Raw genomic sequence first — 57,671 nt, 5'->3', positions numbered from 1 at the left:
ATGGGAGTAAATACCGTGGAGCGTGAGGGAGTTTCCTTCAGTCATCCTGCCCGGTTTACGCTGGTAGGCACCATGAACCCCGAAGAGGGGGAATTGAGACCGCAGCTCCTCGACAGGTTCGGTCTCTGCGTCAGCATTGAAGGCAGCCGGAACCATGCAGAGAGGGTGGAGGTAATGGAGAGGCGGATCGCCTTTGAAGACGAGCCGGAGGTCTTCTGCCTGAAGTGGAAGGAGGAGTCTGCGAGGACAGCTGAGCGGATTGAGTCAGCGATAAAGCTGTATCCGGAAGTGAAGATCGAGAGGGAAAAACTCTTCACTATTGCAACGCGCTGTATGGAGGCGGGAGTTGATGGTCACAGGGGGGATATAATCACCCTCAAGACAGCAAAGACATTGGCAGCCTGGCATGGACGCACCCATGTCACGGATGAGGATATTGAGGTTGCTGCAGGGCTTGCCCTGCCACATCGTATGCGCAGGCAGCCGTTTGAGGAGATCGGGAAGGGCCGAAGAGGTATGAAGACAGGGGTCTGATATCGAGTGCCATATGCGTAAGGAAATCAGCAGGAGGATTGAGGAATGAAAAAGATAAAGACAGTTGTATTTAATGCCACAGGCACCGGAATGATAAGCATGACCAGCGCATTTCGCCGGATAGAAGAGGAGTATCCCGGACGTATGGAGGTGCAGGCACGGACCAGTGACGACCTTTTTGACTCAAAGATGATGGATCGTTTTACTCATCACCTTCAGACAGCAGACTGTGTAATCGTGATACTCCATGGAGGCAGAAAATCATTCAGGTTTTTTGACCGGCTGATTGAAGAATCCCGGAATGCCTTTGTCTTCATTCAGCCCGGTGATGAGGACGAGATGTCGCTCTCTGCACAGTACTCCACAGAATACGGCAGTGATTTTTTTGATGAGATGGTGCGCTTTATCAAGTTCGGTGGCAGGGATAACTGGACAAATCTCTTCAGGAGTCTGATAAAAAAGTTCTCGGGAGAGGATATTCCCTGTGACCCGCCGCAGAAGATGCCCTGCGAGGGCATCTATCACCCGCGCACAGGGGTGTCCCTGACACTTAACGAGTACATAGACTCACAGGGCACATCCCTGAAAGAGCTTGAAGATAAAAAGACTCCCATAATAGGCATGTGGTTTTATCAGGGTTATTACGTGGACGGCAACCTGGCGTTTGTCGACAGCCTTGTCAACGAGATAGAGAGGCAGGGGGGCTTTCCCATTGCATGCTTTTATAACCGGTTTCCTGACAGGATTTTGAATAACAGGGACCCGGAGTGGGTTGCGGAGAATTTTTTTCAGGTGGATGGAAAGACCATTATCCATGTGCTCCTGAGTTGCATGGTCTTTTCAATGAGGCTCACCCTCCCCAAGTTTGCCAGAGTTTATGAAAAGATCGGAGTGCCGGTTCTGCAGGCGATTACCCTCTTTACGACCCACAGGGACTGGAAAGAGACCGAACAGGGGGCTACTCCCCTGGATGTCTGCATAAGCGCAGCACAGCCGGAGTTTGACGGCATCCTTATTACCGTGCCTGTCTCAACAAGGGATGTGGCGGAACAGGATCTGCTTACAGGTGCAACGCTGCTGAGGAATATGCCTGTTGAGGAGCGGATAGAGAAGATCGTGAGCCTTGCAGGGAAATGGGCAATGCTCAGAATAAAGCCGAATGCTGAAAAGAGGGTAGCTGTAATCTTTCATAACTATCCGCCGCGCAATGACCGCATCGGATGTGCCGCAGGGCTTGACTCCTTTAAAAGTGTTAAAAATATTCTCGACAGGCTGAAGCAGGAGGGGTATTCAATTGAAAGGGAGTATGAATCAGGTGATGCCCTTGCGCATGAGATACTTGACGGGGTTACTGCTGACAGGAGGTGGCTTACCCCTGAGGGTATGGCGCAGAAGGCGGCTGACCGTATTGGGTCTGCTCAATACAGTGTATGGCACGAAGGTCTCCCGGAGAAGAACCAAAGACACATGCTTAAGGACTGGGGAGACATTCCGGGTGAGCTCTTTGTCCATGAAGACGAGGTTATGGTCAACGGGATTATCAACGGCAATGTATACATAGGCATTCAGCCGCCAAGGGGCTTTGTTGAGCAGCCTGAAAAGATTCACGACCCGCATCTTGCGCCAAGCCATCATTACATATTTCATTACAGGTGGATAAGGGATGTTTTTAAGGCGGATGCAGTGCTCCACATCGGCAAGCACGGCTCCCTTGAGTGGCTGCCCGGCAAGTCTCTGGCGCTTTCTGAGGAGTGTTATCCCGACATTTCCATAATGGACCTGCCGAATATCTATCCCTATATCATCAATGACCCCGGAGAGGGCACACAGGCAAAGCGCCGCTCCTATGCCTGTGTGGTTGACCACCTTATCCCTGTTATGACCAATGCCGACAGGTATGAGGGGCTGGCAGAGGTGGATACAAAAATCCTTGAGTACATCCAGACAAAGTCCATGAACCCTGCAAGACTGCCTGTACTCCAGAAGGAGATTTGGCAACTGGCCACAAAAGACAATCTTCACTCGGATATAGAGGTCTCTGAGGATGAAGCATTTTTAGACTTTGACGCTTTTGTGGAGAGGCTGCATTCCTATCTTTCCGAGGTTGCTGATACTGCCATCAATGACGGCCTTCACGTAATGGGCATTGTGCCCGAGGATGAAGGACTTGCAGAGCTTGTTACTCAACTGGTGCGGATCAAAAACGGGGATGTACCATCCCTGAGGGAGGCGATTGCAAGGCAGTGGGGATACGATTATGACAATCTCCTTCAATACAGGGGACAAGCAGACCCGACAGGCCGGTTCCCCACAAATGCCGTTGCAATAACAGAGATCCACAGGACTGCCCTTGAGATGGTGAAAGTTGTGATAGAGGGTAGCGAGCCCCTGATTGCAGATGAAGGCCCGGAGGTGCGCAGAGTGGTGGAGTTTATAAGGGATGTCGTACTGCCGAAACTGGAACGGACCACAGAGGAGATAGATTCAGTGGCTGCCGCCCTTTCAGGCAGGCATGTCCTTCCCGGCGGCAGCGGTACTCCTACCCGCGGTATGGTGGACATCCTGCCCACAGGAAGGAATTTCTTCTCCGTTGATCCCTTCAGGATTCCGTCCCTCACTGCATGGGCCACCGGCAAGGCACTCGGAGACGCACTTGTTGAAAGACATATGAATGAGACAGGCAAGCCTCCTGAAAGCATAGGCATGGTCATTTGGGGCAGCCCTACAATGCGTACAATGGGTGAGGACATTGCAGAGGCTTTCTACCTTATGGGTATGAAGCCGATATGGAACGGCAGGAACGGGCGTATCGAGGGGCTTGAGATTATCCCTGTCGGGGAATTGAAGTTTCCGCGCGTGGATGTGACTTTCAGGACGTCAGGCTTTTTCAGGGACTCGTTCCCCAACCTGATGGAACTCCTGGATGAGGCTGTAGCAATGGTGACTGCCCTCAATGAGCCTGATGGAAAGAATTTTTTGAGAAAACACGTACTGGCAGAGGCTGAAGAGCTTGTTGAACGCGGTATTGACCCTGAAGAGGCCTTGCGTGAGGCATCATTCCGTATCTTCAGCGATCCCCCCGGTGTCTATGGTGCGGGAATCCCGGCAGCTATTGACGCAAAGGCATGGGAGAAGAGCGAGGACCTGGGGGGGGTCTATATTACATGGGGTGGGTATGCATACGGCAAAGGGGTTTATGGGGAAGACAGGAGAGAGGTGTTCCGCAGGAGGCTTTCAGATATCAGCCTTGTAGTGAAAAACGAGGATTCACGGGAGTATGACCTGCTCTCCTCTGATGACTTTAATGCCTACTTTGGAGGCTTTGTGGCAGCAGTTAAGACGGTGTCCGGTAATTATCCAAAGGCATATTCAGGTGATGCATCCGACCCGGATCGTGTCAGGTACAGGAGCATTCAGGAGGAGACAAAACATATCTTCCGCTCTCGGATACTCAATCCCAAGTGGATGGAGGGTCTCATGCGCCACGGGTACAAGGGTGCAGGAGACCTCTCAAGGGCTGTGGATATCTCATTCCACTGGGATGCCACCTCTGATGTTATGGAAGACTGGATGTATGATGCCCTGTCTGAAAAGTACGCGCTTGATGAGGAGATGCAGAAGTGGTTTAAAGAGGTTAATCCCTATGCCCTGCAGAATATTGCCGAGCGTCTCCTCGAGGCAGCTAATCGGGGAATGTGGAATGCCTCTGAGGAGATGAAAAAGAGGCTTGAGGATGTGTATCTTGATGTGGAGGGGGATATAGAGGAGAGGACGGATGCCTGATATACTGGAGTTGGAACCCCTGAGAGATACCGGGGCACAGGGCTTTCACTCATTCTCGACAGGCATTCTGCCTGCCTCCGAGGTTTTCGCTTTCAGCGAAAAAAACCGTTCAAACCCTGCGCCCCGGTATCTCTCATCATTCAGACGGTTGAGCCTTTTTTTCTCTCTCTTGCTGCTTGTTTTTGTGCAGGGCTGCATAAAGGAGCAGCCAGGGGTTCAGGTCTATTTTGTCCGTGACGGACTTGCTGTGGAGCTGAGCGGGCTTAAGATGGTTACACTCCGCTCGAAAGGGAGAAAGGTTTTCAGGTGGGTGAAGGGCGAAGGGGATGAAGAAACAGTGCTTTTTGCAGACAAAAAACTGCTCATTCCCCTTAAATGGAGCCCCGGGGAGGAATACAGCGTGGAGGTGCGCAGCAGAGATGCACGGTTTGTGAAGGAGGTTACCGCGCCGCTCAAGCCTTCGCCCATGCTTGTTCAGCGGGTGGAGCTGGAAAAGGTCGTTCCATTCAGCATTGACGAGGGGACAGCCCCTGATACATTCGTGAAATTTTCAGAAGACAATAAATACCTTGCAATCGGCAGTTTTCAGGGCTATCTCAGGGTTGTTGAGGTGAGGACCGGTAAAGTCGTCTTCTCACGGAAGATCGCTGAGGGTATGGTGAAGCGTATTGGATGGGGAGAGATAGACGGACAAAGGGTGCTGTATGTGGGAGAGCAGTCACCTGACGGGTATCTTTACTGTCTTGATGCAATGACAGGCAGGGAAATATGGAAGTACCGCCTGGCTGACGACATTGAGACATCGAGGCCTGAGAGGGAAAATGACCGTTATGCGATATACAAGTTTCCGGGTGTCTACCAGTTGAAGGTGCTTCCCGGTGGTGATGTGGTCGTGGTCGGCACACATGGATGGAACAAGGAGGGCAGGAGGCTTTACAGGTGCATGGTCTACCGGTTCAACGGCAGGACCGGCAGTATAAAATGGCGGTGGCCAGTGGACAGGCCGCTTCCCTACAGCCTTACATGGTTTGATATCTCAGCCAGTGGGGAGAAACTCCTGCTTCTTACGTCAACATGGCGTCCACCTGAGCGCACTGATTCCCTGTACGGAAACGGCACACTCTATTGCCTCAACGGCAGGACAGGAGAGGTCCTGTGGGAGTACAGGGTGCCGCCCCTGAGGCCGTATTACGAGACGGCCAGTGCCTGGCAGGGGGTTGCCCTCTCCAGGGACGGCAGGTATGCGGCAATCGGGCTTAATGACGGCAGGGGAATGTTCTTCGATACAGAGAGTGCTGTAAAGGTAGAGGGAAAGAGATTTCAACAGAACAGTCCCGTGTGGATAAGGGAGATCGGTACACCTGTCCTGATCGGGGATATTCCAGTCTCATCCTACATAAGCTATGCCAGGGTCGGGCCTGATGCTGTCTACTTTGTTCTGCCCGGAACCTCCATTCCTTCAGGTGCTGTAAAAGGCAAGGTGCAGAAACCCGCGCCCCATCCTGCGGCAAATCAGTTTTATGCCTTTGGTTTTGACGGCAGGCTGAGATGGAAATGGAAGTCCTACGGCTCCATGCAGGGCATTTATCTCTCCAGGAACGGCAGGTGGCTCTTTACTGTTAATGCCGTTGCAGGGATGGCAGGCTCCCGCAGGGGCGGTATGACATCCTTTTTTGGGGCCACTCTCTTTGATACATCAAGGAAGGGATCCGGTATGGATAAACTCATCTATCTTTATCCCACGGAAGGTCCGGTCTTTTTCATGGCTGACATATCACCAGACGGCAGGTATATAGCGCTCGTGGAGGTGCCGTTTACTGATGCAAAGGGCACGAATAAGGGAAGGTACCGGGTTCATATAATTCACTGATGAGTAAGGTTAAAAAAACTATCATAATTATTATATTACTTGCAGGCACCGGCGTTACTGCATGGTATCTGCTTGCACCACACGAGGCCTTGCAGGAGGCAGATGTGAAGTTTGTCCCTGATGGTGCATGGCTGTTTTTCAGCTCTCCGCTGAGACTTAAGTCTATCGGGATTCAGGGTCCGGAAGGTGTGATCGTCTCTCAGTCCCTGAACAACATAAAGAAAGGGAACCTCTGGCTTGCCTTTGACTGGAAGAGTAACACAACCTACAGATTCAGGCTCATAAGCAATCAGGGAACTATGGATATAAAGGAAAAATCTCCGGATAATGACTATGCTGTTGCTGTCCAGTTTTCAGCCCCGTTCACCTCAATGGCTGAACAGGCTGGTGGCATGGTATTTGAAAATGAGATGCAGGCTTTAAGCACGGCAGTTGAGAATAATGAACTGACCTCTGCCGTTATCATTACCACATATCAGCAGGATGAGACCATCATTACAGGCAGTGTCACCATCCCTGCAGGGGTAAAGGTTGCGGCTTTTCCGCAAAACCGTGACACGAGAGTCGTCTTCAGGGAAGAAGAGACCGTAATATACTTCAGAACAACCCTCTCCGTTGCTTATGAGAGGTTTTATCTCCCCTTCAGCATACAGGTGCCGGGTGAAGGGAAGTATCGTCTCCATGCAGGCATTACCTTGAAAGGAGCTGGAGGCAGGGAGTCTTTCTTCAGCAGGGATGTGACCATCAAGGTCGTTAAACAGGAATCAGCAGGGGAGACAATAAGGCTTGTAAAGACATCAATACCTGTAGGTATTCGCGGTATAGCCCTCAGGCGGTATGCAGAAGACACGCTATACATACAGCCCGCTGTATTTCGGAAACTCGGACGTTTTTTCGGGGTTGAGCCAAAGTATATTGACTACAATCATCCCTTTACATATCAGAGCCTTGTCCTGGAAAACACCGGGACCGGCAGCATTGCACTGCTTGTCAACTCCGGTATCTATTATAAAGACCGTGACATCACGCCTGAGGCATTCAGACCGCCGGACTTGCTGACCGGCGGGACAAAGGAGACGGCCGTCACTGTGACAGCCATGCTTCTGCCCGGAGAAAAGACACGGGTGGTGATGCCTGTTTATTTAACCTCTGACCCCCTGCCCGGAGAGTACCGCAGGGTGGTAAAGCTTATCCCTATGGGCTCGGTCCTCCCTGTTGCAGAATATGAGTTCCCCCTCTATGTCACATCCATGAACCTGACTGCATGGACATTTACACTCTTTGCTGTATTTCTGAGTCTGACTGCCACTCTGGTCTTTGTCCTCAGGTTTAAAAATATTGTGGCAGGCATGAAGGTCAGGTGGCTGGTTATCATCTCACTCTACGGGGCAATGACCTTTGTGGTCTCAAACCTGCCTGTCAGGATATTCGGAAACCTTGTCTCGGCACTGCTCGGTCCCTTCAGCGCCTTTGTTACAGGTTTCTTTTCAGAGCTGCTTTACTGGACACTCCTTGTCTCGCTCGTCAGGTCGATCCCGAGACCCGGCACTGTCACATTTGCGACCCTTGTCCGCTATATGCTCAACGGCATAATGTTTGGCGGGTTTCAACTGACGGACATACTATTTACAGGTACGGGCATAGTTGCAAAGGAGGCGGCCTTCTACATGTCGGGACTTACGCGCAAGGGAGAAAATTTCCGCTGGAATACACCGTCTGTCTTTTATCTGGCGCTCTATCTGTGTGTTGCCGATGCATTTATAACCCTGACCGGGCTCTACCTGCATATGGTGCTCTTCCGACTCTACTTTGCTGACTGGTACATATACATGACCCTGATAGTGAACAGCCTGCTCTATACCTTTGCAGCGACATTTATGGGCTGGCGATTCAGCGATCGGTTGAAATGGGAGGACGGTTAGATGAGCTATGGTATCAGCAGCCTTACCCGGCAGAGGGAACGTCAGGGAATTATCGGCAGGCTCGATCCCAGGGTCAAGATCATTGGCCTTCTCTGCATCTCGGTCTATGCGGTAATGCTTGAAAATACGGTTCCTCTCATCATTCTTTTTTCTGTTTCATGGGTTCTGGCAGGTATTGAGCGGGTGGAATGGTCAAAGCTGCGTCTGCTCCTTTTTCTTGTTGTATTGACGGTATGGGGAACGATGTTTTCCCAGTCCATCTTCTACTTTGAAGAACCAAGGACCGTGCTCATAAACCTTGTCAATATGGATACCCCCCTGATAGGTAAGTGGACAGGGGATATAAGTATCTACCGTGAAGGGTTCCGCTATGGTGCCATCCAGTCATTGAGGTTTGCCTCCATGATGACCTTTGGTTTTCTCTTCTGCTGGAGTACTGATACAGGGAAGATGCTTTCGGGCATGCTTCAATTGAGGGTGCCCTATGTGCTTGCATTCATGACAGTGACTGCCATCAGGTTTATTCCGGCCATAATGGACGAGTTTGCCACTGTTATTCTTGCCATGCGTATGAGGGGTGCAAGGGTGCTCTCTTTCAATCCGGCAAGGCTTCTTAAAAACTGGCTGAAGCTGATACGGCCTGTCTTTATCAACTGCTACAGGAGGTCGAATATACTGTCACTCTCAATTCAGTCAAGGGCTTTTCAGCCTTCGGCTGCCCGCTCAACTGCCGAAAGCAGACAGCTTGGAAAGGGAGAAAAGGTGCTTCTCTCCGTTGTCCTTCTGAGCACAACAGCCCTTGTGCTGCTGAAGATACTTTATGGTCTTTATCTCTGGGATATTCTTTATGTATCACGGTTACGGGGGATCTACGAGATCTCCAGATTATATCTGTAATGGAGGAGTATATGCTTTTGGAAAGATTCTATGATGCAATTGAGGTTCACAGGGAGGAGAAGATTATCTATGTCAGGTTTCTGTCTCCCCACAGGGTGATATCCACCTGCCGTGTGGACGGCGGACTCAGGGATGACCTGGAGTATATCTACAATCACCAGGCGTGTGAACCAGCTGGACACTCCCATGAATCACACAGGAGAATGAGCTCTGATCCGGACGGATACAGGAGGTCTATATGTGAGCGGTATGGGCTTCCACCTGAAAAGAGCGCTTCCCTTGGTACTGCAGCAAACATGAATAATGCGGCCATAGTGTCGGAAAAATTTCGTGACCTGGGGGTGGTTGCTGTATGCACGGGGGGAGTTGAGACGAATGCAGGCAGGATTGGTGATCCGGCTTCAGTATATGAAAGCAACGGTGTATTTGAGAAACTGGGGACAGCTCCGGTGGCAGCTCACGGCACCATTAACACCATGCTGTTCATCAACAGGGAACTGACTCCTGCGGCAATGGTGCGTTCAGTGATAACCGCCACTGAGGCCAAGACAGCGGCCCTTCAGGAACTTGCCGTGCCTTCGCGCTATTCGGATGGGCTTGCCACGGGAACAGGCACGGACCAGATCGGGATTGCCTCCAGGCTGGACACCGGTGCCCCCCTCACGGGGGCGGGCAAGCACTCCAAACTCGGTGAACTGATCGGCCGCTCGGTCCTTCAGGCAATAAAAAAGACCCTGTCATTGCAAAACAAGCTCACTCCGGAGGCCCGATGTTTTGCCCGTGTTCACCTGGAGCGTTTCGGGCTCAGCATGGACACCATGTGTGCAGGTATTACCGGCTATCTTTCAGAAAAAGAGGCTGAACTTTACCGCAGGAATTTTAATTCCATAAACAACGATCCGCTTACAGTAGCGGCAGTTGCAGCAATAGTTCACCTCAGGGACAAGATTCAGTGGGAGATACTGCCGAAGAGTTGTGTGCCCGAAATTCTTTCAACCTATGGAGCACAGATTGCTGCTGCGCTCTCAGGGAAATATCACCGTCTGGAATACTACAGAACCGCCCTGTCAGGAGAGTCCCGGGGAATCGGAAGAGAGAGTTTTCTGGACCTTGTTTACAGGGCCTTTGCCCTGGGGTTCAGGGAGAAGTGGGGTCAAGGCGGGGAATGAAGTATATGTATGGATTTTGTGATGAAAGGTTATTTGAGGGGAATGGAGGTTTTTAATCTCAGGATTTAATCATTATCTTACCGTGATTCAGAGATAAGAGGTTTTAAGGAGAGAGATGATAAACCCCTCACTCATTCTCGTCCCGACATCCAGTCGGGACTCCGAGGGAAGTATCACGCTTCACCATCCAGGTGAAGCTATTGTGATACTTAAAACCGTTCAGGGTTTATCATCTCTCTCCTTTACAGTGCCCGTCGCTGTTTTGTCGCTGGAGGCGGGTATATATGATGAACTCGTAAATAGTCCATTATAGTCATTGCAAGGAGCAAAAGGTTAGAGATGCAAAATTATGGTGTGATAATATCTGTCCTGATTCATATGCTTCTGCTTTCGATCCCGTTGTCTGCAACAGTCACTCACTTTTCAGAGCAGGGCTTCGGAAATATAAAGATTTCCATAATTGACGGCAGCGTCAGCCCGGCAGGTGACCGTAAGGTCGCTGTTTCCGGAGCGGCAAAAAAACGTGTTGAGAAGAAAAAAGAACCAAAACCTCCAAAGGTAGAGGAAAAGGCTGAAGAGAGAGTTCAGCAGAAAAAGGAAACAAAGACCGTGGCAATAAGCAGTGAGACTGACGCGGCGTCGGAGGCAGAAGAAACAGATGTTGTCAGGCCTGCTGAAAAAAAAGAGGAGACTGAAGTCCAGACGGTTGCAGAGCCTGAAGAGGATCGGAATCAGTTGGCTCAGGAGATGTTATCCGCCCGGGCAGAGGACTCTGAGCAGGGTGCGGTCTCTGCTGTTAGTGCTCAGGATTCACTGCAGGGTGAGTTCTCCGGCAAACCTTATCTGACAGAGATCGGCTCGGCAGATAGCCCGGCGTTTGTCAGAAGGGTACTCCCTGAGTATCCATGGATAGCAAGGAAGATGGGAAGAGAGGGGAGGGTGCTGCTGAGGCTCACCATTGACGAGACAGGTCGGCTGCTCAACGTGGTGGTTGTGGAGAAGGCAGGTTTTGGCTTTGAACGTGAGGCGGTCAGGGCGGTCAGGCTCTCAACGTACCGGCCGGCTGTAAGAAATGGAATGCCCGTAAAATCCGAGGCGTTGTTGTATGTGAAATTTGAGTTTGAAGAACGTGAGTAGGTTTTGTTTATGGAGGTGCTGAATGATTGATTTTATCTTAAAAGGCGGCTTTCTGATGTATCCGATACTGCTGTGCTCTGTTGCAGGTCTTGCAATAATTATAAACAAGGTAATTCAGTACAGGGGAATTTTCAGATCAATCGAACGTCCCCTGAACGAGGTGTTGAAGACAAGGCCCCTGATTTTAATGCCTATCATCAAAGGGCTGGAAGTGGGCTGTGATGAACAGGAATTGTCAGTGGTCGGCACAAGGCAGGTAAGGGAGACGGAACGGGGACTCAGCTGGCTTGGTCTGATTGCAACAATCACACCTCTTTTGGGACTCACCGGTACGGTTATCGGGATGATAAAGGCATTCATGGTCATAGCGACGAGTACAAGCGTAAATCCATCCATGCTTGCCGGTGGAATCTGGGAGGCCCTTATCACCACTGCGGCCGGACTCCTGGTGGCCATCCCGATCAGTGTGGGGCACCACTATCTGGAGAAACAGGCCGACGATATAGCATTCCTCCTGAAGGAGATAACCATAAGCCTTTATATGAGGTGCAGGGATGGAGTTTGAGCGGAAAAGGTACAGTCATTCACACATGAACATTGCACCTTTGGTGGATGTGGTCTTCCTGCTGCTCCTGTTCTTCATGCTCACCTCCAGCCTGGTGCGGGAGCCGGTTGTAAAGATAAAACTGCCCGAATCAAAGACCGCTGCCACAGGGCAGGAAACAATAAAGACAATAACAATCACACGTTCAGGCAGGATTCTCTTTATGGACAGGGAGGTGAGTCTGACAGGGCTTCAGGAGGTTGTGAGGGAGGGGGCAAAGGATTCCCTGAGGATAAAGGCAGACAGGGATGCAAGTGTCGGCCTGCTTATGAAGGTGATTGACGAGGTGAGGCTTGCCGGGGTCAGGAATTTCAGTGTGGTGGCGGAGAAAGCCGAGTAATCGTTCAGGTACAATCAACTTGACAAACAACGTATTACAATGTAAACATAAATGAATGGTCTTCTATGAAAAGGATATTAAAAAGGCTGTAAAGAGAGGGAGTTTATCAAAAGAAATCTTTAAAAGGTTTAATAATATTTTCATTGCATTGGATATGACTAATGATCTGGGACTTTTTGATATAAAAAAACTCAAGTCTTCAGAAAAAAGAGCATACTATCGTTTGCGGAAAGGTAAGTATAGAGCAATATTTTACATGGAGGATAAAGATTATTATGTTATCTCTATTGCTAAAAGAGAGGAGGTATATAAAAGATGGGAGTGATATCTGTCAGATTAAATAAAGAGGAAGAAAAAATCTTAAAAGAATTATCCGACAATCTGGGTATTGATAAATCAACCTTGATAAGGAAATCAATACTTGAATTATATGAAAACCTGTTGGATATGGAGGTGATTGAAAAGTTCGAGGAAAAAGAGAGGAAAGGAAAGGCATCTTTTATTACTGCTGAGGATGTTCTGAATTAGCAAGGCAATTCTGGAGTAGGGTCTGCACCATCCTCTCGGGCGGAATACATCTCCTCAGCATTCATTGAGCTTCTAACGAGCGGTGCTGAGGCGACAAAGCTGAATCCAAGTTCCAGGGCAACCTCCCTGTATCTGTCGAATACCTCTGGACGCACATACTCTGTAACCGGCAAGTTCTCCCTCCCCGGTCTCAGGTACTGTCCGATTGTCAGTATCCTGCATCCAACACTCCTCAAGTCTCTCATTACAGAGATCACCTCGTCGAAGGACTCCCCGAGTCCAACCATCAGACCCGACTTGGTTGGTATTGACGGTGCCGTCTCCTGTGCTGCCTTCAGCACTTCAAGGGACCGCCTGTAAACGGCCTGGGGCCTTACCTGAGAGTAAAGCCGCGGTACTGTCTCGATATTGTGATTAAAGACGTCAGGGCGGGCCTTGAGCACTGTCTTCACTGCATCCCTGTTGCCGAAAAAGTCAGGAGTAAGTACCTCTATCCTGGCCTTTGGAAGATACCTTCTCACCATCGTTATCGTCTCTGCAAACTGACCGGCACCTCCGTCAGGCAGGTCATCACGTGTAACAGAGGTTATAACCACATATCTCAGCCCCATCTCCTTTGAGGCAAGTGCGATCTTTTCGGGTTCCAGGGGGTCCGGCAGGGCAGGGCGGGAGGAGTTCACGGAGCAGAAGCCGCAGTTTCTTGTGCAGGAGTCACCAAGTATCATGAACGTGGCCGTAGGCTTTGAAAAACAGTGTCCCTTGTTGGGACAGCGGGCCTCTTCGCAGACTGTGGAGACTCCATGTGACCGGAGGACCTTTTTGGTTTTGTGGTCACCAATAACTTTTCCGGTCTTTATCCATTCAGGCAGTCTCATGTTTGTGGTTTAAATGGTTACGGTTACAAAAGCGTAGACATTACTGCAATATAAATCTGTTGGTTTATAAACCTAAAACAGGAGGGGATTTAAAGGGTGCCTGCAGGAACTGCAGGCACCTCCAGTAGGTCAGTCTAACCTGACAACGTTTGTAGCCTTGGGACCTCTTTCGCCTTCAACAACGTCAAAGGATACCCGCTGGCCTTCTGCAAGAGTCTTGAATCCATCTCCCTGAATAGAGGAGTAATGAACAAAGACATCTTCCCCATCATCCTTCTGGATGAACCCGTAGCCTTTGGTCTCATTGAACCACTTAACCTTTCCTTCAAAAGACATACGACAAAAGCCTCCTTTTAAGATACTAACGCCTGATAACAACAGGTTTCTTTTTTATACATGGTTGAGGGCATTAAAGTCAAGTGAAAAATGTTTGGAGAAATGTAGTCTACATTTTTATTTTTGGTATAAAAAATAATACAATAAAGAACATGACAGGACTTATTGAATCTTTCAACATATCATCCTCTCCCTATGTTAATGCTGCGATCTCTGTTCTGGCCTTTGTGGTGGTGGCAAAGATTGCCGACTTATTTGTGGACAAGGTTCTGCGTCGGTTTTCAAGTTTCACGAAAACAGAGATTGACGACATAATAATAGACCTTATCCATTATCCGATATTCCTGACCATAATCCTGATTGGCCTGATTAATGCCGTTTTATACCTGAATCCACCTCAAAAGATTATATTTTATTCGAATGGCTTGCTTTATACGGTAATTACCTTGATCTGGACTATAACCATAATAAGAATAAGCAGGCTGATAGTTAAACATACCATCAACAAGGTATCCGATGTGACCGGATTGGGCAGGGATATCGTACCGCTGGTTGAAAATATCGCCAAAGTTGCCATAATAATTGCCTCCCTGACAATAATACTATCTTACTGGAAGATAAACATCACCCCCCTTATCGCCTCAGCCGGTATTGCAGGGGCTGCCGTGGCCCTTGCCGCAAAGGATACGATAGCCAATTTTATCGGGGGTGTCAGTGTCTTTATAGACAAGCCTTTCAAGATCGGGGACTACATTGTGCTGGATGGGGGGGAGCGGGGGGAGGTTGTGGCAATAGGGTTGAGAAGCACGCGGATCAAGACAAGAGATGATATATTGATAGCCATCCCGAATGCAATCGTTGCAAATACAAAGATTATCAATGAAAGTGCGCCGGTACCGAGATTCAGGGTGAGGATACCGATTTCAGTGGCCTACGGAAGTGATATTGACCTTGTTGAGAAAACCCTGCTCGATATTTCCCTTGAGAATAAAAACGTTCTTGATTCTCCTGCCCCGAGGGTAAGGTTCAGGGAATTCGGGAATTCATCGCTGAGATTTGAACTCCTGTGCTGGGCCAGGGAACCCGCTGTTCGGGGGCTGACAATTCACGAGATAAACAGCTCCATATACTGGAAATTCAGGGAAACCGGCATAAGAATTCCATTCCCCCAGAGGGATGTTCATATTTACAGGGAAGGCTCTTCGGGAAACTGATTGGAATACTGAAATGAGGCAGAATAAACCATCCCGAAAGCTTTCGGGAAGGCACAGAGAAAAACAAGATATTTTCGGGAACTCTTCAGGAAACTGAGAGAAACAACAAATAGTAGAACAAACCATCCCGAAAGCTTTCGGGAAAGCACAGAGAAGCCTGTATTCAATTTGGAATTAAAAGACTCGGTTTATAAACTCGGTAGAACCAAACAAAGGATTATGGATTTTCAATGAATGACAGAAAAAAGATACTTGTAAGGGGTGTAAACTGGATTGGTGATGCTGTGATGACATTGCCATCCTTCAGGGTTCTGAGGTCTGAATATCGTGATTCAGAGATTCATCTCATGGGAAAGAGGTGGATTGCCCCTGTATTTGGAAAGGACCCGAATATAGACAGATTTGTTGAGTATAAAACGGAATATAGCGGTGTTATAGGAAAACTGTCTGCCTCCGGGGATTTAAGAAAGGGCTGCTATGATTCTGCTTTCCTTTTTCAGAATGCCTTTGATGCCGCCATACTCGCCTATCTTTCAGGCATACCGGAAAGAATCGGTTATAACCGTGACGGAAGGGGTTTTTTATTAAGCAGGGGCATTCCTGTAACAGCAGAAACAAAGCGCCTTCACCACGTTCTTTACTATCTGAACCTCCTGAGGGGGGCTGGTCTTAAGGCCGTATACAGACATCCCTGGATATACCTGGACACTCATGAACGGCTAAAGGCAACAGAGGTGCTGGAAGGATTATGCAGACCCATTGTTGTATTAAATCCGGGAGCCACCTATGGTTCGGCAAAGAGATGGCCGGAGGAGAGCTATGCAGGCCTTTCAGAGATGATAATCAGGAGGCTTGGCGGAAGTGTAGTGTTAACAGGATCTGAGGCTGAAAGAGGTATAGCAGATAAAATAACGGGTATGATAAACCATGACCTGACAGCAGCAGACCGGGTTATGAACCTTGCCGGGATTACATCGCTCAGAGACCTTATTGCCATACTCTCGCAGGCAGACGCGGTTGTCTCAAACGATTCTGGCCCCATGCATCTGGGTTATGCAGTCGGTACCCCGCTTGTGTCGATATTCGGTTCCACTGACCCTACCCTCACAGGCCCTCCATCGTGTGTACGTCCCGGAGATAACGGCTTTGACTCAGAAATAGAGTTTGGCCTGAGTGATGTTGTGCTCAAAACAGACCTGGAGTGTTCTCCCTGTTTTGAGAGGAGATGCCCCAGAGGTGATGTCCTTTGTCTCAGACAAATTACACCTGAAGAGGTTTTTGATGCGCTTTTGCAGATTGTACCGGCAAAACAGGCGGTCTTTTTTGACAGAGATGGTATCCTCTGCCATGATGCAGATTACCTCAACAGGATGGATGACCTTAAAGTGTTTCCTGATGTAAAGATGCTAACCAAGCTGAAAGATAAAGGTTTTTTGTTGATTGGAGTGAGTAACCAGTCAGGGATTGCAAGGGGAATAGTTGAAAAAAAGTTTACCGAGAGTGTAAATAATATTTTCCTCGAAAGATACGGGTTTGATGCTTTTTATTATTGTCCTCACCACCCTGATGACAACTGTGCCTGCAGAAAGCCATCTCCCGGCATGTTACTCAGGGCAAGGAGTGATTTTAATGTCGACCTGCGCTCCTCGATAGTTGTTGGTGATAAGGGTACGGATATGGAGTTGGCAAAAAGTGTCGGGGCAGAGGCTATACTTGTAAGAACCGGCAAGGACTCAAGCTCAGGCTATGCTGACAGGGTTTTTAACAACCTGAGAGATGTGGTCGGATATATACTCGAAAAGTAAGGCGCTAAAAAATCTTTCTGAATGCAGAGATGTGGAGTTCTTTCCCTTGAGCTATGGCCCTTGAGGCATATTTTGTTGTTCTGATATCGGACAGCTCTGTTTTTGATGGCTGAAAGCCGGTAGTGAAAGATTCTGCTATCCCTTCGGCATAGTCGTGGTGGTCTGTAGCTGTTACAATAAATCCACCATTTTTCAGTTTTGAATAAATAAGCCGTGAAAACTCAGGCTTGACGAGTCTCCTCTTGTTGTGCCGTTTTTTTGGCCACGGGTCGGGAAAGAGTATATAAATTCCGTCTATGCTTTCATCAGGAATATTTTTTTCAAGAACCTTCCGTGAGTCATCTATAAATATACGGAGGTTTTTCAGGTAAGGGCCGTCAGAGGTGTTTTTGTGCTGGACGATTTTTTTCAGTAATTTGGCAGCACCTGTTATGTAGAGTTCGATCCCGATAAAATCAGCATCAGGGGTGCTTATCGTCTTTTCAAAGAGGAAGTCTCCGTTGCCAAACCCTATTTCAACATACAGTGGCGCCTGCCTGCCGAAGATTTCAGCAGGGTCGATAAACCCGTTGGATTTGATCTCAAGCCGGGGAAGGACTTCCCTGAGGATTTCCCAGTCGGCCTTTCCCATCCTTCCTGTTCTGCGGCCGTTGGTCTTTAAGCTGAACATATTAAATGTATTTGTCATTAATGGGAAACCGTTTCCGTTACCACGTGCCAGAGGTCTCCAAATGACCTTGACGCCTCTTCTGCATATGCATTGTTTGTGAATACCCCGAAGATGCTGGAGCCGCTGCCGCACAGCAAGGCAGCAATTGCCCCCTGGTTCAATAGCCTGTCCCTGATATCTTTGAGTTCAGGATACAGCCTGCATACCGGCTCTTCAAAGTCATTACCGAGGACTTCAGGCAGCCTGTCAATCGGACCGTACTTGAGTATCTTAATGAGCAGGTCCAGCCGGGACCTGTCCATCTCAGAATATTCTGCTACTTCTTTGTAGGCAAGGGCAGTAGATATACCGTGTCCAGGCTTTACAATGAGCAGTGTAATCTCCTTCGTTGAAGCCTGCAAGGGTGTAATCACCTCTCCCCTGCCTTCAACAACGGCAATGGGGCCGTTCAGGAAAAAAGGCACGTCCGAGCCCAAACTTGCGCCCAGCTCTGTTAATGTCCTGAGGTTAAGCCCTGTCTTCCACAGGTTGTTTAATCCAAAAAGTGTAGTGGCTGCATTACTGCTGCCGCCGCCGAGCCCAGCCTGAAGGGGTATTTTTTTTAAAAGTTTTATCCTGGCTCCTGAAGAACAGGAGGTATGTTTCTTCATAAGTGCGGCAGCCTTGTAAACAAGGTTCTCTTCCATTGCAATCTCAAGGTCCGACTCTATCACTATCTCCCCTTTTGTCTCTTCAAAAGAGAGTGTATCACTGAGGGCAATCCTCTGCATGACGGAATAGATGTTGTGGTAACCGTCTGCTCTTTTGCCGAGGACCTTAAGAAACCAGTTTATCTTTGCAGGTGAATAGAGTGATGTCATTGGCAGGATTGTAGGTTAATAGTTATTTGCTGGATAATTCTTCCAGCTTTTTCTCGACCCGCTCTTTAAGGCCTTCCTCTTTTTCAGAGTAAAGAAGGGCCTTCCTGTATGCCTCAATGGCCTCTTTTTCATTCCCTATGGCTGTAAGCACATCACCGAGGTGCTCGTAAACCAAAGGGTCATCCTTTACTGTCTTTACAGCCCGTCTGAGTTCTTTCAGGGATTCTTCGTATCTGCCGAGTTTATAATAAACCCAGCCAAGGCTGTCAATAATGTAACCGTTACCCGGCATAAGAGAGAGGGCTTTCTGTATCATTGATAATGCCTCGTCGAGTTTAATCCCTTTATCAGCATAACTGTACCCAAGGAAATTAAGTGCATCAGCATGGTCTGGATTGAGGCTTAAGGTTTTTTTGAGAAATTTGACCATGTCATCGAATCTCTTCTCTTTTTCGTAGACAACTGCAAGATTAAAGTAGAGTTCGTCATTTTCTCCAAACCTTTCAATCGCCTCCTTAAGCGTCTTTTCAGCAGCTTTGGTCTTGTTAAGTTTCAGCAGGTTTGATGACTTGTATATATAATATTCAGGTTTGGCGTCAATTGCAATTAATTCATCATATGTCTTTATTGCATCCTCGTATTGTCCGGAGTCTGAATAGATGTAGGCCAGATTCAGGAATGCCTGGATATTTTTTGGGTCCAGGGCGAGTATCGCCTTGAGCTCATCTATGGCCATGTCGTATTTTTTGAGTGTGCCAAGGGCAAGGGAGAGGTAATACCTTACTGCAAGGTCATCAGGTTTTGCCTCTATCACGAGCCTGAATTGATCAATAGCCTTTTCATACTCTTTATTGTCAAAGTACAGAAGCCCGAGTCTTTTATGTATCTCTGTGTTTTTGGGAAATTGACTGCTTATCTTTTCAAGCTCATCTATGGCTTCCTGCAGTTTGTTCTCTTTTATGTATAACCTCGAAAGTCTTTCTCTGGCCTGAAAATTAAACGGATTAATTTCCGATGCCTTTTTGTAGTATTTTATTGCTTCATCGTTTTTACCCCTGACCTCACTGATGAGGCCGAGCCTGTAAAGGGCGGCGTCAAAGTCGGGCTTCAACTCAAGGCATTTTTGAAAATACGTCTCTGCCTTTTCAATATCCTTCATATCAAAATAGACCGACCCAAGATAATAAAGGGCCATCAGATTATCCGGCCTCTTTTCAAGAAATTTTTCGAGGACATTTATGGATTCCGGGTACTTTTTTTCAGCGGCATAGAGCATACCCAGGAAGAGATGCGCCTCAGTGTCAGCTGGATCAATCCTGATTATCCTTTCGTATATCCTGATGGCATCGGCGGTTTTTTTCTGACCATTATAAAGCTGTCCAAGGAGTCTGAGGGCGGGCAGGTAATCAGGATAACTCTTTATTACCTCTTCTATCTTTTCTGTTGCAGCCTTTACCTTGCCGGTTCTGAGCAGGATGCGTCCAATCTGTACTTTCAGGTACGGAGAAGCAGGGTCAAGTTTTGACGCCTCTTCGTAGTATTTGAGTGCTTCAGCCCATCGGCCTTCCATCTCGGCCTGATAGCCGAGGATATAGTTCAGGGAAGATTCCTCATTGGCTGTTGATGGAATCCCGGCCTCTTTGGTGCTGACTGTTTCAACCACTGTCCCGGTAGCCGGCTTTTTTATTACCGCAGGAGTTACACAGGAGACGAGGGTGAGTGATATAAGTAATAACAACAACCTTTTTTTCATCCTGTCATTATCTCATAAAATTAAACGGAGGGTCAAATTAATCACGGAAGAGTCTGTGGCTTGGGTTTCGCTGTTATCCATTAGTAAGGATGTCGGGGTTCAGGTGTGGAAGAAAGAGGGCATCCGGGAACTCCTTCATGAACTCGGTGTCAGTGTTCATTTCCCTGTAGGTAATCATTGAGCGTATCTTTTCCACTTCCCTGTACAGTTCGCCATTTGTGAGTAACAACTCAGCCCCGTTGAGCGAGGAGTTATTGGCGGGGATATATTTCTCAACAGGTATATCAGGAAGCATCCCGATACCTATTGCCTTCCGAACCCTGACCCCTGAACCGAGAGCTCCTGCAATATAAAACCTGTCTATATCTCTGAACCCAAGACCAAGGGATTTAAGCAGTACATGAAGGGATGTAAACATTGCTGCCTTTGATCTCAGAAAATTGTTGATTTCCCGTTCACTAACCTCTATCGTTGCTCTTTCAGTGCGTACGACAACAAACGAAGGGCCGTTTTCTGTCTTGATTACCCCTGCTGTATCCCTGAATCTCCCCATACTGTCAATAATGCCTTTTTCAAACAGCTCTGCAATCAGGTCAATTACACCCGAGCCACAGATACCAGCCGGCGGGGTATCTTCAATGGTTTTATATCTTACATCATGAGTGACAGGATCTATGTCAACCCTGTAAATGGCCCCTGGCTGAGCCCTAATGCCTGCACTGAAAATCCCCCCCTCAAGTGCAGGACCCGCAGCCCCGGCGCCTACGAAGAGCCAGTCCTTCATGCCGACCACAATCTCTGCATTTGTTCCCACGTCAATAAGGACAGTCGGGGCCTCAGCCTTATGAATTCCGATAGAGAGTATTCCCGAGATAATGTCGCCGCCTACATAGCTGCCGGCATTCGGAAATGCATAGACTACTGCTTCGGGATTTGCTGCAAGGTCAAGCTCACCTGCTTTCAGAAAATCAGGTGAATGTACAACAGGGATGTAGGGTTCAACCGGAATATTGCTCACATCAAGGCCGAGCAGAAGATGGGTCATTGCTGTATTTGAAGCCACAGTGACAGCAAATACCCTTGGGGTCTTTATCTTTGCGTCATCCGCGAGTGATGCGATTATACTGTTCAGGCCACCAATAACCGCCCTCTGCAGTTCTTCAACCCCACGGCTCATGGCAAAATGCATCCTGCTGAGAATGTCATCGCCATAAACGGTCTGGGGATTCGTCATGTGCTTCTCTGAAATCTTTTTTGAGCTTTTTAAGTCAAAAAGGGAGGCGACTATGTTGGTGGTGCCGATATCAATGGCAATGCCGAAGACCTGTTCTGAATCTATTTCCAGTAATCTGGTGCAGGGTCCGGTTATGCCGAAAACAGGCTTTATTGCAAAATTCTTCTCCCTCAGCACCGTGGGCAGGGCCCTCATCAGCTCAAGGGGAACATGAATGTCCTCTATGGCAGCGGTCTCACTGAGTCTCTCCACATCTGCCCTCTTGTCATCAGGGGAGGGCAGGGGGAGTTTTAAGTCTAAAGAGAAGCTTAAAGGTTTCATCCTATAATATTACAGGATTTGTCTCGCTGATTGAAATATCAATTGCGCGGAGGGCCCACGGTTGTGTAGATAACTTTCCCCATGTCACTCACATCATACCCTCCCAGGGTCGTTACCAGATTCCTGAACTCGCTGTCGGATGTCAGGATATTAAGGAGAGACTGTATCTTTGGGGTTTCGATATACTCACCCCTTATTATCAGGTCATACCTCTCCTTTGCCACCGGGATAAACTCCTGCCCAAGTGCCACTGCAGCCGAAAGAATCCCCATCCCGGCGTCTGCCACACCTGTAGCAACTGCAGAGGTCACGCCCATATGGGTATACTCTTCCCGGTCATAGCCCTCTATCTCCTGTGGGGGGATCCCCCTGTCCTTCAGACACTTGTCCGTCAGGAGTCTGGTCCCGGAGCCACGCTGCCGGTTAATAAATACAATTCCCTCACGGGTAAGGTCTTCAATCACCCTTATCCTTTTTGGATTGCCCTTCCGGACTATGAGTCCCTGTTGACGATGAACAAGATTTACCACTAAGAGAGGTATATCACAGAGAAGCCGTTTAATGAGCGGGATATTGTACTCTCCTGTGGATTCGTCAAGAAGGTGAGTACCCGCGATATGTGTCTCCATCTTCTTTATAGCCATTATCCCCCCCATTGAGCCCACATGTGCTGAAGAGAGGCTGTAGGAGTGGGACCGCTTCTTCAGGAGGTTTGCAAGGATGTCAAGTGTGTTGTCATGACTTCCGATACATACAATTGTATTCTCAATCTCATCTCTTGATCTCAAAAGGGTTACCTCAACTTCGGACTTCTGTGCCAGGCCTTCGCTCATTGCCGGAATCCTGACAATCCCGTCAGCCCTTTGAAGCGTCATCAGGGCACCGGCCCCCCTGCCTGATGGTGTTGCTATGTATTTGCCACCTACTTTTCCAACCTTTACCCTCAGAAACTCCTCCTGTCCGAGTGAAGAGGCTATTGGTCTGGAGAGCCAGGCCTTTAATATCCCGGGCATCTCCGGCACAATGCCGAGCAAATGGTAAACAAGCGGTTTTGCAAACAACTCAAATGTTATATAGGCACTGACCGGATAACCCGGAAGTCCGATAACCGGCTTGTCCTTAACCATGCCAAGGAGTACGGGCTTGCCCGGTTTTATATTGATGCCGTGGACGATTATCCTGCCGAGCTCTCCTATCGCATTTGGTGTAAAGTCCTTTGTCCCTGCAGAAGAACCTGCGATAACCACAACAAGATCGCTATCCTTCAATGACTCTGAAATTCTCTCCTTAAGCAATTCCTTATCGTCTGAAACAACGCCTTCTCTCCTGAACTCCCCGCCCCACTGATTGATGAGGGCACCTGTCATGTAACTGTTGAAATCGATTATATTACCTTTTCTGAGCGGTGTAGTTCCCGGCTCCACCACCTCGTTGCCGGTTGGTATCAGGGTTACGAGTGGTTTTTTCCTGACAGATACCCCGGTATGACCGCCCGCAAGTATGGCACCGATATCAACAGGCCTGATCCTCTGATTTTCCGGCAGTATCAACTCAGTCTGGACAATATCTTCACCCACGGTCCTTACGTGCTGATACGGGGTGACGGATTCCGTTATCTCGATAAAAGACCCCTCGATGCTGACATCCTCAACCATTATGACTGCATTGAACCCATGGGGCATGGGCTCGCCGGTATTTACGGGGATTGCCTCTTCGTTGAGTTTTAGGCGCAGGGGATGTGTCTCTGTTGCACCAAAGGTTTCATGAAAACGTACTGCGTAGCCGTCCATTGCAGAGGAGTGAAAGAAGGGTGAGGATATCATGGCCTGTACTGCCTGGGCGGTTATCCTGCCCGCGGACTGATGCACGGGAATGAACTCCCCTTCCTTTGGCGGAAGCGGTTCGACTACCGCAAGCCACTTTTCAATTGCGTCCTGAAGGGGTGTGTTATCCTGATATATTCTTCGGGATTGCTTCACTCGGGTTTTTTGATTACAAAACCTGAAAAGGAAGCGGTATGATAGAGTCTGAACGGTTTTAATTTCGCTGTAAATTCACCTGGATGGTTAATTGCGAAATTACCTCGCAGATGGACACGATGTCCATCGAGAATGAGTGAAGAATCTGTCATATCGCTCCCTTCAACCATTTATCACTGTTTCAGGTATCTTAATAAAATAACGAGCTCTCAGGTTAGTCAGCCTTCTGTCCCTTCTGGAGCTCAACAACCTTCTTCTCTTGTTTATGTTCTTTTTGCATCCTTGAGCGTCCCTCAAAAATGCCGCCCTCTATAATAACAAGTTTCTGGGTCTGCACATCTCCAAATACCTTGCCGCTGGAATTTATCTCAACAGATTCACTGGTAGAGATATTGCCTTCAACCGTTCCACCGGCAATTACACCATTTGCAAATGCATCACCCTTCAAATGTCCGTTTTCGCCAACCACTATCCAGTCCGCCTTGATAGTTCCTTCGAATCTTCCGTCAATGCGTATGGTCCCCTTGATCTCGATGTCTCCTTTTATGGTTGTATTGCTGCCGATAAGTGTTTCAATCCTGTCGTTTTTCTTATTGAACATTTTTTTTCACCCCCATAAAGGTTTTGGCGTTAACAGGTTTCTTGTCTATCCAGACCTCGTAATGGACATGAGGCCCCGTGGTATTACCGGTTGAGCCGACATATGAAATGACATCACCCCTCTTGACCCGTTGTCCCACTTTCACGATGATTTTTCTGTTATGGGCAAAACATGTAGTGAACCCGAATCCATGCTCTATAACAACAAGTTTGCCGCTTCCTCCACTCCATCCGGCAAAGCTGACAATTCCATCGGCAGTTGCCCTGACAGGTGAGCCTGGCCAGGCAGCCACGTCCACCCCTGAATGAAAGTTTCTTTTGCCTGTCAGCGGATGGGTTCTCCATCCAAAATTGGAGCTTATATATCCTTTATCAACAGGCATGCCGATCGGGGTTGCAAAATAGATGTCCCTCTGCTGTCTCAGATAGTCTTTTATCTCTCCAACAGTCTCCATACTCCTTTCGATCTGCTTTTTCAGCAGTTCCATGTCAAGAGAGCCTGTATCGGAAACATCGAGGGTCTCAAGGATATCCGCTTTGCTCTTAAGAGAGAAAAGCCTGTTAAACTTTGTCTCTGCCTTTTTAAGGGAATTGATGGTGGTTCTCAGCTCAACAAACTGGCTGTAGTAGAAGTCGAGCTTGTCTTTTATGGCAAAGTATTTTGTAGTTGTCACACCCACAGAGATAATATATCCGGTAAAAACAATCCATGAAGCGAGGATCAGGATGATCCCGATAGAGGGGAGTTTGGCACTGACAGGTTTTTTATTGCCACTGGAGACAAGGATTATGGTAACTGGGTTGAAGAGACGGCGGATGAACTTTTTCACTTTATACATACCTGATCCCTGCCTTAATCCCTGATGTGGCTTTCTGTATTTCACCTATGATAAAACTCTCGTAACCTGATGACTTTAAGAGGGAAACAGCCCTGTCTCCCTGATCAGGGGGTAATATTACAATATATCCGATGCCGAGATTAAAGGCTTTTTTCATCTCTTCCCCTGATATGTTTCCGGTTTTGCGGATCACCTGAAAAACAGGCTGCTCAGGCCATGACCCCGTTCTGATAACCGCTTCCATCCCTTCAGGGAGTGCCCTTGGGAGATTTCCGGGTATTCCACCGCCTGTTATATGGGCCATTGCCTTGACATTGTGCCCTGCATCTTTCAGCAGGTTAAAGGCTTTTACATATATCCTTGTGGGCTCAAGCAGCTCTTCACCGAGCGTCCTGCCGAACTCCTCGATGAAGGTATCGGGTTTAAATGCCTTCAAATCGAAAAATAGCTTCCTCACAAGGGAGTATCCGTTACTGTGAAGTCCGCTTGATGAAATGCCAACAATGAGGTCACCATGGGAGACCGTGCTTCCATCTATTACCTTTTCCCTCTCTGCAACACCAACGGCAAAACCTGAAAGGTCATATTCATCTTCCCTGTAAAATCCTGGCATCTCTGCCGTTTCACCACCGATAAGTGAACATCCGGATTCCTTGCAACCCCTTACAATACCACTGATGATTTCGCTTGCCTTTTCCGCCATAAGCCTTCCGGTTGCCAGGTAGTCGAGAAAGAAGAGAGGTTCAGCTCCGGAGGTCAGAATATCATTTACACACATTGCAACAAGGTCAATACCGATGGTGTCATGCCTGTCACACATAAAAGCAATCTTCAGCTTTGTTCCAACGCCGTCTGTTCCGCTTATCAGTACAGGCCTTTTATATTTGCCGGGGGCAAGCTCAAAGAGGGCCCCGAATTGTCCGAGGCCGGTAAGTACCTCTTTCCGGAAGGTCTCCTTTACCATTGGCGAGATGAGCCTTACAAAACGCTCTCCTTCGTCGATATCGACGCCGGCTGATTTATACGTCAAATCCTCAGGCATGGAGCTCCTTATTATTGAAATTATTTAACTTTCGCGATCGTAATATCATGATTTAATGCAAAAAATATACCGTTTACAGTATACAGGCATTTACCCTGGATTCAACCCCCTGGTATACTCCGGCTTGTTTTAAGATGACACAAGATGACACATCGTTGACATAGCTTGCATATATAATAGTTAATAGTTGATACCGGAGGCATTCTGTCGAATGTCATATATTTTGCATATTTACTTTAATTAAGGCAAGGTTTTATAATTTTTAGATAAAGGGAAATCCATTACACAAAATGTGTCGGCTTTTTCATATAACTTTATAATAACAAGGGAACCCGGGTTTAAAGTATGTCTAACGTTAAAATAATATGCTGTAAAAAGGTCAGATGGTTGTAATCAAAGGTCTCCAGGCATTGGATAAGGAGTTCCCGGATCCTGTTGTAACGATTGGTAATTTTGACGGAGTCCATCTCGGTCATCAGAAGATCTTCCGTAAAGTGATGGATGCAGCCCGTGGCGGCGGCACCTCAATAGTCATTACCTTTGATCCCCATCCACTCAAGGTGATAGCCCCTGACAGGAAACTGAAACTCCTTACCCCCCTTGATGAGAAAATAAGGCTTATTGAGATGACCGGCATTGATGTCTTTTTATGTATTGATTTTGACAGGGAGTTTGCAAAGATGGCACCCGATGATTTTGTCAGGGAAGTGCTGGTAGGGAAACTTAAGGTAAAACATGTGATAGTAGGTCATAACTATCGATTTGGTAAAGGAAAAAAGGGCACCACTGACCTGCTCAGGAGGCGTGGCAGAAAGTATGGGTTTAAGGTTAATGTTGTGAGAAACAGGAGGATTTCCGGTTATATTGTCAGCAGCAGCAGGATTAGGCAGCTTCTGCTGTGGGGAAGGGTATGTGAGGCAGCCACTCTGCTTGGAAGGCCCTATTCAATACACGGCAGGGTGATTACAGGGGCCGGCAGGGGGGCAAGCATACTCGGCATACCGACTGCAAACATTGAGACCCCGAATGAGTTGGCACCCAGAGAGGGGGTCTATGCAGTTAAGGTGAAGATAAACGGCAATGTCTATGACGGAGTGGCAAATATAGGTAAAAACCCCACCTTTGGTGGTGAGGCACTGAGCTACGAGGCCCATCTCTTTGATTTCAACGGTGACCTGTTAGGCAAGGATATCAGGCTCTTTTTCATTGACAGAATCCGTGGCGAGAGGACCTTTCCTGATGCTGAATCACTCAAAAAAGAGATAGGCAAAGATATAGAGACAGCAAGATTGATACTAAAAGAGCACCGGGTCAACGTCTATCCTTAATGTCATGCCGGTATGCTCAACAACTTTCTTTATGGACTTTGCGCACTCCTTCAGTGCCTGTCTGTTCATATCCCTTAAAATAACCTGAAAACAGGAGGAGTAACCCTTTATCCTCGGTGTTATTCTGATGGGGCCTATGGCCTCTATCCTGCCGCATGCTCTCCTGATGGTATCACTGAGCCTGTCAGTGGTGAACTTATCGTCATTCGTATAGATGCAGAGGGTCACCAGCTTTGTATAAGGCGGCATGGAGCTCTCTTTTCTTACCTTGAGTTCGTCTTTTATAAATCCCATATAGTCCCATTTCCTTAAGTATTTATATACAGGATGCCATGGTATCTCCGTCTGGAGCAATAGCCGTCCTTTTTCAGAGAGGAGCCCTCTTAAAGAGTATATCTCCTGAACGAGTTTTTCAGGGGCCCTCACCTCAGGGAGGTTCAGCAGCAGGTCCGGATTCAGGAATGCAATAATGTCCAGACTCTTTTGGGGTATCCTCCTTGCCTTCAGTGTACCTACCACGATGTGTCGGGCGGTGGAATCAGGAATCAAGACCTCTGATGATGCATTCACGGATTCCGGCTCCTGTTTTTTTGTTTTAGACTTCCTGGAGATATCGCTGTCCTGTCTGATTACGTTTATACCGAGGTGTTTTTTTAACTCCTCTTCAATCCTTTCCGTTCCTGCCCCAAAATGACTGAGTTTAAAGCTGCCGCACCTGCTGCAGGAGTGGGGTATCTCTTTGCTGTAGCCGCAGATATGGCAGACAAGCCCCTCTCCCCTGTGCACAACAAGTGGAGTCTGACACTCAGCACACATCTCTATCTCTTCACAGTCATCGCATTTCAGCATGGAATACCCACGGCGCTGTATAACCACCATGGCACCTGCAGGTCTTTCTGATTTACTAATGGCAGTCTTTAAACTGTTCAGAAGCTTTACTGATAAAAAAGGGGCAACCGTTTTTGCTTTCCTTAGTTGAATCAGGGAGACAGCAGGCCCGGTGCCCCTTTCTTTCTGGCTAAGAAGGATGTACTTCTTATTAAAGGAGTTGTAACAGGATTCCACAGAGGGAGTGACAGAGGTCAATACAACCGGTACCTTTTCAATAAATCCCCTCATTACGGCAACGTCTCTCCCATGGTATTTTGGGGACTCTTCCTGTTTGTATGCCGTGTTGTGCTCCTTTGTTACGATAATTACCGAGGGGGAGAATAGGGGGGCAAACACAACAGGCCTTGTTCCGACCACTATGTCGTATCTGCCGGCGTATATGCCTTCGATGGAATCATACCTCTCGGTTCTCTTCATTTCTCCATGGTATGCACAGACCCTGCTGCCGTCCGGCAGCCCCCGCAGGAGCGAGTAAATGAGCTCTGCATCCCTGACCTCTGGTGCAAGTATGAGGGCGCTGCGCATCCCCTGAAGAAGTCCCAGCACAAAGCCGATCTCGTGTTCATCTCCCGGTGCATGGTACAGAAAGGTCCTGTACTCTCCTTTTTGGGCTGAAGTCGATATCTCATTTATAAAAGCAGTCTCCTCTTTAGATGGTAACGGGGGGGTAAATTCAAATGCAGCAGGGGGTCTGTGGCGGGGTTTTCTTGCTGCCTTGAGAATCTCTTTAAATGGTATGTTTTTCAGCATTGTTCCATGGTTTGTGATGTAGTAGTCTGTACTCCAGTCAATCAGCTCGGTCATTGCAGGAGAATATGCAGGCATAACAATCTCAAGTATTTCATTCAACCTGCCCTTAAAGGTCCCGCTGCCCGAAGGATAATGCCTTAAAACCATGCCTTTTTTTATCTTCCCCCTCAACGGTGCCAGTACCATCATACCGGCTTTTACGGATGGGCGGAGTTTTTCCGGTACATGGTACGTAAGTGGCGGTAGATTCTGAGGAAACACTATGTCGCATAAATGCATAACAAATATTATACTTAAAACCTTTCAGGGTTTATCATGTCTCTCCATAGCAAGGCACGCCTTACAGTTATTAAAATAAGCCTAACCAGAGAGAAAAATAACCCGTTCAGGATTGATTGCTTTGTTTTTTTTACTCGATGAAGGCTTTTTGTCGCTGCTTCCGGGATAAAATGCCACATTTTCAGTAAATTCTGCTTGAAAAACTTGAAAAAAATATCAATTTTGGGTTATCGTATTTTGCATTGTCTGCATTATTTGAAAAAAATACGGTTAATCAGAAAATTACTTAGGGAGGCAATCTATATGGCTAAAAAGTATGTCTATTTCTTCGGCAACGGCAAGGCTGACGGAAGGTCTGACATGAAGAATCTTCTGGGAGGCAAGGGGGCAAACCTCGCAGAGATGACCAACCTTGGCATTCCGGTACCACCTGGATTTACGATAACCACAGAGGTTTGTACCCTTTATTACAAAAACAATCGCAAGTATCCACGGGAACTTAAAAAACAGGTAGAGGAGGCATTAGCCAGGATTGAGAAGATTATGGGGAAGAAATTCGGAGACCCGGACAACCCGCTTCTCGTCTCCGTCCGTTCAGGGGCACGTACCTCCATGCCCGGCATGATGGAAACCGTCCTGAACGTCGGCCTTACCACGAAGACCATTCCCGGACTCATAAAACAGACCAAAAACGAGCGCTTCGTATATGATGCATACCGCCGTTTGCTTATGATGTACTCTGACGTTGTTATGGAAAAGGCTGTTGGTATAGAGACAGAAGACGGTGATGGTATCCGCGAGAAACTTGAGCACGCAATGGACAGGATAAAGAAGACAAAGGGTTACAAGAATGATACTGACCTGACAGTGGATGACCTGAAAAAACTCTGCAAAGAATTCAAGGTAATAATAAAAAAGACCCTTAAAAAGGAGTTTCCTGACGACCCGCACGAGCAGCTCTGGGGCGCTATAAGCGCTGTTTTCCAGTCGTGGATGGGAAAACGTGCTATTTCGTACCGCAAGATTGAGAAGATACCCGAGGATTGGGGAACTGCAGTAAATATCCAGGCAATGGTTTTTGGTAATACAGGTGATGATTCTGCAACCGGTGTTGCCTTTACGCGTAACCCAGCCACAGGTGAAGACGTATTTTTCGGCGAGTGGCTGCCAAATGCACAGGGAGAGGACGTTGTGGCCGGTATCAGGACACCAAACCCTGTTAACAATGCCGGTAAAACAGCTGATACAAAGCATCTACCGTCTCTTGAAGAGGCGATGCCCAAGGTATACAAGCAGTTATACACCATACAGAGGAAGCTTGAAAAACATTACAAGGATATGCAGGATATCGAATTCACAATAGAAAACGGAAGGCTCTGGATGCTCCAGACAAGGGTTGGCAAGCGTAACGGTCAGGCTGCCATAAGGATGGCTGTTGATATGGCCAAATCCAGATTAATCTCCAAAAGAACCGCTATTCTGCGGGTCAAGCCTGATCAGATAGACGAGCTTTTACATCCAAGTGTTGACCCTGAGGCTGAAAAGAAGGTCGTGGAACTCGCAAAGGGTCTGCCTGCCGGTCCGGGCGGTGCTACAGGAAGGATTGTATTTACTGCTGATGATGCAGAGGCGTGGGCAAAGAAGGGTGAGCCCGTGATACTTGTCAGAAACGAGACATCACCTGAGGACGTACACGGAATGCATGCCGCAGCAGCAATTCTTACTGCCAAGGGCGGTATGACAAGCCATGCAGCACTTGTTGCCAGGGGCTGGGGTAAATGCTGTATTGTGGGCTGTTCTGAACTCGAGATAAACCTGAAAAAGAAGGAACTTTATGTAAACGGCAGAGTGCTGAAAGAGGGTGACTGGATAACCCTGAACGGCTCAAAGGGCCGTGTATATGAAGGTAAATTGAATCTGTTGTCAGCTGATCCTGACCGCAACAAGTGGTACAAGGAATTAATGACCTGGGCGGACAAGTTCAGAAAATTAAAGGTCAGGGCAAATGCCGATGCTCCGAAGGATGCTGTTACAGCAAGAGGTTTTGGGGCTGAAGGGATTGGTCTTTGCAGGACAGAGCATATGTTTTTTGAGGCTGACAGAATAATGGTCGTGAGGGAGATGATACTCTCCGAGACTGTTGAGGGAAGAAAGAACGCACTTGCCAGGCTTCTCCCCATGCAGAAGGGTGATTTTAAAGGAATATTCAAGGCAATGAATGGTCTCCCTGTAACCATAAGGCTTCTGGACCCGCCGCTTCATGAGTTCCTGCCCCATACCGATGCTGAACTGAAGGCACTGGCCAAAGAGATGGGCGTTTCATTTAAACAACTGAGTGCCAAGAATAAATCGCTTCACGAATTCAATCCCATGCTCGGACACCGCGGATGCCGTCTTGGGGTGACTTTCCCTGAGATATACGAGATGCAGGTCAGGGCCATTATGGAGGCTGCATGTGAGGTCTCAAAAGAGAAGGGAAAGGTTATCCCGGAGATAATGATACCCCTTGTCGCACATGTCAGAGAGCTTGAAGTAATGAGAGACCTCGCTGTAAGTGTGGCAGAGGAAGTGAAGAAGAAATACAAGGCAAGGGTGGCATACACTGTGGGAACCATGATAGAGCTGCCCCGTGCATGTGTAACCTCTGATGAAATAGCAGTCCATGCCGACTTTTATTCCTTTGGCACAAACGACCTCACACAGACGGTCTATGGTCTTTCAAGGGACGACGCAGGCAGGTTCCTCCCTTATTACATAGAAAACGGGATACTCAAGGATGATCCTTTTATATCCATAGACACGGATGGAGTCGGCGCCCTTATGCGCATAGCTGTTGACAAGGGCAGAAAGGTCAAGAAGGGGCTCAAGTTAGGCATATGCGGTGAGCACGGAGGAGAGCCAAAATCTGTTGAATTCTGCCATCAGCTTGGACTCGATTATGTAAGCTGCTCTCCTTTCAGGGTGCCTATAGCAAGATTTGCTGCTGCACAGGCTGCGTTAAAGGAGTAGGCGGGAAAATCTAAAAGTCCTGATTACCGGAGAGGTGCAAAATGAAAAAGACGATTATTTTATTAATGCTTTTAGGGCTATTTACAACAGGCTGTGCAACAAGGGAGTATGTGGCCAAACAGGTTGAGCCTGTACAGAAGAAGGTTGATACTGTTGAAGACAGCGTTGCTGCCCTTAACAAGAAGGTAGACTCAATGATTCAGAAGCTCGATTCCCTTGACAGCAGGGTTACAGTGCTGGAGGTGGATATCAAGGAAGTAAAGGCACTGGCTCAGGAGGCAAAGGCAATTGCCCAGAGGGCTGAGGGCAGGGCTGACGAGGCTTACAAAAAGGCAGAGGAGGCCCTGAAAAAGGCCGAATCCGCAATGCGCAGGGCAGAAGCAGCACTGCAGAAGGGATTGAAGAAATAGATTAACCCATGAATTATACGAATTCCGGATTCCTGTTCTTGCAGGAATCCGGAAACAGTCTTGACAGCTTCCATGGACACCTGCTACATTAAGCATACCAAATCTTTTGATAACTCCACGTTTTAATAGCTTATTAAACCAGTAAATAAATGCTTACTATGTCATTCTGAATTTATTTCAGAATCTCTAAAAAGCAATATATTATGAGATGCAGTCTGTTGCACAGTATATTTCAACCTGAAACTGGAACTTTCTGAAATTTGCCGTAGTTATCAAAAAACCGGTTAATAACTGGTTATGTGCATGTAGGAGGATGCTTTTGGCAAGGCAAGAGACCATTTTAAGTGTGTTCGTCGCCTCACCGAGTGATGTCGATGAAGAGAGAAGCTGTCTTGAAGAAGTCATCCGTGATTTTAATACAGCATGGGCGCGCGAGCTCGGGATTCGTCTTGAATTGATTCGTTGGGAAACTCACGCCTATCCCAGTTTTGGTGAAGATCCTCAAGCTGTAATAAATGAACAAATACCGGATGATTACGACTTATTCATAGGCCTAATGTGGTATCGTTTTGGAACGTCAACTGGACGCGCTGGATCCGGGACAGTTGAGGAATTCCAGCGGGCCAAGGAACGATTCGATCAGGACCCATCCTCACTCCAATTGATGTTTTACTTCAAGGATGCCCCAGTCCCAGTGCCACCATCTAAGCTGGACCATTCTCAGCTTGCTAAGATAACGGAATTTAGGTCAAATCTCGGAGACAAAAGTGGTCTTTATTGGTCATTTGTCTCTTTAGAAGACTTCGAAAAGCTGGTGCGACTTCATCTGACTCGCCATATACAAACTTGGCGTTCTAAGCACTCAATTGAGGCACAACATATATTGGGCATCGAATCATCAATCAAAAAAGAGGGGAGCTTGGATTCTGGGACGACTGATTTTGAGGACGAGCCAGGTTTATTAGACCTGATGGAACAATTTGAGGACGAGTTCACAACTATCACAGAAATAACTGAACGAATTGCAACTGCAACCAACGAAATCGGTGAAAAAATGCAGACTCGTACAGCTGAAATAGAAGAATTTACTTCAGGCCCAGACTGTACTAATCGCAAGGTCGCCAAACGTTTGATCGCGAGGGCTGCTGCCGACATGGATCAATACGTTCAAAGGATGGAGGCAGAGTTACCCCTTTTTAGCCAACATCTTAACGCGGGTATGAACGCCTTAGTTCAGGCCGCAGCGATGGCTATCGAATTTAAGGTTGAAGACGACGACCTTGGGCAGGCCAAAGAGAACCTTGATGCGGTTCGTGAATTCTCTGATACTTTAACTAGTGTCGAAGGCCGGATTACTGAGTTTCAAGATACGATCGCTTCACTTCCACGAATGACTACTACATTGAATCGGTCAAAACGTTCAATGGTCAATGTCCTCCAGCTGCTAATCAACGAGTTCCATAACGGCCAATCCATGGCAAGGGAAGCCGAAGCTTCATTTGCTTCAATCATTGATCAAGAATAGGTGAATAAATATGTCCGGGGAGGGGACACCCTATACTCCCCTATCAAGCAAAAAATACACTTCAAGAAATATTTTTTAGAATTAGACAGTTGCAGAATCCTACAAAGATTCAAACGCACCTCTCCTCCCAAGTCTTCAAAAGACTTTTTAAATTTTGTGGCAAGTCTCTCACCGTAATGAAACCATGCACCTTATCGTTACGTTGTTGCATACTATGCAAAACTGTTGACAGGGGGACTAAAAATACTACAAAAATATGATATACTTTCGATAACTTGACACTGAACTCAGTGGCCCAGTAAGGTTAAGCAGTCGTTATGCTCTCAGGTATGTGTGCCGAGAAAGGGAGGAATGAACATGATGAAAAGTAGTCTAAGATTTATCGGGATGTTAATATTAGTTGTTTTGCCCGCGGTATACTTATTTGCATGTGGTGATAGTAACGGAGCCGCAGATACCACATCACCCAGTACCCCAGCAGATCTCACTGTTACTGTAGTCAGCTCCGGTCAGACAGACATTGCTTGGACAGCCTCTACCGATAATGTTGGGGTTACTGGCTACAAGATATACCGAGATGGGACAGTGATAGGGACTTCTGCCACGACATCTTACAGCGATACCAACCTTAATGCCAGCACTCAGTACTGCTATGCAGTCTCCGCCTACGATGCGGCAGATAACGAGTCAGGGCAAAGTACTGAGAAGTGTGTCACGACATTAGGAGCAGGAGTCGGAAGCAAATTCCCAATCGCAACAACAGTAAACCATGAAATGAGCGGGGGGATAGCCTTTGACGGCACAAACTATCTTGTCGGCATTAATGGAGATGCCAGTTCTGCCAATGGCGTTGGAGCACAGCTTGTCTCTCAGACCGGAACTCTGGTGGGCTCTCTGATTTCCACCGGGCGATCGGGAAGTGCCCCGTTTATTGCCTTTGACGGGACAAACTACCTTTTGGTTTGGGCGGACGATGCCACTATCCCTTCCGACCTCTATGGCATGTTTATAGATCCGTCAGGGTCTCCAGGCACACCGTTTCTAATTGCCACAGGCATAGAGGCCAGGATAGGGCCAGCAGTAGCTTATGGCAATGGGCAATATCTGGTTTGCTACTATAAAGTAGAGAACCCCGCAATTCCAGATAGCAGAAAAGTCTATGGCCGTATTGTTTCCACTTCTGGCATAGTAGACACAGAAATTAGCATAAGCACTGGATTCGGCTATTTCGGCTACAACAATGTGGCCTTTGACGGGACAAACTTCCTTGTAGTCTGGACGGAAACGGCCGGCGCCAGCAGCAACTACGAGGTCAAAGGCCAGTTCATAAGTTCCACAGGAGAATTAGTAGGAACCGAGTTCAGCATCAATGCAAGCACATATTTAAGTGACAATCCTCTTACCCTCGCCTTTGACGGCACAAACTACCTTGTGGTCTGGATGGACGAGGTAGGTAGCGGCGAATGGGATATCTTCGGGCAACTCGTTGACAAATCGGGTAATCACATAGGCAATGTGATTCCTGTAATTACAGCGCCAGGACATCAGGGGCTACAGCCCTCTATCGCCTTCGACGGGACAAACTATCTGGTTACATGGATAGATACGAGCAGTGAGATAAGCAACTGGTTTGTCTGTGATGCTGACGAGGGTACTTGTTGGGATATATATGGTCAGTACATAAGCACAGCAGGAAACCTTGTGGGCTCTGAGCTTACCATTAACACGGATCCTGGTAACCAGATGGCTATGGTATTCTTTGGCGGAGCGAAATATCTTGTGGAGATAGTTGACGGCGTCTCTGTAGCTCCGTCAGGTTGCACTGAGGGTTGCTACGCCGTAGGAGACGATGTCTACGGCCAGTTCATAACGCCATAGATGAAAGTAGTGTCACTGTAGATAAGTTAACATTAAAGAGGTGCTTTTTGTATCACGCTCTTGTCCCGGCAACTCAGGCAGGCATTATGTCGCAAACAAAATGAAAGGGTAGGAGTATGAGCCAGGATCTGAAATCGATAATTGATGATTATAAAAAAGACGAAGAAACGGTTTACAACAGCTGGTTCGTAAATAATGAAGAGCGCCTGAAGGCATTTCGTTCTATCCGAAGGGGTGTTCTTGAAGTAATACAGGATATAAAAAACGGGAATTTTGGGAATGATTTTAAAGGGTCTTCCTTAGAGTTTGTTTTAAATTGTATCACAGAACAAAAACAGGTTTTCAAGGGTGCAGCACATCCATTTTACTGGAAACCAAAATTACGAATACCTGATATTTATGAGAATGAGGAAAATAAGATTGCTTTCGGGCAGTTCCTGGAAAAATGTATAAATGTTACTAAAGAAGAGCAGATCATTAAAGAAATCATTTTGCTGGATCAGCGTAAAATTAAAGGGTTAGGCCCGGCTGTTGCAAGTATCCTTTATTTTTTACACCCTACAATTATCCCTCCGTGTAATACAGCGATAGTCAACGGCTTTAATGCCCTTTTTAAAGACAAAGTCAAGCTCGGGTCATGGCCGGAATATCTCAGGATGAGAGAGGTAATAGTAGATAAAAATAATGAATTGAAGTCTGATTTATCCAATGACCTCGGCGCCTTTGCCGGTCTTCTGTTTGATGTCGGTGAAAAAAAACTTTTAATAAGCGACGATTATATTTCGGAGGAGGAACGAGCAAAGATAGAGAAGAAAATAAAAAAACGCCATACTGAAGTAACGAGTGAGTTGGAGGAGGAAGACCTCCATACTGAAATGCAGCATCATGTTCTGACGATTGGTAACTCAATTGGTTATGATGTAATTGCTGCTGCAAATGACAGGTCAAAATGTCACAATGGAGATAGCCTCTCTTTTATCAGTATGAACAGATTCCCGGAGATAGGTGTAGATAAAGATACTTATAAAACGATAACCCTTATTGATGCGGTTTGGTTTGAGAAGGATTCCAATAATATTACCTGTGCTTTTGAAGTAGAAAAAAGCACTTCAATATATTCTGGGATATTAAGACTCAATGATCTTTATTACTCTTTCCCGAATAACCCGCCATCTCTGTACCTTATTATCCCGGATAAACGGGAAAAGGAAGTAATCCTGCAATTACAAAGGCCGTCCATTAAAAACAGTGATGTTAAAATTCATTATATACTTTTTTCTGAATTAAGAAAGGATTGTGAAGCAATCTGCAAGTTTGGAGATGACAAGGTAATTCTTGAAAAAATATCAAAGGTGGTATAAAATCTTATATGCAACCTCCTTAAGGAGACCTTCATAAGTATCAATGCTGTGTACACGGACCGGCATCTTCGCTTCTCTACGTTGCCGGCCGTGACCGCTGTTGTTGGCCTGATTAATAATTCAGAAAGGGAACCGAAGAATATGACCACCTCTCTGAACAGGGCTGCAAAATATTCAGTCTCGATAAGCATTTTCAGGTGATTAAGCGATACTCGGATATTGGTTTGATTGTTTAACAGTCTGTTGGAAAATACTCCGGATGCGCCATCAAAATGGTACAATTTACCGCCAGCCTGATAGCAGATGCAGGGTGGTGGGGAGAGCGGGGGAGCCCCCCCGCTTATCCGATTTGATGCACAATAGTTACGGTAACGTAAGCGATATCGACGTAGACTTGTTGTTTTCTTCGTTACTTTCATTAACACGACAGTAGTCAGGCATAAACTCATCACCACTGCAGCTGTCAGCAATGGCATTCAAGGAGACTGTCACACCGTGTAGTGATGGATGGAACGTCACCTTTCCTGAAAACGTTACCTCACCACCAGAAGCTAACGGACTACTTGTTTTTGGATACCAAATATCAGTTTGGCCTGGGACGGTAAATGCGACTACGAATGTGCCTTTGGGCTCTGTGTAATCAATTGCTGTTTTGAAAGTATCAGCAGAAGCATTCCCCTGATTTCGTATGACAACTCGGATCGGTACCTCGACACTATTTTCTGCATTAATAACCGAAGGCCCTGTAACCTCAAGTGTTGTCACAACTAAATCGGGTTTGCCACAACCAAAAAGTAAAAGGCTGGTGACAATAATAAATGAGATTGATATCAAACTTTTCATGATTTCTTATCTCCTGTTGCTTTGAGTTATGCTGATTAATTCAGCCTAACAACGAGCTCAGTTGGCCGGGGCACTATTTTTAATTTAACGCTATCCGTGTCACCGGTCCACTGGAGTGACAAAGTTTGTCCCTCATCCCCTGTGGCTTTACGCCGTCCACTGCAACGATTTGTAGGCCAATTCTAAGTCATCTTATAGTCATCACCTCCTTATCACTCCAGAAGTGGCCGAACATTTTCATGACTGACGAGTGCCTGAATGATGTTAGGTTGTTGTAGTTTTGCATTATCGAAAAGGGAAGTAAAGGTACTTTTCACAACCATCTGATCTTGAAATAATAAGCAGAGTTTTTTTGGCTTGGATTAAATCAGAGACGGGTGTTCAATCCTCTTGCATAAAATTATTGATATGTAGCATTTGTCCGAAAATACTGCTAAACTTATTCTTAGGGATGCCTCCTACAGGTCTGCTTGATCAGGACGTTATGCTGAATTAGACATGGAGGGGTAGGCTATGCCTGTAACAAGTGCAGGGCGTTTGCAGCAAAATGCGGCTTGGCAGAGTTTTCGACGAGTATTGATCTCAGCGGTTTTCGTGCTGATAATGTTCGTTGTCGCCGGTTATGCCCGGCAGTCGTTTGAGACCCGGGATTCACTCGAGGCTTTCACCGGGTATCTTGATGGACGAATTATTTCGTTGATGGATCAATATGGTGTTCCGGGGGTGAGCATTGCACTTGTTCGCAAAGGGAAACCGGTGTGGTCCGGTGCCTACGGGTATGCTGATCTGGAGCACGGTCGCAAGATGACGGTTAATGCCGTCTTTCGGGTGGAGTCGATCTCCAAGTCGGTAACCGCCTGGGGTGTCATGAGACTGGTCGAGCAAGGTCTGGTCAGGCTGGATGACCCAGTACAGCAGTACCTGGGTGATTGGAAACTGCCGGAGTCGGGATACACCGAGAGAAAAGTCACCGTACGAAGATTACTGAGCAACAGTGCGGGTATGCCGCTGGGAACTATCGGCGAGGAGTTTTCACCTCAAAGTAATATGCCCTCTTTACGGGAAACCCTGGCGCTTGAGGCACGACTCATACGTGAACCGGGATCGGGTTTTTCCTACTCTAACGCCGGATTCCATGTACTGGAACTGCTTGTTGAAGAGGTAACCGGGCGTGATTTTGCAGAGTACATGAAGGAAGAAATACTTATTCCGCTTGATATGCACAATTCCGGTTTTGCCTGGAATGAGACACTGAACACCGCGATTCCAACCGGCTATGACCTGCAGGGGACCCCGGTGCCGATCTATGTGTACCCGGCGAAGGCCTCCGGCGGACTGTTTGCAAGTGTAGAAGATATAGCTCGCTTTGTCAGTGCAGGGATGACAGGACCTTACTATACGGATCATGCCGTGCTTGGACAAGAGAGCATTCGCAAGCTATATACTCCGGAGGCCGATATTTCCGGTCTCTTTGGTGTTGTTGCTGATTCATATGGTCTCGGGTATTTTCTTGAAAACCTCTCTGACGGCCGACAGGCAGTGTGGCACGGGGGACAGGGGCATGGATGGATGACCCATTTTCATGCTGTACCGGAAACCGGCAACGGCATTATTATTTTGACCAACAGCCAGCGCAGCTGGCCTTTAATTGCTCAAGTGCTGAATGACTGGGCAAGGTGGAGTGGTTTCAACTCGGTAAAAATGGGCAGAATCACCTATGCAATAACCGCATTGCGGGCTCTAATCGGGATGGTTGTGCTTGTTTCGCTGTTACAGATGTATCAGCTGGTACGCGGGCTGCTCGGAGGTACTCGCAGGCTGGCGCCGTTGTCCAGGGTTTCCCGTAAAGTGCGGCTGCTGCAGGCAGTGCTGGGTATAGGTGTGATTGCCGCTCTGACATGGAGTGTTGCCCAGCCTTATCTGATGGTATCGTCGATATTTCCCGGTACTGCCGGGTGGGCAGGAGTTTCGTTCTTTGTTTTGGCGGTCATTATGTTACTGTCGGCATTGATTCCTCGTGTTGAAGATCGAATAGAACAAGGACGATAATCAGTAGCGTGATGAGAGAACCGGCGCACATAGTGCGTGGCAATGCTGTGAGAAACAAATTCGTTATCGTTTCTGATTGCGTAAGCGTGACAAGCTAATCGTAAAGGCGGGTTGTTATTATGCGTTTTGTATTTGGTGTCATCATAAGCCTGGCTGTACTCGTAACCTGGCCCGTAGTGGCTCCGGCATCCGAAGGGGAAAAGGGAGACAATGGGGATGAAATCCCTGTAATCTCCGCAAGCCTGTCCGTTGAGCAGATCAATCAGTCTGATATTAACGGCTCCGGCGCTTCAATTGGGTATACGGAAATTTCCGCCGGCTTGAAGTGGCAATTTCTTCTTCTTGACATTGACCATCGCAAATACGACTGGGAGAAGAGCGAATATTTTGGTAGTGATCAGGGAAAAGATCCCTGGGAAATACTGACACGGATCGCACCTGGATTGCAGTATTATTACAAACCCAACGAGAAGTGGGGAGTCTGGCCCAAGTTTGTGGCCATTGCCGGTTTCGAGGATGACATTTCAGCGAAGTCCTGGACCTACAATCCACAAATTGTTGGTTTCTATATGCCTACACAGCAACTTACGCTCTACGGCGGCGTGGGTATGCTTTACCATCCTGTTGATTCAATCGTCTATCCGGCCCTTGGAGTTGCCTGGAACATGAAGTCCGAGGAGGGACTTTCCGGTGCCGTAGGTTTTCCTGAAACTATGCTGCGCTATGGTTTTAATAAAAGGGTAGCCCTGAAAACCGAGTTTCAGTGGGATATCCGTTTTTATCGTCTCGCAGAGGACAATAACCTGGCACCAGGGGGATTTGTTGAAATCGAGGATACGACATGCACTATCCAGCTTGAGCACAAGCCCTTCAAAGGGCTAACGTTAAGTTTGGGGATTCGCCGGTATTTTGGACGAGAGCTGACCGTTTTCGATCACACTGAAAATGAACTGACAACAAATGATGTGAGTGATTCCTGGGCTTACTTGCTCGGGATTGATTACCAGTTTTAGGAACCGATGGTTTTACTCAGCGGATGTCAGCCTGACAGGGATACCGCTTTTTTCGTTAATTGCAGAGTAGAGGATATTTAAGTCTGTTATTTTCAGGAGATTTCGTCTTCTTAGCAAGTTGACGGCTTCCTGAAAGAGTTCTTTGTTGTTGCGGTAGTCCTGATGTACTTCAATGTAGAGAGTTTTCCCCCGGAGGCCGATCTTTACCGGCTGGTAGAGGATTAATACATTATCCCCGACCTTTGTCATCCTGTAGAGCCTCTCAATGTCTGCCGGATACATCCTGAGACAGCCATGGCTTACCCTCCTGCCCACACCAAGAGGTTTGTTGGTGCCGTGAAGGAGGTATTGGGGATTTGATAGCCTGAGTGCATATTGCCCCAAGGGGTTCTCCGGTCCGGGGGGGACAATGTCCGGTAATTCCGGGTATTCATCCCTGAAGGAAGCAGGAATTATCCATACAGGGTCCTTCAGCTTCTCTATTATTCTGAACATCCCTGACGGTGTATCAAAACCCTCTCTGCCTATGCCTACAGGAAAGGTGGTTACAATCAAACGCCCTTTATCCCTCTTCAGCAGATACAGCCTGAGCTCTGTAAGGTTCAGCACCACGAGATTCCCTGCCCCTGTCTTAATTTTATATTTGTGGGGGATATCAGGCAGTATCCAGGATGTTGGTATCACAACCCTGGCTCCTCTGCCGGGATACCATGGATCAATCCCCTTGTTTGAGTCAACGATCTCGTTGTAGCCAAGGTCATTGTTGATTGCAAGTTCTGTGAGCGTCTCTTTGTTGTCCCTGATAATGTATTCACTGACAGAACCAAAGACATCTTCATCCGGGGACAGGGAAAAGGTGCCGGAGCTGCCTGATGATAGAGTTGGTGATGAGCACAAGAGGATTATAAGGCAGGGCAGGGCTATGCAGGAGAATAAGTTTTTCAGATTCATTATTGGTTTATTTTGGAGCGGGCGACGGGATTCGAACCCGCGACCTTCAGCTTGGGAAGCTAACACTCTACCACTGAGTTACGCCCGCATAAGTGATTAATATTAAAAGAAATACAGGTGAAAAATCAACTACAAATTCGGGAAATCCATATAACTCAAGGACTTAATGGTTGTTGGAAGAGATATGATAGACTCTTCACTCATTCTCGATGGACATCGTGTCCATCTCCGATCCCGAAGTACTTCGGGACTCCAGGTAAATTTACTGCGAAATTAAAACCGTTCAGATTCTATCGTATCCCTTCCTTCCGATACTTGATCGGGATATATGTGCGGAGTAACAAAGTAACAACTCCAGTTTAGGCTACGTATATGGTAATATTTTATATCAGGCAGATTTTTTTTTATTAAAGGATTTTTTATTAATGGACGATACAGTAATAGTAATTCATAGAATTCTTGACGACAGGTTAAATCAACTGGTCTTTGATGAAATACCCGGGGCTTATCTTGTGGGTGGATTTATCCGGGACGCCTTTTTATCGAAGATATCCATGGACAGAGACTTTGCAGTAAAAGGGGAGCCAGACAAAATTGCCTATAAAATAAAGGGTTATGTTGGTGGAACTGTAGTAAAACTTAAAGATGGTTCAACAGTAAGGATTGCACTTAAAGACGGGACAACCCTTGATTTCAGCAGGTATGACAACGAGATTAGTGATGACCTGCTGAGGCGGGATTTTACCATCAACGCCATAGCCTTCTCTATTGAGACAGGCCTATATGACCCTTTAAACGGAATTGCCGACCTGAAGACCGGATGTATCAGGATGACAAGGGAAGAGAACCTTAGAGACGACCCTGTGCGACTGATCAGGGCATACAGGTTTGTTGGTGAGATAGACGGGCATATAGATGACAAAACTATGGAGGCGATAAGGAGGCATAAGGGCCTTCTCAGGCAGTCTGCCCCTGAAAGGATAACTTTAGAGTTTTTTAAGCTCCTGCAGTCAAAGGCATGCCTGAGGGCACTGAGGGAGGCATTTGACTGCAGTCTTGGTAGAGAGGTAATTCCTTTAGAAAACAATAAGTTGGATAATGTAATGAAGAAACTGATTGAAGTAACACAAAAACTTAAAGAAGCACCTGAAGAGTTTAAAGAGGGCTTGGACGCAGAGGTATCGCAGGGCCTTACTCTTAAGGGTCTGATACTGCTCGATATCCTGCTTGAGGAGACTGGTATGGAAGCAACACGATTGAGGCTGTCAAAAAAGATCAAAACACGTATAGCCCTGTTTAAAATGCGTCAGGAAGGAGTTTTGAGCAGCAGGGATGCAAGCGATGAGGAGTTATACGACTGTTTTGAGAGGCTTGGGGATTCAATTTTGGAGGTCATCATGATACAGGGAAGGGAGGGCCTCTATGGTAAGGCCATGAGGTATCTCACGATATCCGGTAATCCCGTGCTTGATGGTGAGGATATCGCAGAGATTACCGGTGTTGGTGAGGGCCCCACAGTTGGAAGGCTCCTGTACGAGGTAAAAAAGGCACAATTTACAGGAAAGATAAGGAGCAGGAAGGAAGCAACAGCTTATCTGAAGAGTTTTTTTGGCAAGAAAACGCTTGACAGGCATCCCTGAACGGCCCGGCCAAGGATAGAACCACTGATAACAAAACAGGGAATCCTGTTTCGAGTCTGTTTGCAATTTAACATAATATAAATTATCAGACGTTACATATTAACAATCCATGTTGATAACCTGTTACTAAACATGTGTAAATCAGCGCTAAATGCTGGGATATGCTAAGGATGTTCGGTTTTGTATAAGTTTTAGGCAGGCAGAATTACCTTATAAATCAAGGTGTTGTTTCTCTTTATAAGGGAATTCCGAGGAGACCGTCCTGAAAGCCTTCAGAAACCCGGATACTTACAGTCCTTCCGTGCTGACAGTGCGTATTGGCAAAGTAAACATTGAGATAATTCTCTGATTTGCCCGTATACAAGCCGTTCCGGAGCCTCTTCTCACAGATCACATTCAGGGATCTGCCTATCTGGGCATGCCTGTAGGCCTTTCTCTTGTCAATGTCAATCGTTTTAAGCACCTGCGCCCGTGCCTTTCTGGTCTCCGGGCTTACCTGGGCGGACATACCCGCTGACAGCGTTCCAGGCCTGTCTGAATATGGAAAGATGTGGAGATATGAAAAAGGGAGCTCTTTAACCAGGCTGTTTGTATTCAGAAACTCCGCTTCACCTTCACCGGGAAAACCCACAATAATATCCGTTCCTATTGCAATCCCCGGAAATCTCTTAAGTACTTCTTGAACTTTATCTATATAATACTGCCTGCTGTAAGGCCTTTTCATCTGTTTCAGAATAAGATCATCACCGCTCTGTAAAGGTATATGCAGGTGTGGACAGACCCTTTTATCCGAGAGGAGCTCCAATAGATGGTCATCTATCTCGTTAGCCTCTATAGAGCTTAGCCGTATCCGCGTCTTATCAGTATAAGTCAGTATGTTATCAAGTAGATGTGAAAGTGATACTTTAGGTTCAAGGTCATATCCGTAATGACCGATATGAATTCCTGTAAGCACTACCTCGGCAAACCCATTGCTTTCGAGCATGCTTATCTCTTCTGTAATCTCCTCCACAGGCCTGCTCCTGGAGCGGCCCCTTGCCTTCGGAATTGTACAGTATGAACATGCATAATTACAGCCATCCTGTATCTTCACAAAGGGACGGGAGCGATCCGGGAAGTAACTTAGAGAAATGGTTTCAGCATCAAGACCCAATATCTTGATAACATTGATTTTCCCCTGGTTGCTGACAACCTCTAAATCAGGAGAGATGGCACTTATTTCATCAGCGCTTATCTCTGAATAACAACCAGTTACTATCACCCTGGCCCCTGTTTTCAGGGCCCTTCTGATTATCTGACGCGATTGGTAATCACTCTTTGCAGTTACAGTGCAGGTATTTATGATACATATATCAGGTGAGTCCCTGAGGGTTACAATCGAGTGGCCGGAACCTACGGCAGCATTCTTTATATAGTTGCTTTCAGCCTGATTTGTTTTGCAGCCGAGGGTCAGTACAGCGATTCTCATAATTGACAATTAGCGATTGACGGTTGCATGTCAGAAAAAACGTGAGTTCTTGATATATCACTCATAAACCGTCAATCGCCACTCCCTCAAGGGAATGTCTTTGCCCTTTTAATATCCTTACCTTCAAGAGCATACCGGGAATAGCATGGTGTGCGGGCAGGATATTGACAATCTTGTTGGTCCTTGTCCTGCCGGTCATTTTTTCAGGGTTGGATTCACTCGGACCTTCAACAAGAACTTCCTGTATGGTGTTTTGGAGGGCCCTGTTCCTTTCCCCTGTAATCCGATCCTGAAGGCTGAGTATCTCTGAAAGTCTTTCAGACTTGACCTCATCCGGCAGATGTCCGTCCATCTCAGCCGCACTTGTCATTGGCCTGGACGAATATTTGAAGGCATATATGCCGTCAAACCCTATCTCCTTCAGGGCTGATACAGTGGCTTTATGGTCATCCTCTGTCTCACCGGGAAAACCCGCAATGATGTCTGTAGTTATTGCTATGTCCGGAATGGCCTTACGGAGCCCCTCTGTCTTTCTGAGGTACTCGTCAAAGGTGTATTTCCTGTTCATATGTTTCAATATCCTGTCAGACCCTGACTGAAGTGGCAGGTGTATATGTTCGCATACTTTTTTAAGGTCTCTCATTGCCATGATGAGCCCCTCTTCAAGGTCTTTTGGGTGGGAAGTAACGAACCGTATCCTTTCTATACCCTCTATGTCGTTGATGAATCGCAGTAATTCAGGAAATGACACCTCCCCCCTGTAGGAGTTGACATTCTGTCCAAGAAGGGTTATCTCCTTAAAACCCTCTGCTGCAAGCCCATTGATTTCACTCATGATGTTATCTGCCGGCCTGGACCTCTCCCTGCCGCGTGTATAGGGGACAACACAGTATGAACAGAAATTATTGCACCCGTACATTATATTAATCCATGCCTTGACATAGCCATCACGTTCAACCGGGAGATCTTTTTGGGCAAGTTCGGGATTGTCCCCTGTAAATATGCCCTTTCTGCCAAGAAGGGCATCCCCTACCCTGTCTATGTTCTGTGGGCCAATGACGTAATCCACATAAGGGGCTCTTGCTTTAACCCCCGCACCCTGCTGCTGTGCTATACAACCAGCCACAGCCACCTTTAACCCCGGGTTGTCCCTCTTCATGGTTTTGGTTCTTCCGAGCAGGCTGTAAAACTTCTGTTCAGCCTTCTCTCTTATGCTGCAGGTGTTAAATACTATAAGGTCTGCCTCCAGAGGGTCATCAACAGGCACATAACCTTCCTGCCTGAGCACCCCGAGCATCCTCTCAGAGTCGTGCACATTCATCTGACAACCAAAAGTTCGTATATATACTCTCTTCATTCTCTTTCTGCCTTTAGTATACCAGCTAAATATTATCACAGATATCCTGCCATTATGGCAAGTTTTCGCATCTTCCTGTCCCTTTCCGTCACTCTGACACCATGTGGAAGACACAAGAGTGAAAGACTCTTCTCAGATAATAAGGTCGAAGAAGGTAAAGACAAGGATTGTAAGACTTATGTATCCGTTCATATTGAAGAAGGCCATATTCAGCCTGCTCAAGTCGTCCTCTTTCACAAGGCGGTGCTCGTAGACAAGGAGCACCCCAACCAGTATGAGACCGGCATGGAAGACAATACCAAGGTCAAATATTACTGCTGTAACGAGCAAAAGCATCCACGTCAGTATATGAAATGTCCGGGCCAGAAATAATGCCCTTTTGATGCCAAACCTCTGCGGGATTGAGCGCAGACCGGATTTTTTGTCAAAATCCACATCCTGAAGGGCATAGAGCACATCAAACCCCGCAAGCCAGAACACAACCGATAGCGCCAAGGGGATTATTTGCATATCCAATGTTCCCCTTAACGCAATCCAGGCACCCACAGGTGCCCCTGCTATGGCTATACCGAGCACAACATGACTCAGCCATGTAAATCTCTTTGTGTAGGGATAGAGGACGAATACGGCCAGTGCCACAGGGGATAGTTTCAGGCAGAGGGGATTGAGCCTGTAAGCAGCATAAAGGAAGATCAATACAGAGGCAAGGATAAAGACAACGGCTTCAGCTGTTTTTATTGTGCCAGCCGGAATTTCACGCCGGGAAGTCCTTGGATTAAGGGCATCGACCTTTCTGTCAATAACCCTGTTGAGGCCCATTGCTGCAGACCTGCCGCCAACCATGGCCACTGTAATCCAGAAGATTTTGTTCCACGACGGGATTCCCCCGGCGGCAAGCAGTGCGGAAGTAAAGGCAAACGGCAGGGCAAAGACAGAGTGGGAGAACTTTATCATCCGGAGGTAGACTGCTGCCCTTGCAAGCATATCAGGGTTTTATGTAGGCAAAACCTTCCGCCTGCCTCCTGATCAACTCAGTTACCCCTGCAGGCACAACACCGATGAATACAGGGAGATTCTCCTCGTTCAGGCACAGGGTACCGGAGGCACAGAGGTTTTTCAGTGAATTCCGGCATGCAAGAAATTTTACCCCGTGTCCGGCAAGTTCTTCTATTTTCTTCATCTTCTCCCCGTCTGCATACGCCTCAACAGAAGGGCCGTTTGAAAGCACAAGAACCTCTGCGCCGGAGTCGCCCACATCCCTCAGCAGGTTTGTGATATTTGCAAGTGCTACATCCCATTTTAAAGTCTCATTTACATGAAAGATGACTCTTAATTTACTCATCAGGCCTTTTTCACACCCTCCCTTGCCATTGCAATCTTGCCTGTCCTTACAAATTCCTTTATACCAAAGGGCTTTATTAACTCCACAAAGGCTGCTATCTTCTTCTCGTCTCCTGTTATCTCAAAGGTATATGTCCTGGGACTTGAGTCAACCACGCGTCCGCGGAATATATCAACGAGCCTCAGTGCCTCAGCCTTGTCCTGCTGTTTGGGAGTAATCTTTACCAATATCATCTCCCTCTCCACGTGGTCTACTTCAGTGAGGTCAACAACCTTTATTACGTCTATCAGTTTATTGAGCTGTTTTGTAATCTGCTCGATTATCTGATCATCGCCTGATGTTACAATGGTCATCACCGAGAGCTGAGGGTCAATGGTCTCATCCACGGAAAGACTTTCAATATTGTAACCACGTCCGCTGAAGAGTCCTGAAACCCTGGAGAGCACACCAAACTTATTTTCAACAAGTACGCTTATTGTATGTCGCATATCTTACCCCCTATTTAACGGCACGGAGCTTCTTTGTCTTCTTTTCTTCAGCTTCTTCACCAAACATCATCTCATCAATAGCAGCTCCGGCAGGCACCATCGGGAATACCTTTTCCTTCCAGTCAACAACAAAGTCCATAAAAACAGGCTTGTCTTTTACCTTAAGGGCTGCCTTTATGACAGGTACCACCTCTGATGGCTTTACAGCCCTCAGCCCCACGGCTCCGTACCCTTCTGCAACCTTGACAAAGTCCGGTACTGTATCGAGATGGCTGCAGGAGTAACGTTCCCCATAAAAGAGCTCCTGCCACTGCCTCACCATCCCGAGATACTGGTTATTCAGGATCGCCACCTTTACAGGCAGCTTGTAAAGCACACAGGTTGCAAGTTCCTGGATATTCATCTGTATGCTTCCGTCTCCGGCAATATCTATTATGGTCTTGCCGGGATGTGCTACCTGTGCACCCATTGCTGCCGGGAATCCGTAACCCATTGTCCCAAGTCCACCTGAGGTTAATAAGGTGCGGGGCTTGTCGTATTTATAAAACTGTGCTGCCCACATCTGATTCTGACCAACCTCTGTGGATATGATGGCATTGCCCTTTGTCAGTTCATATAACTGTTCAACAACATACTGGGGTTTTATGACAGTATCACTATACACATAACTGAGGGGATGTTCTTTTTTCCACAGGTCTATCTGTTTGAGCCAGGACTTGCGGACCGGTTCCCATTGGGTCTTGCCCTCTTCCTTTAATATATTGAGGAGAACCTTCAGTATCCTCTTTGCATCACCGACAATCGGTATATCAACCCGGACATTCTTCCTTATGGATGTAGGGTCGATATCTATATGAATAATTTTTGCATGAGGGGCAAAATCCTTTACCCTTCCGGTTACTCTATCGTCAAATCTGATACCCACTGCTACTATCAGGTCTGATTCCTGAATGGCCTTGTTGGCATAGTAGGTACCGTGCATACCGGGCATACCAAGAGAGAGATCGTGTGCACCCGGGAAGTCGCCAAGCCCCATAAGGGTCATGGTAACCGGCACCTGTGTAAACTCGGCAAGCTCTTTCAGTTCCCTGGCTGCATTGGAGAGGATTACTCCTCCTCCGGCAATAATCACGGCCTTTTTGGCCTTCTGTATGGTACGTGCTGCCTGTTTTATCATCCATTTGTTGCCTTCATATGTAGGGTTGTAGCTGCGAAGGCTTACCTGTTCAGGCCATTTAAATGTGGCCTTGTCTACTGTGACATCCTTTGGAATGTCTATCAGTACAGGACCGGGACGGCCTGTGGTGGCAATATAAAAAGCCTCTCTAATGGTCCTGGCAAGGTCTTTAACATCCTTTACAAGGTAGTTATGTTTGGTGCATGGCCTTGTTATTCCGACAATATCTGCCTCCTGAAAGGCATCGTTTCCAATCAAATCAGTTGAAACCTGTCCTGTCAGGACAACAAGGGGGACTGAGTCCATATATGCCGTGGCTATACCCGTCACGGTATTGGTTGCACCGGGCCCTGAGGTAACAAGGGCAACGCCGGGTTTTCCTGTTGAGCGTGCATATCCGTCAGCAGCATGTACTGCCCCCTGCTCATGGCGTGTCAGGATTACCTGAAAATCCTCGTTCTCATAGAGCAGGTCGAATATGTTCAGGACAACTCCGCCAGGATATCCAAAGATGTGTTTAACACCTTCCCTCTTCAGAGATTCTATTAATATTTCTGCACCTGACATCCTCATGTTCTCTTCAACTCCTTGGAAGACTGATTTAGTTTTAGTTCAGTTTTAAATTTTATCATATATCCACTTATTCTTTCCAGCCATATTCACCCACCAGGGGTACAAATACACACGGAGTGTGATATTCCTCTGTTATTTTGCCTTTTTCTTTCCTGAGTCTGATCAGTTGCTGACTGAATCTTGCACCAACAGGGGCTACAAGGATGCCATTGTCGGCAAGCTGTTCCTTGAGGGGCTCGGGTAACTGTGGAGTGCCGGCAGTTATGATAATCCTGTCAAAAGGGGCCTTTTCAGGCAATCCCGCAGTCCCGTCACCTGTTATTATGTGTACATTGTCATAGCCTAAATTTCTGAGACGCTCCCGGGCCCTGAGTGCCAGGCGCTCCATTCGTTCAATGGAGTAGACCTCTGCGGCAAGCTCGGCAAGTATGGCTGCCTGATATCCTGAACCTGTCCCGACCTCAAGCACCCGCTCATTGCCCTTTAATTCAAGAAGCTCGGTCATTAGGGCAACCATGTAGGGCTGGGATATGGTCTGACCATCCCCGATCGGAAGTGCCATGTCATCGTATGCCTTGTACTGGACGGGCTCATCCACAAAGAGGTGACGCGGGACCTTCAGCATTGCCTTCAGTACACGCTGGTCCTTGATCCCCCTGGGGATAAGCTGGGTATCAACCATCAGTCTTCTCAGCTCTTCATAATCCGTCATTTACATCCTCTTAAGAACTGCCCTTGCTGCCATCACGCCTGATGCAGAGGCCTGGATAAGGCCCCGGCTCACCCCTGCACCATCACCTATGGCAAAGAGATTTTCTATCTCCGATTCAAACTCCGGAGTAAGCTTTATCTGCATTGAATAGAACTTGACCTCCACCCCATAGAGCAGGGTATGTCTTGAGTTAACACCCGGGGCTATACGGTCAAGGGCCTCTATCATCTCAAGTATATCGGTAAGGTACCTGTAGGGGAGAACAAAACTGAGATCTCCGGGAGTGGTATCCTTAAGCGTGGGCTCCACAATGCCTGAGGATATCCGCTCAGGAGTTGAACGCCTGCCCCGTCTGAGATCACCGAGCCTCTGTACAATAACCCCCTGTCCCAGAAAATTGGCAAGGCGCGCAATGTATCGGCCATAGGATATGGGCTCTTTAAAAGGCTCTGTGAAATAGGTACTTACAAGCAGGGCAAAGTTCGTGTTGCCTGTCTTGTGGCGTGCATAGCTGTGGCCGTTTACCGTCCAGATGCCTTTGAGGTATTCCTTGACAACCTCTCCATAGGGATTGACACAAAAGGTCCTGACCCTGTCATCAAATGCCTTTGAGTAATAAATAAGCTTTGGTTCATAGGTGACAGAGGTGAGCGGTTCCATGACGGATGCAGGCACCTCAACCCGTACGCCCACATCCACGGGGTTATTCAGAAGAGTCAGTTTCAGTCTCTTGGCCTCCCTCTCAAGCCATCTTGACCCCTCACGGCCCGGCGCCGACAGGATAAACCGCCCTTTGTACTCTTCACCGGTAATTACTTTTACTCCTGTGGCTTTATTACCATCAGTAAGAATCCTTGTTACTTTCCTGTTGAATATCACGTCAATTTTTTCATTAATATATACCCGCATCCGTTCCAGAACTTCCTTGCACCGCTCGGTACCGATATGCCTTATCCTTGTGGGAACGAAGAGAAGGTCGTTTTTTGATGCAAGGTTTTTTATACTGTCTATCTCCTCCGGTGACTCACCGAATACCTTTTCAGGAGCACCGTATTGCCTGTACACATCGTCCACATACTTGATAAGACCCTCAAGGGTCTCTTTATCCATATACCTGACAAGGTGACCACCCACCTCGGAGGAGAGGCTTAATTTGCCGTCACTGAAAGCCCCTGCCCCACCCCATCCGCTCAGCAGGTCGCATATGGCACATGATGCACAGGAACTCGTTCCCTGCATCATCGGACACTTTCTCCGGTCTATGTCCCTGCCCTTCTCTATCAGCAGTATCTTTGTTTGAGGTGTATCTTTCAGCAGTTCAAGCACTGCAAAGATACCGGCAGGTCCGGCCCCGATAACTATAACGTCATAAAGTTTTTTGGTATCAGGCAAGGTCCCTCCAGTTTCCCCTCAGATAGGGCAGTGCCTCGTAATTGGTGAGGTCAAGATGTATCGGGGTTATCGAGATATATCCGTTGGTAACAGCATTAAAATCCGTGTCATTGCCTTCTTCCCATGAAGGTATGCCCCCGCCTATCCAGAAATGTTTTCTCCCCCAGGGGTCAAGGGTCTCATGGATCGCATTATCATATACCCTTTTACCCTGCCTGGTGAATTTAATGCCCTTCACTTCATCCTCCGGGAGATCCGGTACATTTACATTAAGGATTGTGTCCGGCGGAAGCCCGCCCTGAAGAACAAATCTGACGAGTCTCCTGGAGAAGTTTGCAGCTGCCTCAAAACAGATAGTCTTCTCATCAGTAAGGACTGTGGAGACCGCCACAGAAGGGATACCGAATATCGTACCCTCTATTGCAGCAGAGACCGTCCCTGAATAGGTAATGTCATCACCAAGGTTTGCACCGCGATTTATGCCTGATATTACCATAACGGGTTTTTCAGGAAGAACCTTTTCAACCGCTACTACAACACAGTCGGTAGGGGTCCCGTTTACGGTATAGATTTTTTCCTTTATCTCGTCAACCCTGAGGGGCCGGTGCATGGTGAGGGCATGACTGACAGCACTCTTTTCCCTGTCAGGCGCTACAATATAGGCATCTGCAATATCCCCCATGGCCCTGTACAAGGCCATGAGTCCCTCAGAATGTATTCCATCATCGTTGGTAACAAGAATAATAGGCATAATCAGCTCCGGTCATCTCCAGAAAGAGAGGTCCCTACCCACAAACTCTTCAAGCCTGCGTTTGTCGTCTTTTATATATTCATTAATACGGCTGCGAACCTCTCCGGGCATCTCGTCCTTTTTCTCTTTCCTGGTATTAAACTTCTTTATCCACTCACTGACACCGATATTATTGAGAAGCGACTTGAACTTAAGAAGCCTCAGCCGGCGAAGCAGGTCGCCGGTACCGGTTATGATATTTTCCACTATCATATTACGTGGCTTTCTGTATTGATTGTATTTTTCATAGATACTCTCCGGATAACGCTCCTCAACCCCCAGAAACCCGTATACCTGTTTGAGATATGCCTTAGGGTCTTCTTTCAGGTCCTCAAAAAACAGGACCAGGATGTTTTTCCGATCAAAGAATTCCAGATACCTCGACAAATGCCTCCAGTAGAGGATATTGTCCAGAAACTCTTTCTCCTCTTCAATGGCAATACTGATATCCTTGTCAGTATAACTCCTGGCCAGCCACAATTTATACAATGAATATACCTGCTCCGCAGGATTACGGAGTGAAACGATCAGCTTCACATCAGGGAAGTGCCTGTAAATGCGTGCGGCTGCCTGTGGTGAACTCAGATATGTCGGTGATATGTCTCCGGCACACTTCTGTCCATGGCGGCTTTCAAAGAACTTTTCGTACCATCCGATACCCTTGTCGTAATGATGACTGAAAAACATCAGCTCCTTCTCATCAGGAAGAAAGATATCCGGATGTTCCTTAAGCACCCTATAGAGCCAGGTAGTCCCGGCACGATAGGTCCCGATACATAGAAAGTTTGGTCCCATAACACGACTTTGACGAGAATCTGAAACTGTAATTTATTATACCCGATGGCCGGGTTATGTGTATACAGGAGCGGAAATCTCCGGGATTACCGGCGGGAAAAAGGACTTTAAGTCTTTTGTTTGAGACACTCTTTTTTTACATGAATGACTCTCTGAATAACCGTAAGGTGAGTGAGGATAAAGAGCAGCCAGAGAATCGGCAGGAAATAGCCTGTAAAACAGGCCACAGCAATAAGAATTATACGCTCGGGCCTCTCCATAATGCCGGTATGACAATTCCTGCCAAGCGCCCCTGCCCTTGCCCTTGCATAACTGATAAGGAAGGCACCTACAAGGGCTCCGATACTGAGAAAAACCCCTGTTTCCTCTCCCTGAAGCACCATGTACCAGGCAATGGAAAGAAAGAGAAAGGCATCCGAGTAACGGTCAAGCACAGAATCGAGAAAGGCACCAAAGTCCGTAACCTTTCCGTTTGTCCTTGCCACTACGCCATCCAGCACATCAAAAGCACCGCCAAGAAGTATCAGTACGCCTCCGGTCTTCTGGCTATATGGTATTGTGACGGCTGCTATGACTGTAATCAGGAAGCCTGCAGCAGTAAAAAAATTCGGTGTTAACCTTATTCGCCTTGCAACAGGTTTTAGAGGTTTGTCAAGGAAATGTCCCAGTTTTGCACTCAACATGCCATGCCTTCAATCTATCCTTATATTTTGTGCAATATCTCTTGATTTTTTTTGCAACACAATCCTGAGAATCCCATCCTTGAGCAGGGCCGTGATCTTCCCGGCATCAACGCTTTCAGGAAGCAGAAAAGACCTCTTGAATGCACCATATGTGCATTCGACCATGTGGTATTTCCCCCCGGTTTCCTCCGAGGACAAATCATGAATATGAGGTCTGTAACCCTTTATCACAAGGGCATTACCCTCAACCTTGATATCCAGGTTCTTCTCTTTCACTCCGGGAAGTTCGGCATTTACAACAAACTCATCACCTGTTTCATAGATATCCACCCGTGGAGACCAGGAAACGGACTGGCCCTCCCCTGCTGCCTCAGTATCAGCAAAAACATCCTCAAATAACCTGTTCACCCTCTCCTGAATGGATATAAGGTTTTTTATGGTCTCCCGTTTGCCTTTCATTGCATCCTCTTATCTTATTAGCAGTATATGATTTACAGAGGTAATTTTAACCTAAATTGAATGATTTATGATATTGAAATCCTGAAAAACATGGAGAAATAACAAGAATTACTACAGGGCCTTCAGTCCTTCTGCATATTCTCGCGTATTCAGTTTTCCCACTACAGTATAGTTTATATGAGAGTTTATCAGTGCTTCAAGCCCTGAGTGTATCTCTTCGGTCAACCTCAACCGCCTGACCGTTGCAGGCCCGGTTCTCATGAGGTAATTGTAGACCCTCTGCACAGGCGGGCTGAGTTCCATAAAACCGTCAGCCGGACCTGCACAACTCCTGCAGACGGTGCTTCCTTCGCTGAAGTAAAACCTTCCGGCTATTCTCCCGCACCTTACACATTGTCCCACCCTTGGTGCAAAGCCTGCAAGCGAGAGGATTCTCAGTTTATAGAAGGTTACATACAGTGAATTCCCCGGTTCTCTTTCAAGGGATAAAAGCATGTTGAGGAGGAGCGGGAAAACCATACGGTTGGGTTCTCTCTCCGGAAGGAGTCGCAGTGTCAGTTCAAGCACCTCGGATATCCTGATGAAGGAGTCCGTGGACTCCCTGAGTACATTAAATGTCCTTACAATGTCAGACTGAGTCAGTCTTGGAAGGGCAGCCTGCTCCTTGCCAAAGCAACTTATCCTTGCATAGGTGAGGGGCTCCAGGCTACTGCCGAACCTGCTGCCGACTTTCCTTGGGCTTTTTGCATACAGGTTCAGTATTCCATGAGAGGGGGTTAGATAGGTTACAATAAGGTCAGCATCATGGTGGGGTCTGTTTCTCAGGACGATGCCTTCGGTCTTTTTTATCATTATTCAGATAAATGCCGTCTGAAAGCCTGCCACTGGAGCAAGGCCCCGGGCTTTACATTATATTTCCGAAATCCTCGGGCTTCAGGTTTTTCAGCCACTCCTCCAGCTCGTCAGTGTTCCTCTTTTCAAGTATATCATCTTCAACAAATATGGGCACATGAAGCCTTAATGCTATGGCAACGGCATCACTTGGCCTTGAATCCACAGGTATCTCCTTGCTGCCGTCAAGCAGGTAAAGGCTGGCATAATAGGTGTTGTCTATTATATCCGTAACCACAATCCTTGATATCCCGACATCAAGGGTTGTGAGGATGTTTTTCAGGAGATCATGGGTCAGTGGTCTTGGTGTTATAACCCGTCCAAGGGCAAGGGCGATGGAGTCCGCTTCCGGCTTTCCGATCCAGATCGGGAGCGTCTGAGCACCGTCGATCTCCTTAAGAAGCAGGATGTACATCCCGCTTCTCGGGTCAAAAAGAAGTCCTTCTACTTTCATCTGGATCAGCATTACCGGTACCCTAATTCCCTCAATGTACCTGTTTTTTTTCTCCAGTCTTTTTTAACCTTGACCCACAACTCCATATAAACCTTTGTATTAAGCAAACCCTCTATTTCCTTCCTCGAAGCAGTACCAATGGCCTTCAGCATTGCACCTCTCTTACCTATTATTATACCCTTTTGGCTCTCTTTTTCAACATATATGTTGGCATTGATTACTATCATATCCTCTTTCTCTTCCCATTGAGTCACCTCCACTGCCACTGAGTAGGGTATCTCTTCCTCTGTAAGGTTCATTATTTTTTCACGAATTATTTCGGCCACCATAAACCGCTCAAGCTGGTCTGTAAATATGTCATCGGGATAGTATTTTGGCCCTTCCGGCAGGCGATTAACTATCTTCCCGAGGACAATATCAAGGCCGTCTCCCCTTACGGCAGACACCGGGATTATTTCATCAAAAGGATAAAGCAGATTGTATTTCTCAATGATGGGAAGGAGTTCACTTTTCCTGATTATGTCTATCTTGTTGATCAGCAAAAAAACCGTCAGGTTTTTCCTCTGTTTAAAGAGGTCGATTATTGCTGTCTCTTCAGTCCCCGGCCTTTGCGGTTCAACCATAAGGAGGACAATATCAACCTCCTTGAGACTCTCCATCGCCTCTTTCACCATAAATTCACCCAGCCTTCCCATTGGCTTGTGTATGCCGGGGGTATCAATAAATACGATTTGTGCTGACGGGGTTGTCTTGACTCCGATTATCCTGTTTCTCGTTGTCTGGGGTTTGCTTGTTACAATGGCAACCTTCTCTCCGAGGATGGCGTTGAGAAAAGTGGATTTCCCTACATT

At 47.2% G+C, this 57,671-nt stretch carries 51 protein-coding genes and 1 tRNA gene (2 of these 52 running past the window's edge); 22 read left to right on the top strand and 30 right to left on the bottom strand.

The window, feature by feature from the left end:
* The 11 genes from VST71_02040 to VST71_01990 form a co-directional block, all read left to right on the top strand.
* Positions 1–534, top strand: partial view of an ATP-binding protein gene (locus VST71_02040; GenBank protein MEC4684500.1) — the 3' portion only. 501 nt of this gene lie to the left of the window's left edge; only the last 534 of its 1,035 coding nucleotides appear in the window; its start codon lies off the left edge, out of view; the stop codon is at positions 532–534.
* A 45-nt stretch (positions 535–579) separates the two neighbouring features.
* Positions 580–4,317, top strand: coding sequence for a cobaltochelatase subunit CobN (gene cobN / locus VST71_02035; GenBank protein MEC4684499.1), 3,738 nt, complete (start codon positions 580–582; stop codon positions 4,315–4,317).
* Positions 4,310–6,187: a PQQ-binding-like beta-propeller repeat protein gene (locus tag VST71_02030; GenBank protein ID MEC4684498.1), complete on the top strand. Its 1,878-nt coding sequence runs from the start codon at positions 4,310–4,312 to the stop codon at positions 6,185–6,187. The genes cobN and VST71_02030 overlap by 8 nt, the downstream gene beginning before the upstream one ends.
* Entirely contained in the window at positions 6,187–8,109 is a 1,923-nt protein-coding gene (locus VST71_02025) for a hypothetical protein (GenBank protein ID MEC4684497.1), read from the top strand. The genes VST71_02030 and VST71_02025 overlap by 1 nt, the downstream gene beginning before the upstream one ends.
* Entirely contained in the window at positions 8,110–9,006 is an 897-nt protein-coding gene (locus tag VST71_02020) for an energy-coupling factor transporter transmembrane component T (protein ID MEC4684496.1), read from the top strand.
* An 11-nt stretch (positions 9,007–9,017) separates the two neighbouring features.
* Entirely contained in the window at positions 9,018–10,175 is a 1,158-nt protein-coding gene (locus tag VST71_02015) for an adenosylcobinamide amidohydrolase (protein MEC4684495.1), read from the top strand.
* Between the two features lie 339 nt (positions 10,176–10,514).
* Positions 10,515–11,312 carry a TonB family protein gene (locus VST71_02010; GenBank protein ID MEC4684494.1) on the top strand — a complete coding sequence of 266 codons (798 nt, stop codon included), beginning with the start codon at positions 10,515–10,517 and terminating at the stop codon, positions 11,310–11,312.
* Positions 11,313–11,334: 22 nt separating this feature from the next.
* Entirely contained in the window at positions 11,335–11,877 is a 543-nt protein-coding gene (locus VST71_02005) for a MotA/TolQ/ExbB proton channel family protein (GenBank protein ID MEC4684493.1), read from the top strand.
* Positions 11,867–12,256 (top strand): biopolymer transporter ExbD, encoded by a 390-nt coding sequence (locus VST71_02000; protein MEC4684492.1) that lies wholly within the window; start codon positions 11,867–11,869, stop codon positions 12,254–12,256. Before VST71_02005 ends, VST71_02000 begins: the two co-directional genes overlap by 11 nt.
* 55 nt (positions 12,257–12,311) lie before the next feature.
* Complete coding sequence (locus VST71_01995; GenBank protein MEC4684491.1) at positions 12,312–12,581, top strand: hypothetical protein; 270 nt, start codon at positions 12,312–12,314, stop codon at positions 12,579–12,581.
* A complete protein-coding gene (locus VST71_01990) occupies positions 12,572–12,784 on the top strand; it encodes a DUF6290 family protein (GenBank protein ID MEC4684490.1) in 213 nt (70 codons plus the stop codon). The genes VST71_01995 and VST71_01990 overlap by 10 nt, the downstream gene beginning before the upstream one ends.
* Here VST71_01990 and lipA read toward each other — a convergent pair.
* Together lipA and VST71_01980 are read right to left on the bottom strand one after the other, a co-directional pair.
* Positions 12,781–13,659, bottom strand: coding sequence for a lipoyl synthase (gene lipA, locus VST71_01985; GenBank protein ID MEC4684489.1), 879 nt, complete (start codon positions 13,657–13,659; stop codon positions 12,781–12,783). The genes VST71_01990 and lipA overlap by 4 nt on opposite strands.
* Before the next feature lie 129 nt (positions 13,660–13,788).
* On the bottom strand, positions 13,789–13,995 hold the full coding sequence (locus VST71_01980) for a cold-shock protein (GenBank protein MEC4684488.1): 207 nt from the start codon (positions 13,993–13,995) through the stop codon (positions 13,789–13,791).
* An 83-nt stretch (positions 13,996–14,078) separates the two neighbouring features.
* Between VST71_01980 and VST71_01975 the strand changes: the two genes are divergently transcribed.
* Complete coding sequence (locus tag VST71_01975; protein ID MEC4684487.1) at positions 14,079–15,209, top strand: mechanosensitive ion channel domain-containing protein; 1,131 nt, start codon at positions 14,079–14,081, stop codon at positions 15,207–15,209.
* 230 nt (positions 15,210–15,439) lie between these two features.
* Positions 15,440–17,014: a lipopolysaccharide heptosyltransferase II gene (gene waaF, locus VST71_01970; protein ID MEC4684486.1), complete on the top strand. Its 1,575-nt coding sequence runs from the start codon at positions 15,440–15,442 to the stop codon at positions 17,012–17,014.
* 4 nt (positions 17,015–17,018) lie between these two features.
* Here the strand turns inward: waaF and trmB are convergent, their stop codons facing one another.
* The 9 genes from trmB to purM all read right to left on the bottom strand — a co-directional run bounded on the left by trmB (position 17,019) and on the right by purM (position 26,312).
* Positions 17,019–17,702 (bottom strand): tRNA (guanosine(46)-N7)-methyltransferase TrmB, encoded by a 684-nt coding sequence (gene trmB, locus VST71_01965; GenBank protein MEC4684485.1) that lies wholly within the window; start codon positions 17,700–17,702, stop codon positions 17,019–17,021.
* Positions 17,702–18,544 (bottom strand): 4-(cytidine 5'-diphospho)-2-C-methyl-D-erythritol kinase, encoded by an 843-nt coding sequence (gene ispE / locus VST71_01960; protein ID MEC4684484.1) that lies wholly within the window; start codon positions 18,542–18,544, stop codon positions 17,702–17,704. Before ispE ends, trmB begins: the two co-directional genes overlap by 1 nt.
* Before the next feature lie 22 nt (positions 18,545–18,566).
* Complete coding sequence (locus tag VST71_01955) at positions 18,567–20,297, bottom strand: tetratricopeptide repeat protein (protein MEC4684483.1); 1,731 nt, start codon at positions 20,295–20,297, stop codon at positions 18,567–18,569.
* A gap of 73 nt (positions 20,298–20,370) precedes the next feature.
* The gene (locus VST71_01950) at positions 20,371–21,852 is read right to left on the bottom strand and encodes an ASKHA domain-containing protein (GenBank protein ID MEC4684482.1); all 1,482 of its coding nucleotides are present in this window, start codon (positions 21,850–21,852) and stop codon (positions 20,371–20,373) included.
* A gap of 38 nt (positions 21,853–21,890) precedes the next feature.
* Complete coding sequence (locus VST71_01945; GenBank protein ID MEC4684481.1) at positions 21,891–23,831, bottom strand: molybdopterin biosynthesis protein; 1,941 nt, start codon at positions 23,829–23,831, stop codon at positions 21,891–21,893.
* Positions 23,828–23,983, bottom strand: a complete 156-nt coding sequence (locus VST71_01940) for a hypothetical protein (protein ID MEC4684480.1) — start codon at positions 23,981–23,983, stop codon at positions 23,828–23,830. The genes VST71_01945 and VST71_01940 overlap by 4 nt, the downstream gene beginning before the upstream one ends.
* Before the next feature lie 62 nt (positions 23,984–24,045).
* Complete coding sequence (locus VST71_01935) at positions 24,046–24,432, bottom strand: polymer-forming cytoskeletal protein (protein ID MEC4684479.1); 387 nt, start codon at positions 24,430–24,432, stop codon at positions 24,046–24,048.
* The gene (locus VST71_01930) at positions 24,422–25,270 is read right to left on the bottom strand and encodes a M23 family metallopeptidase (GenBank protein ID MEC4684478.1); all 849 of its coding nucleotides are present in this window, start codon (positions 25,268–25,270) and stop codon (positions 24,422–24,424) included. The genes VST71_01935 and VST71_01930 overlap by 11 nt, the downstream gene beginning before the upstream one ends.
* Positions 25,263–26,312, bottom strand: a complete 1,050-nt coding sequence (gene purM, locus VST71_01925) for a phosphoribosylformylglycinamidine cyclo-ligase (protein MEC4684477.1) — start codon at positions 26,310–26,312, stop codon at positions 25,263–25,265. The genes VST71_01930 and purM overlap by 8 nt, the downstream gene beginning before the upstream one ends.
* A 383-nt stretch (positions 26,313–26,695) precedes the next feature.
* Here purM and VST71_01920 point away from each other — a divergent pair, with 383 nt between their 5' ends.
* Positions 26,696–27,640: a bifunctional riboflavin kinase/FAD synthetase gene (locus tag VST71_01920; GenBank protein MEC4684476.1), complete on the top strand. Its 945-nt coding sequence runs from the start codon at positions 26,696–26,698 to the stop codon at positions 27,638–27,640.
* Here VST71_01920 and priA read toward each other — a convergent pair.
* Positions 27,608–29,560, bottom strand: coding sequence for a primosomal protein N' (priA, locus tag VST71_01915; GenBank protein ID MEC4684475.1), 1,953 nt, complete (start codon positions 29,558–29,560; stop codon positions 27,608–27,610). The genes VST71_01920 and priA overlap by 33 nt on opposite strands.
* A 303-nt stretch (positions 29,561–29,863) precedes the next feature.
* On the opposite strand from priA, the gene ppdK reads away from it, so the two are divergent.
* The 5 genes from ppdK to VST71_01890 all read left to right on the top strand — a co-directional run bounded on the left by ppdK (position 29,864) and on the right by VST71_01890 (position 37,743).
* Positions 29,864–32,569, top strand: a complete 2,706-nt coding sequence (ppdK, locus tag VST71_01910; GenBank protein ID MEC4684474.1) for a pyruvate, phosphate dikinase — start codon at positions 29,864–29,866, stop codon at positions 32,567–32,569.
* Positions 32,570–32,610: 41 nt separating this feature from the next.
* Positions 32,611–32,979: an alanine-zipper protein gene (locus VST71_01905; protein ID MEC4684473.1), complete on the top strand. Its 369-nt coding sequence runs from the start codon at positions 32,611–32,613 to the stop codon at positions 32,977–32,979.
* A 319-nt stretch (positions 32,980–33,298) separates the two neighbouring features.
* Complete coding sequence (locus VST71_01900) at positions 33,299–34,504, top strand: hypothetical protein (protein MEC4684472.1); 1,206 nt, start codon at positions 33,299–33,301, stop codon at positions 34,502–34,504.
* Positions 34,505–34,909: 405 nt separating this feature from the next.
* Positions 34,910–36,382 (top strand): fibronectin type III domain-containing protein, encoded by a 1,473-nt coding sequence (locus VST71_01895; GenBank protein MEC4684471.1) that lies wholly within the window; start codon positions 34,910–34,912, stop codon positions 36,380–36,382.
* Positions 36,383–36,498: 116 nt separating this feature from the next.
* A complete protein-coding gene (locus VST71_01890) occupies positions 36,499–37,743 on the top strand; it encodes a hypothetical protein (protein ID MEC4684470.1) in 1,245 nt (414 codons plus the stop codon).
* Between the two features lie 363 nt (positions 37,744–38,106).
* On the opposite strand, the gene VST71_01885 is transcribed toward VST71_01890, so the two are convergent.
* Entirely contained in the window at positions 38,107–38,586 is a 480-nt protein-coding gene (locus VST71_01885; protein MEC4684469.1) for a CARDB domain-containing protein, read from the bottom strand.
* A 513-nt stretch (positions 38,587–39,099) separates the two neighbouring features.
* On the opposite strand from VST71_01885, the gene VST71_01880 reads away from it, so the two are divergent.
* Entirely contained in the window at positions 39,100–40,635 is a 1,536-nt protein-coding gene (locus VST71_01880) for a serine hydrolase domain-containing protein (protein MEC4684468.1), read from the top strand.
* A 119-nt stretch (positions 40,636–40,754) separates the two neighbouring features.
* Complete coding sequence (locus tag VST71_01875; GenBank protein MEC4684467.1) at positions 40,755–41,648, top strand: hypothetical protein; 894 nt, start codon at positions 40,755–40,757, stop codon at positions 41,646–41,648.
* A gap of 12 nt (positions 41,649–41,660) precedes the next feature.
* Here VST71_01875 and VST71_01870 read toward each other — a convergent pair whose 3' ends face one another.
* On the bottom strand, positions 41,661–42,599 hold the full coding sequence (locus tag VST71_01870; GenBank protein MEC4684466.1) for a L,D-transpeptidase family protein: 939 nt from the start codon (positions 42,597–42,599) through the stop codon (positions 41,661–41,663).
* 13 nt (positions 42,600–42,612) lie between these two features.
* Positions 42,613–42,687, bottom strand: a tRNA-Gly gene (locus tag VST71_01865).
* A 337-nt stretch (positions 42,688–43,024) separates the two neighbouring features.
* Here VST71_01865 and VST71_01860 point away from each other — a divergent pair.
* On the top strand, positions 43,025–44,239 hold the full coding sequence (locus VST71_01860; protein MEC4684465.1) for a hypothetical protein: 1,215 nt from the start codon (positions 43,025–43,027) through the stop codon (positions 44,237–44,239).
* 235 nt (positions 44,240–44,474) lie between these two features.
* Here VST71_01860 and mtaB read toward each other — a convergent pair whose 3' ends face one another.
* The 15 genes from mtaB to era all read right to left on the bottom strand — a co-directional run.
* Positions 44,475–45,707: a tRNA (N(6)-L-threonylcarbamoyladenosine(37)-C(2))-methylthiotransferase MtaB gene (gene mtaB / locus VST71_01855; GenBank protein ID MEC4684464.1), complete on the bottom strand. Its 1,233-nt coding sequence runs from the start codon at positions 45,705–45,707 to the stop codon at positions 44,475–44,477.
* A 61-nt stretch (positions 45,708–45,768) separates the two neighbouring features.
* Entirely contained in the window at positions 45,769–47,064 is a 1,296-nt protein-coding gene (miaB, locus tag VST71_01850) for a tRNA (N6-isopentenyl adenosine(37)-C2)-methylthiotransferase MiaB (GenBank protein ID MEC4684463.1), read from the bottom strand.
* 132 nt (positions 47,065–47,196) lie between these two features.
* Positions 47,197–48,018 carry a UbiA-like polyprenyltransferase gene (locus tag VST71_01845; GenBank protein MEC4684462.1) on the bottom strand — a complete coding sequence of 274 codons (822 nt, stop codon included), beginning with the start codon at positions 48,016–48,018 and terminating at the stop codon, positions 47,197–47,199.
* A 31-nt stretch (positions 48,019–48,049) separates the two neighbouring features.
* Complete coding sequence (locus VST71_01840) at positions 48,050–48,406, bottom strand: DsrE family protein (protein MEC4684461.1); 357 nt, start codon at positions 48,404–48,406, stop codon at positions 48,050–48,052.
* On the bottom strand, positions 48,406–48,894 hold the full coding sequence (gene ilvN, locus VST71_01835) for an acetolactate synthase small subunit (GenBank protein ID MEC4684460.1): 489 nt from the start codon (positions 48,892–48,894) through the stop codon (positions 48,406–48,408). The genes VST71_01840 and ilvN overlap by 1 nt, the downstream gene beginning before the upstream one ends.
* 10 nt (positions 48,895–48,904) lie before the next feature.
* A complete protein-coding gene (ilvB, locus tag VST71_01830; protein ID MEC4684459.1) occupies positions 48,905–50,644 on the bottom strand; it encodes a biosynthetic-type acetolactate synthase large subunit in 1,740 nt (579 codons plus the stop codon).
* A 67-nt stretch (positions 50,645–50,711) separates the two neighbouring features.
* Positions 50,712–51,356: a protein-L-isoaspartate(D-aspartate) O-methyltransferase gene (locus tag VST71_01825; protein MEC4684458.1), complete on the bottom strand. Its 645-nt coding sequence runs from the start codon at positions 51,354–51,356 to the stop codon at positions 50,712–50,714.
* The gene (locus VST71_01820) at positions 51,357–52,748 is read right to left on the bottom strand and encodes an FAD-dependent oxidoreductase (protein ID MEC4684457.1); all 1,392 of its coding nucleotides are present in this window, start codon (positions 52,746–52,748) and stop codon (positions 51,357–51,359) included.
* Entirely contained in the window at positions 52,741–53,499 is a 759-nt protein-coding gene (surE, locus tag VST71_01815) for a 5'/3'-nucleotidase SurE (protein MEC4684456.1), read from the bottom strand. Before surE ends, VST71_01820 begins: the two co-directional genes overlap by 8 nt.
* Before the next feature lie 12 nt (positions 53,500–53,511).
* The gene (locus VST71_01810) at positions 53,512–54,333 is read right to left on the bottom strand and encodes a sulfotransferase (GenBank protein MEC4684455.1); all 822 of its coding nucleotides are present in this window, start codon (positions 54,331–54,333) and stop codon (positions 53,512–53,514) included.
* A gap of 107 nt (positions 54,334–54,440) precedes the next feature.
* Positions 54,441–55,016, bottom strand: a complete 576-nt coding sequence (locus VST71_01805; protein ID MEC4684454.1) for a CDP-alcohol phosphatidyltransferase family protein — start codon at positions 55,014–55,016, stop codon at positions 54,441–54,443.
* Between the two features lie 9 nt (positions 55,017–55,025).
* Complete coding sequence (locus tag VST71_01800) at positions 55,026–55,475, bottom strand: Hsp20/alpha crystallin family protein (protein ID MEC4684453.1); 450 nt, start codon at positions 55,473–55,475, stop codon at positions 55,026–55,028.
* Positions 55,476–55,586: 111 nt separating this feature from the next.
* Positions 55,587–56,327: a DNA repair protein RecO gene (gene recO / locus VST71_01795; GenBank protein ID MEC4684452.1), complete on the bottom strand. Its 741-nt coding sequence runs from the start codon at positions 56,325–56,327 to the stop codon at positions 55,587–55,589.
* A gap of 52 nt (positions 56,328–56,379) precedes the next feature.
* The gene (locus VST71_01790) at positions 56,380–56,820 is read right to left on the bottom strand and encodes a bifunctional nuclease family protein (protein ID MEC4684451.1); all 441 of its coding nucleotides are present in this window, start codon (positions 56,818–56,820) and stop codon (positions 56,380–56,382) included.
* Between the two features lie 11 nt (positions 56,821–56,831).
* On the bottom strand, positions 56,832–57,671 hold the 3' portion of the coding sequence (gene era, locus VST71_01785; protein MEC4684450.1) for a GTPase Era. It continues 60 nt past the right edge of the window; 840 of the gene's 900 nt are visible here — the last part of the coding sequence; the start codon falls outside the window, past its right edge; its stop codon occupies positions 56,832–56,834.

It is taken from the genome of Nitrospirota bacterium (assembly GCA_035873375.1).
In the GTDB taxonomy this organism is placed as follows: domain Bacteria; phylum Nitrospirota; class Thermodesulfovibrionia; order Thermodesulfovibrionales; family JdFR-85; genus BMS3Bbin07.
The sequence above is the reverse complement of the archived record's forward strand: the minus strand, read 5'-3'. Positions and strand labels throughout refer to the sequence as shown.

Bases quoted from the DNA above. Each gene is read 5' to 3' on its own strand.
- VST71_01885 (MEC4684469.1), bottom strand. From the start codon at position 38,586: ATGAAAAGTTTGATATCAATCTCATTTATTATTGTCACCAGCCTTTTA.
- VST71_01875 (MEC4684467.1), top strand. From the start codon at position 40,755: ATGCGTTTTGTATTTGGTGTCATCATAAGCCTGGCTGTACTCGTAACC.
- VST71_01880 (MEC4684468.1), top strand. From the start codon at position 39,100: ATGCCTGTAACAAGTGCAGGGCGTTTGCAGCAAAATGCGGCTTGGCAG.
- VST71_01840 (MEC4684461.1), bottom strand. From the start codon at position 48,406: ATGAGTAAATTAAGAGTCATCTTTCATGTAAATGAGACTTTAAAATGG.
- VST71_01920 (MEC4684476.1), top strand. From the start codon at position 26,696: ATGGTTGTAATCAAAGGTCTCCAGGCATTGGATAAGGAGTTCCCGGAT.
- trmB (MEC4684485.1), bottom strand. From the start codon at position 17,702: ATGACAAATACATTTAATATGTTCAGCTTAAAGACCAACGGCCGCAGA.
- VST71_02020 (MEC4684496.1), top strand. From the start codon at position 8,110: ATGAGCTATGGTATCAGCAGCCTTACCCGGCAGAGGGAACGTCAGGGA.
- VST71_02010 (MEC4684494.1), top strand. From the start codon at position 10,515: ATGCAAAATTATGGTGTGATAATATCTGTCCTGATTCATATGCTTCTG.
- VST71_01990 (MEC4684490.1), top strand. From the start codon at position 12,572: ATGGGAGTGATATCTGTCAGATTAAATAAAGAGGAAGAAAAAATCTTA.
- VST71_01935 (MEC4684479.1), bottom strand. From the start codon at position 24,432: ATGTTCAATAAGAAAAACGACAGGATTGAAACACTTATCGGCAGCAAT.
- miaB (MEC4684463.1), bottom strand. From the start codon at position 47,064: ATGAAGAGAGTATATATACGAACTTTTGGTTGTCAGATGAATGTGCAC.
- VST71_01860 (MEC4684465.1), top strand. From the start codon at position 43,025: ATGGACGATACAGTAATAGTAATTCATAGAATTCTTGACGACAGGTTA.
- priA (MEC4684475.1), bottom strand. From the start codon at position 29,560: ATGCATTTATGCGACATAGTGTTTCCTCAGAATCTACCGCCACTTACG.
- ppdK (MEC4684474.1), top strand. From the start codon at position 29,864: ATGGCTAAAAAGTATGTCTATTTCTTCGGCAACGGCAAGGCTGACGGA.
- VST71_01995 (MEC4684491.1), top strand. From the start codon at position 12,312: ATGGTCTTCTATGAAAAGGATATTAAAAAGGCTGTAAAGAGAGGGAGT.
- cobN (MEC4684499.1), top strand. From the start codon at position 580: ATGAAAAAGATAAAGACAGTTGTATTTAATGCCACAGGCACCGGAATG.
- lipA (MEC4684489.1), bottom strand. From the start codon at position 13,659: ATGAGACTGCCTGAATGGATAAAGACCGGAAAAGTTATTGGTGACCAC.
- waaF (MEC4684486.1), top strand. From the start codon at position 15,440: ATGAATGACAGAAAAAAGATACTTGTAAGGGGTGTAAACTGGATTGGT.
- VST71_02015 (MEC4684495.1), top strand. From the start codon at position 9,018: ATGCTTTTGGAAAGATTCTATGATGCAATTGAGGTTCACAGGGAGGAG.
- VST71_01955 (MEC4684483.1), bottom strand. From the start codon at position 20,297: ATGAAAAAAAGGTTGTTGTTATTACTTATATCACTCACCCTCGTCTCC.
- VST71_02030 (MEC4684498.1), top strand. From the start codon at position 4,310: ATGCCTGATATACTGGAGTTGGAACCCCTGAGAGATACCGGGGCACAG.
- VST71_02005 (MEC4684493.1), top strand. From the start codon at position 11,335: ATGATTGATTTTATCTTAAAAGGCGGCTTTCTGATGTATCCGATACTG.
- VST71_01950 (MEC4684482.1), bottom strand. From the start codon at position 21,852: ATGAAACCTTTAAGCTTCTCTTTAGACTTAAAACTCCCCCTGCCCTCC.
- purM (MEC4684477.1), bottom strand. From the start codon at position 26,312: ATGCCTGAGGATTTGACGTATAAATCAGCCGGCGTCGATATCGACGAA.
- VST71_01825 (MEC4684458.1), bottom strand. From the start codon at position 51,356: ATGACGGATTATGAAGAGCTGAGAAGACTGATGGTTGATACCCAGCTT.
- VST71_01800 (MEC4684453.1), bottom strand. From the start codon at position 55,475: ATGAAAGGCAAACGGGAGACCATAAAAAACCTTATATCCATTCAGGAG.
- VST71_01790 (MEC4684451.1), bottom strand. From the start codon at position 56,820: ATGAAAGTAGAAGGACTTCTTTTTGACCCGAGAAGCGGGATGTACATC.
- ilvN (MEC4684460.1), bottom strand. From the start codon at position 48,894: ATGCGACATACAATAAGCGTACTTGTTGAAAATAAGTTTGGTGTGCTC.
- VST71_02025 (MEC4684497.1), top strand. From the start codon at position 6,187: ATGAGTAAGGTTAAAAAAACTATCATAATTATTATATTACTTGCAGGC.
- VST71_01940 (MEC4684480.1), bottom strand. From the start codon at position 23,983: ATGACAGATTCTTCACTCATTCTCGATGGACATCGTGTCCATCTGCGA.
- surE (MEC4684456.1), bottom strand. From the start codon at position 53,499: ATGCCTATTATTCTTGTTACCAACGATGATGGAATACATTCTGAGGGA.
- VST71_01805 (MEC4684454.1), bottom strand. From the start codon at position 55,016: ATGTTGAGTGCAAAACTGGGACATTTCCTTGACAAACCTCTAAAACCT.
- VST71_01980 (MEC4684488.1), bottom strand. From the start codon at position 13,995: ATGTCTTTTGAAGGAAAGGTTAAGTGGTTCAATGAGACCAAAGGCTAC.
- VST71_02000 (MEC4684492.1), top strand. From the start codon at position 11,867: ATGGAGTTTGAGCGGAAAAGGTACAGTCATTCACACATGAACATTGCA.
- ilvB (MEC4684459.1), bottom strand. From the start codon at position 50,644: ATGAGGATGTCAGGTGCAGAAATATTAATAGAATCTCTGAAGAGGGAA.
- recO (MEC4684452.1), bottom strand. From the start codon at position 56,327: ATGATAAAAAAGACCGAAGGCATCGTCCTGAGAAACAGACCCCACCAT.
- ispE (MEC4684484.1), bottom strand. From the start codon at position 18,544: ATGACATCACTCTATTCACCTGCAAAGATAAACTGGTTTCTTAAGGTC.
- VST71_01845 (MEC4684462.1), bottom strand. From the start codon at position 48,018: ATGATAAAGTTCTCCCACTCTGTCTTTGCCCTGCCGTTTGCCTTTACT.
- VST71_01890 (MEC4684470.1), top strand. From the start codon at position 36,499: ATGAGCCAGGATCTGAAATCGATAATTGATGATTATAAAAAAGACGAA.
- VST71_01905 (MEC4684473.1), top strand. From the start codon at position 32,611: ATGAAAAAGACGATTATTTTATTAATGCTTTTAGGGCTATTTACAACA.
- VST71_01870 (MEC4684466.1), bottom strand. From the start codon at position 42,599: ATGAATCTGAAAAACTTATTCTCCTGCATAGCCCTGCCCTGCCTTATA.
- VST71_01810 (MEC4684455.1), bottom strand. From the start codon at position 54,333: ATGGGACCAAACTTTCTATGTATCGGGACCTATCGTGCCGGGACTACC.
- mtaB (MEC4684464.1), bottom strand. From the start codon at position 45,707: ATGAGAATCGCTGTACTGACCCTCGGCTGCAAAACAAATCAGGCTGAA.
- VST71_01930 (MEC4684478.1), bottom strand. From the start codon at position 25,270: ATGTATAAAGTGAAAAAGTTCATCCGCCGTCTCTTCAACCCAGTTACC.